At 51.5% G+C, this 57,671-nt stretch carries 32 protein-coding genes and 3 pseudogenes (1 of these 35 running past the window's edge); 15 read left to right on the forward strand and 20 right to left on the reverse strand.

The window, feature by feature from the left end:
* Positions 1-1,037: 1,037 nt before the first annotated feature.
* Entirely contained in the window at positions 1,038-3,527 is a 2,490-nt protein-coding gene (locus tag ACFQ14_RS12745) for a hypothetical protein (protein WP_377213141.1), read from the forward strand.
* On the opposite strand, the gene ACFQ14_RS12750 is transcribed toward ACFQ14_RS12745, so the two are convergent.
* Entirely contained in the window at positions 3,492-3,935 is a 444-nt protein-coding gene (locus ACFQ14_RS12750) for a hypothetical protein (protein WP_377213142.1), read from the reverse strand. The two genes, ACFQ14_RS12745 and ACFQ14_RS12750, sit on opposite strands and share 36 nt — an antisense overlap.
* A gap of 468 nt (positions 3,936-4,403) precedes the next feature.
* Here ACFQ14_RS12750 and ACFQ14_RS12755 point away from each other — a divergent pair, with 468 nt between their 5' ends.
* Positions 4,404-5,687 (forward strand): hypothetical protein, encoded by a 1,284-nt coding sequence (locus tag ACFQ14_RS12755; RefSeq protein ID WP_377213143.1) that lies wholly within the window; start codon positions 4,404-4,406, stop codon positions 5,685-5,687.
* Between the two features lie 315 nt (positions 5,688-6,002).
* Here ACFQ14_RS12755 and ACFQ14_RS12760 read toward each other — a convergent pair whose 3' ends face one another.
* From ACFQ14_RS12760 to ACFQ14_RS12795, 8 genes and pseudogenes are all read right to left on the reverse strand, one after another.
* The gene (locus tag ACFQ14_RS12760) at positions 6,003-9,260 is read right to left on the reverse strand and encodes a type I restriction endonuclease subunit R (RefSeq protein WP_377213144.1); all 3,258 of its coding nucleotides are present in this window, start codon (positions 9,258-9,260) and stop codon (positions 6,003-6,005) included.
* 15 nt (positions 9,261-9,275) lie between these two features.
* Positions 9,276-10,484 (reverse strand): restriction endonuclease subunit S, encoded by a 1,209-nt coding sequence (locus ACFQ14_RS12765; protein WP_377213145.1) that lies wholly within the window; start codon positions 10,482-10,484, stop codon positions 9,276-9,278.
* The gene (locus tag ACFQ14_RS12770; RefSeq protein ID WP_377213146.1) at positions 10,481-12,577 is read right to left on the reverse strand and encodes a class I SAM-dependent DNA methyltransferase; all 2,097 of its coding nucleotides are present in this window, start codon (positions 12,575-12,577) and stop codon (positions 10,481-10,483) included. Before ACFQ14_RS12770 ends, ACFQ14_RS12765 begins: the two co-directional genes overlap by 4 nt.
* Before the next feature lie 348 nt (positions 12,578-12,925).
* A complete protein-coding gene (locus ACFQ14_RS12775; protein WP_377213147.1) occupies positions 12,926-14,065 on the reverse strand; it encodes a hypothetical protein in 1,140 nt (379 codons plus the stop codon).
* A gap of 171 nt (positions 14,066-14,236) precedes the next feature.
* A complete protein-coding gene (locus ACFQ14_RS12780; protein WP_377213148.1) occupies positions 14,237-14,626 on the reverse strand; it encodes a hypothetical protein in 390 nt (129 codons plus the stop codon).
* A gap of 1,060 nt (positions 14,627-15,686) precedes the next feature.
* Positions 15,687-15,977, reverse strand: a pseudogene (locus tag ACFQ14_RS12785) (integrase core domain-containing protein); the annotation flags it as partial.
* A gap of 43 nt (positions 15,978-16,020) precedes the next feature.
* Positions 16,021-16,419 (reverse strand): annotated as a pseudogene (locus ACFQ14_RS12790) (transposase); the annotation flags it as partial.
* Between the two features lie 388 nt (positions 16,420-16,807).
* Entirely contained in the window at positions 16,808-19,708 is a 2,901-nt protein-coding gene (locus tag ACFQ14_RS12795; protein WP_377213149.1) for a beta strand repeat-containing protein, read from the reverse strand.
* A gap of 349 nt (positions 19,709-20,057) precedes the next feature.
* On the opposite strand from ACFQ14_RS12795, the gene ACFQ14_RS12800 reads away from it, so the two are divergent.
* The 3 genes from ACFQ14_RS12800 (at position 20,058) to ACFQ14_RS12810 (ending at position 27,172) form a co-directional block, all read left to right on the forward strand.
* Entirely contained in the window at positions 20,058-23,567 is a 3,510-nt protein-coding gene (locus ACFQ14_RS12800; protein WP_377213150.1) for a hypothetical protein, read from the forward strand.
* A gap of 69 nt (positions 23,568-23,636) precedes the next feature.
* Entirely contained in the window at positions 23,637-26,063 is a 2,427-nt protein-coding gene (locus ACFQ14_RS12805) for a calcium-binding protein (RefSeq protein WP_377213151.1), read from the forward strand.
* 923 nt (positions 26,064-26,986) lie between these two features.
* Positions 26,987-27,172: a hypothetical protein gene (locus tag ACFQ14_RS12810; protein WP_377213152.1), complete on the forward strand. Its 186-nt coding sequence runs from the start codon at positions 26,987-26,989 to the stop codon at positions 27,170-27,172.
* A 51-nt stretch (positions 27,173-27,223) separates the two neighbouring features.
* Here the strand turns inward: ACFQ14_RS12810 and ACFQ14_RS12815 are convergent, their stop codons facing one another.
* From ACFQ14_RS12815 to ACFQ14_RS12825, 3 genes are all read right to left on the reverse strand, one after another.
* Positions 27,224-27,856, reverse strand: a complete 633-nt coding sequence (locus ACFQ14_RS12815; protein WP_377213153.1) for a tyrosine-type recombinase/integrase — start codon at positions 27,854-27,856, stop codon at positions 27,224-27,226.
* Positions 27,857-28,165: 309 nt separating this feature from the next.
* Positions 28,166-29,116: an N-acyl amino acid synthase FeeM domain-containing protein gene (locus tag ACFQ14_RS12820; RefSeq protein WP_377213154.1), complete on the reverse strand. Its 951-nt coding sequence runs from the start codon at positions 29,114-29,116 to the stop codon at positions 28,166-28,168.
* Positions 29,117-29,226: 110 nt separating this feature from the next.
* Positions 29,227-31,605 carry a putative bifunctional diguanylate cyclase/phosphodiesterase gene (locus ACFQ14_RS12825; RefSeq protein ID WP_377213155.1) on the reverse strand — a complete coding sequence of 793 codons (2,379 nt, stop codon included), beginning with the start codon at positions 31,603-31,605 and terminating at the stop codon, positions 29,227-29,229.
* A gap of 677 nt (positions 31,606-32,282) precedes the next feature.
* On the opposite strand from ACFQ14_RS12825, the pseudogene ppk2 reads away from it, so the two are divergent.
* Together ppk2 and ACFQ14_RS12835 are read left to right on the forward strand one after the other, a co-directional pair.
* A pseudogene (gene ppk2, locus ACFQ14_RS12830) lies at positions 32,283-33,113 on the forward strand (polyphosphate kinase 2); the annotation flags it as partial.
* 1,205 nt (positions 33,114-34,318) lie between these two features.
* Entirely contained in the window at positions 34,319-36,001 is a 1,683-nt protein-coding gene (locus tag ACFQ14_RS12835; RefSeq protein WP_377213156.1) for a BCCT family transporter, read from the forward strand.
* 265 nt (positions 36,002-36,266) lie between these two features.
* Here the strand turns inward: ACFQ14_RS12835 and ACFQ14_RS12840 are convergent, their stop codons facing one another.
* Entirely contained in the window at positions 36,267-37,073 is an 807-nt protein-coding gene (locus ACFQ14_RS12840; RefSeq protein WP_377213157.1) for a crotonase/enoyl-CoA hydratase family protein, read from the reverse strand.
* 215 nt (positions 37,074-37,288) lie between these two features.
* Here ACFQ14_RS12840 and ACFQ14_RS12845 point away from each other — a divergent pair, with 215 nt between their 5' ends.
* The 3 genes from ACFQ14_RS12845 (at position 37,289) to ACFQ14_RS12855 (ending at position 40,732) form a co-directional block, all read left to right on the forward strand.
* Complete coding sequence (locus ACFQ14_RS12845; protein ID WP_377213158.1) at positions 37,289-38,392, forward strand: dimethylsulfoniopropionate demethylase; 1,104 nt, start codon at positions 37,289-37,291, stop codon at positions 38,390-38,392.
* Positions 38,393-38,659: 267 nt separating this feature from the next.
* Positions 38,660-40,060 (forward strand): selenium-binding protein SBP56-related protein, encoded by a 1,401-nt coding sequence (locus ACFQ14_RS12850; protein WP_377213159.1) that lies wholly within the window; start codon positions 38,660-38,662, stop codon positions 40,058-40,060.
* Positions 40,061-40,732 (forward strand): hypothetical protein, encoded by a 672-nt coding sequence (locus ACFQ14_RS12855; RefSeq protein ID WP_377213160.1) that lies wholly within the window; start codon positions 40,061-40,063, stop codon positions 40,730-40,732.
* A gap of 693 nt (positions 40,733-41,425) precedes the next feature.
* On the opposite strand, the gene ACFQ14_RS12860 is transcribed toward ACFQ14_RS12855, so the two are convergent.
* On the reverse strand, positions 41,426-42,127 hold the full coding sequence (locus ACFQ14_RS12860) for an iron-containing redox enzyme family protein (RefSeq protein ID WP_377213161.1): 702 nt from the start codon (positions 42,125-42,127) through the stop codon (positions 41,426-41,428).
* A gap of 198 nt (positions 42,128-42,325) precedes the next feature.
* Between ACFQ14_RS12860 and ACFQ14_RS12865 the strand changes: the two genes are divergently transcribed.
* From ACFQ14_RS12865 to ACFQ14_RS12880, 4 genes are all read left to right on the forward strand, one after another.
* A complete protein-coding gene (locus ACFQ14_RS12865; RefSeq protein WP_377213162.1) occupies positions 42,326-42,544 on the forward strand; it encodes a hypothetical protein in 219 nt (72 codons plus the stop codon).
* Positions 42,545-42,562: 18 nt separating this feature from the next.
* Positions 42,563-43,795: a YcaO-like family protein gene (locus tag ACFQ14_RS12870; protein ID WP_377213163.1), complete on the forward strand. Its 1,233-nt coding sequence runs from the start codon at positions 42,563-42,565 to the stop codon at positions 43,793-43,795.
* The gene (locus tag ACFQ14_RS12875; protein ID WP_377213164.1) at positions 43,792-45,003 is read left to right on the forward strand and encodes a TfuA-like protein; all 1,212 of its coding nucleotides are present in this window, start codon (positions 43,792-43,794) and stop codon (positions 45,001-45,003) included. Before ACFQ14_RS12870 ends, ACFQ14_RS12875 begins: the two co-directional genes overlap by 4 nt.
* 111 nt (positions 45,004-45,114) lie before the next feature.
* Complete coding sequence (locus ACFQ14_RS12880; RefSeq protein ID WP_377213165.1) at positions 45,115-48,261, forward strand: adenylate/guanylate cyclase domain-containing protein; 3,147 nt, start codon at positions 45,115-45,117, stop codon at positions 48,259-48,261.
* A gap of 274 nt (positions 48,262-48,535) precedes the next feature.
* Here the strand turns inward: ACFQ14_RS12880 and ACFQ14_RS12885 are convergent, their stop codons facing one another.
* From ACFQ14_RS12885 to ACFQ14_RS12905, 5 genes are all read right to left on the reverse strand, one after another.
* Entirely contained in the window at positions 48,536-50,854 is a 2,319-nt protein-coding gene (locus ACFQ14_RS12885) for a hypothetical protein (RefSeq protein ID WP_377213166.1), read from the reverse strand.
* A 428-nt stretch (positions 50,855-51,282) separates the two neighbouring features.
* Complete coding sequence (locus tag ACFQ14_RS12890) at positions 51,283-53,010, reverse strand: SH3 domain-containing protein (RefSeq protein WP_377213167.1); 1,728 nt, start codon at positions 53,008-53,010, stop codon at positions 51,283-51,285.
* Between the two features lie 58 nt (positions 53,011-53,068).
* Positions 53,069-53,869, reverse strand: a complete 801-nt coding sequence (locus ACFQ14_RS12895) for a hypothetical protein (RefSeq protein ID WP_377213168.1) — start codon at positions 53,867-53,869, stop codon at positions 53,069-53,071.
* Positions 53,866-55,152 carry a vWA domain-containing protein gene (locus tag ACFQ14_RS12900; protein WP_377213169.1) on the reverse strand — a complete coding sequence of 429 codons (1,287 nt, stop codon included), beginning with the start codon at positions 55,150-55,152 and terminating at the stop codon, positions 53,866-53,868. The genes ACFQ14_RS12895 and ACFQ14_RS12900 overlap by 4 nt, the downstream gene beginning before the upstream one ends.
* Entirely contained in the window at positions 55,152-56,240 is a 1,089-nt protein-coding gene (locus ACFQ14_RS12905) for a hypothetical protein (RefSeq protein WP_377213170.1), read from the reverse strand. Before ACFQ14_RS12905 ends, ACFQ14_RS12900 begins: the two co-directional genes overlap by 1 nt.
* A 220-nt stretch (positions 56,241-56,460) precedes the next feature.
* On the opposite strand from ACFQ14_RS12905, the gene ACFQ14_RS12910 reads away from it, so the two are divergent.
* Complete coding sequence (locus ACFQ14_RS12910; protein WP_377213171.1) at positions 56,461-57,366, forward strand: hypothetical protein; 906 nt, start codon at positions 56,461-56,463, stop codon at positions 57,364-57,366.
* Positions 57,367-57,381: 15 nt separating this feature from the next.
* Here ACFQ14_RS12910 and ACFQ14_RS12915 read toward each other — a convergent pair whose 3' ends face one another.
* Positions 57,382-57,671, reverse strand: the final stretch of a protein-coding gene (locus tag ACFQ14_RS12915; protein WP_377213172.1) for a hypothetical protein. It continues 370 nt past the right edge of the window; only the last 290 of its 660 coding nucleotides appear in the window; its start codon lies off the right edge, out of view; the stop codon is at positions 57,382-57,384.

A 57,671-nucleotide genomic window follows, 5' to 3' on the forward strand; every position in this document is an offset into this window, starting at 1 on the left:
GCACCGCATCACGCTTGAAATCGTCACTGAAATTGGCTTTGCCCATAATGGCCTCCTTGCCTCAAAATTAGGGAAGAAGGTGTCTACAAATCTAGGGGCTATTCACTCGCATTGTTCGAATTCTCTGACGACATTAATTGAATAGCACTAGGCAAGCCTTCTCGAAGACAATAACAAAGTTACACGACCGTAACAAATTAGCCATTTGAGAGGCTATGGCCGCTGCTGTGCCTCTAAGTGCGGGTGTACCGCGCATTCTTCCAATAATCGAACATCCTGCACCCAAATAAAAATTCACGTTTGCGCCCGACAAGTCAATAGCAACAAGGTCCATACAGCCACCGTTGAACGATGCTGAAGCTGCAAGATTAGAGGCACGGTCCGCACTCCCAACGTTGGCGACCCAAATTAGTCGTCCCGCATAAGCGGCTGCTTCGGTGAAATCGAGTGAGGAATTCTCACTTTGCTCGAACGGCGGCAATGGGCGGATTTTGTTGAAAAAGTCGGCCTTTAGCACATCTAGTCCGAATTCCTAGCAATCAGTTTCACAATATAGAAATGTGAGAAATACTAATTCCTCCGGCACTCTTTCTGAGAATGGAATTCTAAAATATTGCGGCGAAATTTGCGCCGCTGACTTTTTCAACAAAATCGGCCGCGAGTGTCGACGCGATCCCCAAAATTACCGGGCCAGCTTGATGGCGGCTTCGAGTCCACTTTGCCGTTTTCAGTCTTGTCGTTCATTGAGCATTTTGGAATGCTGGTGTTGTTAAGGATAGCCCTGAGCATACCTGATTAAAAAAAGGCGATCACCTGCCAATCTTGAGCTGCCATATTGTTCTTTTAGCTACACTTCAATCTACGTCGAATTACGGTTTTTCAACTATCTCATGGATGCCTAAATTGGGCACCATGCATTAGGAAAAATGCCTCATATATTGAGATCAAGAATTTTTGAGGTTCACCAAAATTTCTATTTACTTGAACACCATTATAAATATTATAAATACTGGTGTGATAACGGATAGCAAAAATAAATGACTAAAAAAAGCGATTTTGATCCGTTAACTCGTCACAGAGATTTTATATCAGCTTTAGCCAAAACTCCCCTATCAATTGATGGGAAATCTTTGACCAGTGACTTTTTTCAGAGGCCGAAAGACTGCTATCGAAGCATGCCGTCTCACTGGAAGAGTGAAAACTCTAGAATCGGCCAGTCTAAAAACCTATCAAATGAACGGTCTGACTTCGTTGAAATACTACGAAGAGGGCTTGGTCATATTGCTGCTAACCCCAGCGTTCAAGCAAACGTCCGAGCAATGAAACTCAGCTACAAATTCCCAGAAAGTGTTGAGATCGAAGAATTTGCTGATCTAGGAATCGGAAGCGAAATCAGAATAGTGAATGAAAATGAGGCTATAGCGCGTCATTTTATGGTCGAGGACTTAGGAAACGCAGCAAAGCAGGCAGCTGAAGATTATCGCTTACGTTTGGAGGGGGCGGGCGATATCGACACATCAACAGATGCGATCTTTCGCAAGGACAAATATTTAATCATCGGTGATCGAGGTGTTGGGAAAACATTTTTTCTGAATTACCTCATCTCACAACATACTCAGGAACTGCACGAAAAAGGCGTTATCATTGTTCGTTTGGATTTGACCAAAGATGTTGACGATGAACTCGGAATTGCGGAATGGCTTCACTGGAAGATTTGTAAAATTTTATTCACATACTACGATGAAGGCGCATTTGACAGAGATGCCATTCATGATGTGAACGACCCGGCAATTCAGCACTTTCTAGACAAGAGCAATCTTGGCTTGCTCTTTGATCTAAGCAGTCGAAACGACGTTCTCTTCGAAATTGCCAGAACTATTGACGTCGAGTTATCTCGAACCGAGTTTTCAGAAGAGTTTCGCCGAAACGCAGCAATGTTCAGAAGTCCTGTAGACACTACACCGCGTAAAATTTCCACGGAGTGGTTTTTCCCAATGATTTGGGACTATATGATCAAAGTGAAAGAATGTAGCTTTATTACTATTTTTGATGGTTTGGATCAGTTGGGGCTCACAAACTCTGATCGCGATAGATACAATAGGCTGATTGCTTCGATCAATGGTTACCTTGGTTCAGAGAAAAGTCTCTATACCGCAACGTTGGTCACGATGCGTCCGAAATCATGGATTGATCGAATTGGCGACGATAATTTTCGTCGCGTCTTTCAAGGCGCGGTCATTGCAGCACCAGACAACCGAAAGATATTAGAACAAAAAGAAGAGTACCTCACCAAACCCAATTTCTTCAGGCATAAACACCAAACGGTAGGTGTCTTGGGGGATCAATATTCGGATTCAATACGAAAATTTGCTAATGTCTTCGTTGAATTTATAACAATGAGCTTGACCAGATCAGTGGCGCCTAATTTGCCCGAAGTAAGCGGATCAGACAGAAGTGCTGAAATTGGATTTAATGTTCTTGAGCAGATATTTGGAAGCAACAAAAGAAAAACGTTTCAAGCCTTATCGGATCTGTCGAGGTTCTTTGTCTCGGTTTTATCGTCTGATTTTGAGCGAATGTTACATGAAACCGTAAACGTAGTTGAGTTTTTTGAGCATTATAAACCAGGTGATGGAATAATGATTGATGTAGATAATCCTTATTCTGAAGTTATGAGATACAATTATCTGGTTATTGAGGCACTTTTACTGGAATCGCCTAAGGAGTATTTTAGGCAAGAGAAATATGGATATGACATTGATAGTGAGGGAAAAATAGTTTCTGCAGCTAAGAGTGACAGCTCTATATCGCACTATTTGCACAACATATTTCACTATGTAAGCAATCCCACAAAGATTGAATCTTCACACGTTTTTGCAGGAATAAGAATCCTACAAATTTCTATGATTCATTCCACGATCGATAAAAATACATTATTAGATTTGGTTTGCACAATATTCAATTATAAGCGGGATATAGTTGAGCAAAAGTTCAACGAAATGTGCGAGGATGGCCTATTTCAGCATAAATTGGATGCACCGCATGTCGTCGTTGATAGTTTTTCGATAACTTTTGCCGGTAAGTATGCAGTTTCTCGCCTAGCGTCTTCGTTAGAATACATTTGCATGACTTTGCAGACAGTGCCGCTACCCAAAAGTCTAGTGAGTGCTGGATATTTTCCAGTTAGGCCGCATTCCTCTGCCGAATTTGTTGTTTATAATAAGGTGTTTTCTGCACTAAACTTTGCAAGGTATTGTGAGTTAGTGGAATCGGAAGAACAAAAGTTGTTTGAAGATTTCAGGTTACATGGGGACGCTGAAAGCTTGGCTCATATTGAAAATAGGTCGTTCGATGAGATATTTTCCATTTCAGAAAAAATCACATCTGCAGTGCTCAAATCTATTGATAGAATAGTGGACCACGCGCACGAGTCCGAACTGACGGTCCAACTTTCACAACTAGATACTTTGATCGCAAGTGGCGCTCGAGACCTAGCTGTTGGCCAACACCTTCGCAAGACCGCCTAGCGCCCCGCCAACAAATTCGCCAAACTTCGTGTAATAGCCTGGTGAGTAATTTTCACTCTGCGGTAACCGGTCTGATTTGTCGTCACCGAATTCTGAGAAATCCAGATTCTTAAGTAGCGACAACCCCTTTGCTGAGAGTTGCCCTCCATCAAAGACAAATATGCCCTTGGAGACATCGACATTCTTTTTTCCCACATAGATTGCACCTTCTTTGGCCAACCATTCAACAATGTCCTCAAATAGCCGATTGTCGGCATTCCAAGTTTCTCGATTTTTTGCCAAAATCTCACAATCGGAAATTCGGACAGTTTCAATGGAAAGGTCCACTCTACCTAAGCCTGCTTCAAACAATTTGGTGTAGATTAGGCCGATAATCGCGTTTGAGCGCTGCATTTTTAAGTCGTCCACTAATCAATTCTCCGAACGAACCAAAAGGGATGCCAATATAGCAGATTCTTTCATAATTTTCATGACCTTTCACAAATTCACAATTTAGTATAGTGCAGCAGTGTATTAGTTTTTTCTCAATTATTTAACATTTTTTCTTGCGGGCATCTTACCCTACTGAATGCAGCAATAAGCGGATGTCCTGGTAGGGTGAAATAGAGAATTCGGCTTGAATTTGGGAATCGGCGTTCGTGCTACAAGTTGGGTTGCGAGCCATGTCGCATTTAGAAATTGATCCACTGGTATACCAATTCATTTTGTCCGCAATGCTGTCGTCGGTCATAGCCAGGGTGCTAAATTTCTGAACGGCAGCTTTCAGGAAATCAACGCGGTTGATCCCAATGGCCACAATGGGCCGCGAATCACGTGGACGGTGTTTTCAAGACTGACTGGTCGGAGGTCCGGATCGAGCCCTGATCGCCATCATCCATGAGTTTTGCAGCCAATATTTGCGACACGCAAACCATTGATTTTGTTGATGGTGGAAAGCCGTTGCAAAAAAGATGGTTTTTGCAACAATCGACTACAGAGTCGCGGAATATGGATTATGTAGTGATGGATGAAGCTTGGATACTTGAAGAGCTACAAATGTTTAATTCTGCCCAAAAAGGGCAGAAAAAATCTCGACTAGAACATCTTATTGAAATAGCAGCATTTCCTCCGACGATACTGGCTAATGCAGTGGAGGAACAAGAACGTCGCGATGCACCTCATGTTGTAGCTTTCTTTCAAATTCCTAAGCCAATATTCGCGGGTTCTGGTTTATTTTCAGCTCCCGCCAAAGAACACAATCAATCTGTCGATTTACAATTTACACCAATCGAACTTAGCTTCGATATTGCTGGGCGTCCCAAATGTGAGATTGATATAGGCCAACTCAGTTTCCGGCCTAATGCGACCCAGATTTGCGCCTTTGTGCCTATCTGGCAAAAACGAGCTGATTATTATCCGCGTTACGAGCGTTGTTTTTCTAGTTTTGGGATGACGAACAATGTTGTTATTCATGGACACGAAAGTTGGATTGAAGGACGGCCACTCACTGCGGTCGACTTCGAACACAATCTCTCCAGTCGGATAATTAGGGAATTGCAATTTTCGACAAGGAGATTTTTGAAGTCATATTCGACAGTAGCTAGAGAAGATGCCCTTACAGACGACTGGCTCTACAGCTATTTTACCATGCCTTATCCGTGGAGATTAAGTTACGGTTCACCACCAACACCGACTTACCGATATTATGTAGACGCGCACAAAAGGGACGTCGTTCCACCTTACAACCAGAAGAACATTGATGGTGGCATCAATTTTTCGTTTAGAAAATTCTCCCGTTTTGAAAAGCAAATATTCTCACTTAGTCAAATGTCTTTGGAAGGGAATTACGGATTAGTTGCAGTGACAGGATTATCTCTTATCGAGTGGATACTCAAAATGAACGCGACTGGTAAAAATAAAAAGCTCAATCTTTACGGTCTTATAGAACTGTTCGATGGTGATGTAATGTCAGGTGACATCAAAAAATATTTACATGATTTGCGGAAGCTGAGGAACATAATCATCCATATGAATGAATATTCTAGCTTTAAAGGAAATTCTGCACACGAGATTGAACACCTGAGCTTGGATGAGCAAATCGGCAAGGACGACGCAACGCAGATTATTGATATTGCATGGAATTTGTTCCGTGCCTCAAATGCTGGCCTTCTTCAACGTTAAGTCAGATGAGTCGCATAATTGAGTGTATGGCACAGCTATGCGTCAGCGACATGCTAGAATGGATTGCTTTGTCCGCATCGCGGTCATCCAGCATTATGCAGTTGGGCCGCGTTTTGATGGCCGCTTTGGTGAAATCGGTTGAAAAATTGAGGCGCATCGCTAACGGCAGCAAAAGGCCGATCTTTCCGACAACCGCGCAGATGATTGAAAGGCGCCAAGTTCTGCACCGAGCCCATTTTAACCAAATTGCTGTGTTGCAGGTTGAGGTCGTTGCTTGGAATCCGTTAACCATATCCGTTTCGCCAATGTGCCCATTCAGGGAATTCGTGTGTTATTCCGTCTCGGCTGTAAATTAGTCCAATTATGAGTCCCGTGAGTGTTTTCGAAAAACTGGAAAAGCTCATCGGTCTTAATTCCTAGCGCGTCCTCATCATATTTCGATGGAGGCAGTCCCGTCCGCTCATCATACAGCAAATCGTAAATCTCCTGCCTGAGGCCGTCTCTGGTGCTCTGTTTTTGAAATATGTCTTGCACAGCTTCAATTTTGCGATGGATAGCCTTCAGCAATTCGACCGATGCAGATTTGATCTGCTTTATCTCCTCTTTTGACAGGTCATCCAGAACCAAAAGATCAAAGATAGGCTTTTGATCAGCGCTGAGACCCAAGACTATGTGGGCTTGCGTCTCGTCTTCCATATCTGCAGTGAGCCGCATCAATGCTTCAAAGGTAGCCTCGATCGTATTCTTGTCTTTTTCCTTGTTGTACTCGTTGATGATCTTGTCGAACCGCTCTTGGAAATCATTCAAAGTCGGGTTGGCTGCAAGCATTTTGGCAAGGCGTTTTTGCAGGACACTGCGGAGATCCTGTACGTCGCCCGCCTTGCGCTCGCTTTTCGCAAATTCCTTTCGCAGCATCTCGAAATTAACCTTCGAGATATCGAATATCCGGTCCTCCTCGCGGTCCGCTTTGATGTCGATGGCTTCTGCAACGATCGCGTTCAGACGCTGAATAATGGCTGCAGTATCTGCATGCGCCTTATCCTCCTGAAGTGAGCTGTAGATGTAGTTGATCGCCTGATAGTCGGGCTTGTAGATCTCAACACGCTCAAACGTCAGGCATGCTTTGTATTTGCGAAACACAGCGCGGCACGCAATCTCAAACCCTTTGCGTGTCTCGTCGTTCGTATTGATCAGCTCTTTCGCATCCTGAAGTGCCTTCAGTTTGTTGAATCCAGCAGCATCTTTCATCCGGTCAAGATCATACCCTTCGGCGGTCAGGCGCTCGCGCACCAACCCGATGGCCTCGGCTAGCTCGGCGAGGAGTTTGTCATCGGGGTTCAGCGGATCAACCTCAGGCCCCTGGCCGGGCCCTCCGACAGGGCCTTTGCCCGTATGCCCTGCAAAAGTCGCTAGCGCTTTGCGAAGGTTTTTGAGAATTCCGCAGTAATCCACGATCAGACCGTTGTTCTTGCCCTCCTTCACTCGGTTCGCGCGCGCGATTGCCTGCATCAAGGTGTGAGCCTGCAACGGCTTGTCGAGATAAAGCGTCGAGAGCGAAGGCACGTCAAAACCTGTCAGCCACATCGCACAGACAATCACGATGCGGAACGGATGGTCATCGCGCTTGAATGCGGTCTCAACGTCGAGCCGCTTTTCCATTTCACGTCCACCGATAATCTCTTTGACCGTGAAGCCATCTTTCATCAGCTTGCGGTGCGGGATGATATCTAGCCCCCAGTCCGCAAACCGTTTCACCTCGCCCTGCTCATCACTGACGACAACGGCAATCTCGGTCTCACGCATCCATTCGAGCTGCTGGCTGCGGATGACTTTTTCCTGATCATCGCCAACAGTCTTCAAATCCGCCTCAAGCGCTTCAATGCGCGCTGCCCATGCTGTCTTGATGTACTTATACATCCTCACGGCAGTGATCTTGTCGATCGCCACATACATGGCCTTGCCGCTCTCCCAATTCGTTGAGAAGTGCGATGCGAAATCTTTGGCCACATGCTGCAGGCGCGGTTCGGCAGTCACGACGTGGTATTCGCGCTTCAGATCATCAGACAGCTTTGCGGCAACGTTCGGATCATCTACCTCAGCTTCGGCGATGGCCTCCGCCAGCTTTTCATTCAGCCCTTCACCCGCAACCTTAAGTTTGTCGCCCCTTGCGTCGTAAAACAGCGGTAGGGTCGCACCGTCGAGGATCGCATCTTGAAAATCGTAGGTGGAGAGATACTCGCCGAACACTTGTTTCGTCACCTCGTCATTGCCGAACAGCGGTGTGCCGGTGAAGCCTATGAAACTCGCATTGGGCAGCCCCTTGCGCATGTTCAGCGCCAGCGTGCCGTATTGCGTGCGGTGCGCCTCGTCCGTCATGACGATCACGTTGTTACGGTCGGAGTACACGCCGCCTTCGGCCTGCACGTCCGTGAACTTCTGGATCATCGCAAAGACGAGCTTCTTCTGCTTGCCAAGCAGATCACGCAAACCCACGGCTGAACCAGCACGACATGGGTCTTTGTCGTTGTTCGCCAAGCCCACAGAGGCAAACGTCTTGTAGATCTGGTTATCCAGATCGGTCCGGTCCGTCAACACGACAAACGTATAATCGCCCCCCAGTTTGCGATGCACCTTCTGCGTGAAAAGCGCCATGGAGAATGACTTGCCCGACCCCTGGGTATGCCAGAATACGCCCAACTTACCTTTGAGGCTCTCACGCCGCTCTACGGCCTCCACAGCGCGGTTCACGCCAAGGTATTGGTGGTTCTTCGCAAGGATCTTTGCAGGTCCGCTGGCCGTATCTGCAAACAGGATGAAATTCTCGAACAGGTCCAGAAACCGCCGCTTGTCGCAGACGATCTTTAGCAGCGCCTCCATCGGCAGCATATCATCGCGCTTGTCAGCCTCATCCAGCTTTAGCCAATCCGCGAAATGTTCGTAGTCGGCGGTAATCGAGCCCATCTTGGCCTCGCCGCCATTGCTCAGAATGACCATTGCGTTGAAATGGAATAGATGCGGGACCGTGTCTTTGTAGTCGGACAGGTTCTCGTTATAGGCGCGGCGCAGGTCTTTGTCGGGGCGCTTGAGCTCGCAAAACATCAGCGGCAATCCGTTGACGAAGCCGATGATATCCGCGCGGCGGCGGTGGGCATAGCCGCGAATCCACATCTCACGCACGCATAGGAAATCGTTGTTCTCGGGGTTATCGTAATCGAACACACGCAGGCGGTGGGTCTTTTGCACGCCGTCCTGGCGGTATTTCACGCGCACGCCGTCGCGGATCAGGTGGTATTTATCTTGATTGATACGGATCAGCGATTGCGAGCCGAAGATGTCCGTGATTTCGCGCAGCGCGGATTTATAGGCATCGTTGGGCAGATCGGGGTTCAGCCGCACCAGAGCCTCGGACAAATAGCGTGTCAGCACCACATCCTTGTCAGAGCGGCGGCCCAGCGTGCCCTCGGCTCCGAACATCTCGGAATTCCACGCCATGACAGAGCGCCACCCATGCGTGTCGCGCAGATAATCAGCCATGGTTGTCTGGACCAACTGGTCCTCCGTATAAGCATTCATATCAATAGACTAACGTTAAACAGGTATTCGTCCATGCATAAGTCGCGGGAGGAGAAGATCGCGCGCGCGGGTGAGTTGGGCGTTTGACTTCGCCAGCTGCATTATTTGATCAAAAATAGGTTCTACCAACACATGGAAATCTTGCTGCTTTGATGAGTTGGGAACAATGACAGGTACGCTTTCAAACTTTGATTTGCTGACATTCGCCATGGTCACTCCGCCCCCAATGGCTTCAAGTCGCGGCTTTATACTCTCAAGTGCAAAATAAACGTAATAGTTAGAGTTACCTGCTTCTGGCACAACAGCGTTGATCTGCTGATTGAACTGCGCATAGTTCGCGTTCATCGTCACCACGCCAACCGTACCGATGCACGAAACCAAAACACTTTTGGGAGGCAATGTCTTCTTCGCTTGAGATTTCGCGCCTTGTTCGGTCAGTGTTTCGGCCGTCGAAAGAACGAAAATGTTCCCATGCATATCTGGCGTTTTGATAAATGGAATGTGTCCATCAAAATATTCAGCTACCTTTTTGGACGGAGTTTTGCCAGTGACTACAGCACCCAAATCCCCGACTTTCTGTTCTGCCCATCCTTCCGGCAGCCCATCAACAAACTTTGCTGTCTCATGGCCGGGAAAGCGGAAATGGACGAACCATTCACGGTAGAGCAGCCTTGCTGCCTGTTCCAACAACGCAATCCGCCGCCGGTTGTTCTCGATCAGGTCATCATAGGCCGAAAGGATTGCCGCGATGCGTTCTTGGGTGGGGAGGTCAGATATAATTTCGATCTGATGCCCACGAAGTGCTGCAAGGCTTATATATTGTTGGGCAGAGCCCGCTTTTAGATTCATCAGACGGTTTTTGAAAAATGGATTTTTGAACAAGAAGAAAAAATACATCGGGTGTATTTGCTCTGAGTCAGGCCGAAGGAGAGCTACATTCTTTATCGAAAATTCACGATCTTCAGCTACCCTTGCGCTGTCGCCGATAGAGCCAATGTTCGACATCAAAACATCGTTAAGCTGAGGCTTTACTCTCTTGATACAGAGAAGGTGATCCTGTTCGGAAATATAGTCACAGTTGTCGAAGTCTATTAAGCCAGACGAAATATGCTTACCTTTGATAAATGGAACTCCGCCCATTTGTAATTTCGGCGAGTCGTGTGTCCCGTCGGTGACAACTTCACAAATCTCAGCCATTGTCACCTGAATCGTAGAACTTCTCATACAATCAACTCTTCAAAGTTCTTCGCTATCGTTTCGGCCAGCTCTGCGGCTTCGGCATTCAAAAGGTCGATCTCCAGATGGATGTCCTTGATGGTCTCCTCGAAATCAAAATCCTCATCCTCCACCTCTGGTGCCACGCCCACATAGCGCCCCGGCGTCAGGCTGTAGTCATTGTCAGCCAGCTCCTCCATGTCCACCAGTTTGACCAGCCCCTCCACGTCGCGAAAGCGCCCATCGGGAAAGCGCGACAACAGCCAGTCCGCCTGCCCCTCAAAATACCGCGCACGTTTCAACGCACCCGTTACCGTCAACTGCACATCCGGATCACCCGTTAGCTGAACCCGCGCCGCCGCAATCGCCGCCAACAGCTTCTTGCCCTCTGCTGCGTGCTTGCGGACCTCGAACTGCGCCTTCTTCGCCGCCGCGTCCGCAGTTTGCTTCTCCACCAACGCCTGGCCCGCGCTCACCATGGCCTCCTGAGCCTTCTGCGTCAGCTTCGCCAGATGATCTATTTCCTTGATCAACGCCTTCGCCTGATCCGCCACAGGCTGCATAGTCGCATGGGCCTGCGTCAGCGCCGCAATATCTCCAGCAGGCACGCCCAGATCAGCAGAAGCTTTTGTAAAAGTGGTGGCATCACTCTTCAGCTTGGCAATGCCACCATGCAACTCACTTGTATCCGTATGTTTGGACAGATGCGCCTCTGTTGCGCTGAAAGCCGCCTCAAGCTCGGCAAAATCTGCCACCCGCGCCTCATCACGCGCCGTACTCAGATACTCCTGCACCAGACCAGCAAAACGCTCCTCTTGCCCGCGATAAAGCCAGACAATCGAGGTCAGGTTCTTCATCTGCTCCGGCGAGAAGTCGAAAATCTTGCGCGTTACCTTGCGGAAGACATTGCGCGCATCCAGCATCAACACCTTGTCGCGCAGTTGCTCCGGCTTGCCTTTGTCCATGAACCAGATTTCACAGGGCACCGTGCGGGTGTAGAAAAAGTTGCCACGGATCGCGCACATGATGTCGATGTCGCCCGACTTCACCATCGCCTCACGCACCTTCGCCTCTTGCCCACCTGCGGAGGACGCCTGAGAAGACATCACAATCCCCGCACGCCCGCGCGGCGACAGATAGGCATGGAAGAAAGACATCCAGACGTAGTTGCCGTTGGAGACCTTGCCACCCTTATTCACACCCGGCAGGCCAAAGGTGAGGCGCGTGTCGTCCTTCATCTTCTCAGCGTCGATTTCGTCCACGTTGAAGGGCGGATTGGCCATCACATAGTCAAACGGCCCCTGATCCTTGTGCGGATCTTCGTAATAGCTGATCGCTTTCTGGATATCGCCATCAAGGCCATGCACGGCCAGGTTCATCTTGGCCAGACGCAGCGTCGTCGGGTTCTTTTCCATCCCGTAGAACGTCAATTCTTCGTTTGGATTGGCCTTCATTGCCTCAACGAAATGCGCTGATTGGACAAACATACCGCCAGAACCGCAGGCAGGGTCGATGATCTTGCCGCGCGTCGGTTCGATAACGTTGACGATGGTTTGGACAATGCTGATTGGCGTGAAGAATTCGCCGTTGTCGTGGGCTTTTTGGTCGGCAAACTGGGTCAGGAAGTATTCGTAGATACGCCCGAACACATCCCCATCAGCCTTTTGCAGCGCCGGATCATTGAAGATTCGCAGGACCTGCCGTAGGGCGTCATCATCCAGCTCCGTATATTCCTGCTTGGGCAGCAGACCTGCAAGGGTTTCATAGTCCTCCTCAATCGTCTCCATCGCATGAATGACGGCGGCAGACGGACTTTGATCTTCTGGAAGGCTGACCAGGTAGTCAAACTGCGCCTCAGGCCGCAAGAAAATGGCGCTGCGGCTGGAAAAGTCTGCTTTTGTTAAATCGCGCACCACGCCCCCACGGCTTGGCAGCGTGGGCAGGATCTCGTCCCGGACCTTCAGATATCGTGAACAAGCATGGCGCAGGAAAATCAGCCCCATAACGGGCATGAAATACTCGTTGCTCGCGAAGTTTGACGTTGAACGGAGAACATCTGCTGAGGACCACAGACGTTTTTCCAGATTTCCGATGTGTTCCAATGAAGAGCCCCGTAAATAAATTCGACCACACATTTATAGTGCAGCGGGCGAGGACTACCACATCAATTTCCTAACTGGGAACTTGATGCTGGCGTCGATGCAGTGAACGACCGCATACCATTATTTGCATGATTTCAATTTGGAATTTTCCGCCACTCTAATTGCTTACCGATCGTGGAATCATGGTTAACAGAATCTTAACATAGTTGCCTCCGAGTAAGCCGGAGTGAATGGAGATTGACGCGGCTTCTGGGAAAATCACTCAATTCAAGTCAGATTGAGGCAAGTCCCCATGTTGAGTGCAAACTGTTGTAAAGCAGTACATTATCAACGGCTTGCTAATTCTGCTCAATCGAATGGGGTGAGTGTGGGCTCATGCGTGTGGTGTTGACCACTTTCGCTGCCATCGGAACCATCCTTAGGATACTTTTCGTCAAGTGCAGCCATTTTGGCATCGATCTCTTTTTGTTTGGCACGATATTTTGCAGCGGCAGTGGTATTCGCTCCTGTTTTCACAAGAGCTACAAGTTTCGAGTCGGGTGTGGGCAAGCCCACATTCTTACGTCCTTGTCTGCGATTTCCATAAGACCATTGAGAATCAGCTGAACTATGCCCCATTGCGGCAGCAATTGAGTATCGGTCAAAACCGGCGGCAATCATGTTTGAGCGGAATTGGTCGCGATACGTGCGAATTGTCAGACGACGACATGGGCTCGCCTTGTCTGCAATCTCACGAAATCGTTTCCTCATTTGGCCCCCAAAATTGCCTTTGCCCACAATTTTCACATGTTGTTGCAACCATTCAAGCGATGAGTGGAGTTCTTCGATTTCACTATCAGAGCAGCCCGGAGCCAATTCCAGACAGCGCGTCTGTGCTAAGCCTTTTCCATTTTCAGGTGAAAATTTTGCACAATTCACGATGAGAGACGATCCGGAAACCTTTGACGTAAACCATTCTGACAACCGCAGTCCGGTGCGCTCGCCAAACCGATTTACTACCTTGATTGCACGATCAACACTTCGGTGATGATCCAGTAAGCTCTCAATTGTTTCCATTTCATCCGGATGAATATAATGACTGCGACCAGCGCTTGTTAGCGTGGGCTTGGGCTTGGGCGTTTCAACATCAACTTGAGATAGTCGCCAATCGAACAATTCTGCCAGATATTGCGCTTGTTCGTAGCTCATCAAATCGTAGTCAAAACCATCTCTAATTGCCTGAAAGGTGGCAGCCCGGTATTGCATCTGAGTGTTTTTTGCGAGAGCACGACTTCGAACTGCAACGCTTTCTACAACTTCTATGTTTGTCATCGGTTGGTCGGCTCGATTACGAATATGGGCCTTTTTATGCAGCCCAACGAACCGCCGACGGTAGGTTTGTATTGTCTCATCTGTTCGGTTGAAACGGCGCCCAGCGCAGTTCTCGCCCTTTAAGATATCTGGGTAGTGATCGGTCGTATCAACGTAGAATTCGGGCAAATTTTCCATGCGTCACCATATTACAAGGTTTTCCTACTATAGGTCATGACCATGAAAACCACGATATGGTTGTCGAACATTGTGATTTCGAACGAGTGTCGGGCACCGGCCCGGATCCATTTTCCACGTACATTGACAACCGAAAGCAAAAGGCCTCGCTGTTAACGAGGCCTCCTTTTTCTATGATTTTAAAACTTGCCAGCGGTAGCGCTTAACTTCGATTTGCTTGCGCTTCCATTTCAGCCACGCCTTAATCGGCTTTGAAGTGCGTCGGCGCCAAGCGTACTTTGTCGCTCGCAGCCAAGGTTGTATTTGTGCGAGCCAGATCGCAGCGGCCAATGCTTGGCGGCGATGAATAGCATAGCCGTAGCGCTTGCGATGTTTTCGATAACACAGATGAAACTTGCGCTCGATTTCTTCCGCCGAGCTTTCACCACGCAAAACCGCGCAATAGATAATCTGAGAATGTCCCTGCCTGTCAGCAACCTCTTTACGAGCGTGCTCAGGCCACTTGTGGACCCCGAAGTGCATGATGTCTTCGCGATCTTGAATGAGCGTGACGTATTTCATTGATGGTCTCCCATGCACTGAGAGGACACTATGTTGACAAGGTAGGCGAAAACATCGATTTCGATGCGGTTGACGGCGTGCGCCATCAGGGTATTGCTTGACGCAACCATTGGGGTCTCCATTCATACTGGAACCTAATTTGGCCAGACGCTGCAGCGGTTGGCGCCGGTGCAGCGTCGATCTTATCTCACGATAAAGACCGACATCCCTGACGCTGACGGATGCTCCGCCAGCAAACAAAACATAGCATTTTCGTTGATATGCTGAAGTGTGAAACGGCCGATTAGGTTAATTGGCGGCTACCGGATTGCGTCAAACGGATTCCATTAACCATATTTGACAGATCCATATACCTTCTGATGAGAAAATAGCTTTCAGATTCTGCAACTGCTGAGTGTTGGAAGATCACTGCGTTTGAACGGTAATTTCTGCATTTTAACGCTGCAGATAAAATGCGTTTCATCGACTGAGCTACAGAGCAAATTTCATCGGTCAAACGCTACATGATTGGCTCGGTAAATCAGCGGTTTAAGCGTCGTTTCAATTTATGATTTTCAGGATGAGAATATTTGAATCTGACAAATAAGATGCGCGCCAAATAGCGCCTTTTGAATTCCAATTTTTTCATGATTTGGCGGTGCAATCTGTCTGTATTTAGCGCTTGGCCATAGCCTGCACACGCAAAATGTACACATGAGTGTACCTTGATTGTAACCAGCGACCGTGTTTACAATCGTACAGAACAGAAAACCGAATAAAATCAATAGCTAAGAGGTCTAGTGGCGGAGAATCCCTGTCTGTCCGCTATTTTACCTTTTACCTTTCTGATATCGCTAACCAATTTTCGATTTGCCGAATACAAACCCACATTTGGCCCCACATATTGCGATATAGCTGTCTTTCCCCTCCCCTCCTTGTTTTGCGGATGGAAAACCGAAGAGCTGAATTAGGGCATTCCGAAACAAAATGAATTGACATCTTACATCAATTGAGGTGCTTTTTGACGTGAGACCCGACTTCCCTCCAGCCATTTGGAGAATTCGTCGGTTTGTTTTTGGCCTCATGCGGCCTGTTTTTGCAATGCCGTTTTTGCGGCGAATTCGTTGGGCGTGATGTTGCCCAGTGATGAGTGTGGTCGTGCTTGGTTGTAGTACTCCCTCCATTTGGTGATCTGTTCACGTGCGTGTGGCAGCGACGAGAACAGCGTTTCGTTCAGGCATTCGTCCCTGAAACTGCCGTTGAAGCTCTCGACGAAGCCATTTTGCATTGGCTTTCCCGGAGCGATGTAGTGCCACTCGACGCCTGTTTCCTGACACCACTTCAGAACCGCCATACTAGTCATCTCCGTGCCGTAACACCTTCGGAACACCGCTCGGATTGAGGCTGTGGCCTCCTGCGAAGCCTTCCCCATCCACCAGCCCTTCAGTAACACAGCGCTCCACCGTGCTTTCGAAGCGCAAACGCAACAGATTGCTGTCGCGGAACTTAGCGTGGCGATATTTGGAGAAGGTGGAGTGATCTGGAACTCTGCTATCCAGCCCGAGCCTACAAAACCAGCAATAGGCGAGATTGAGATGGACTTCTTCGCACAGTCTTCGCTCTGAACGGATGCTCATCGCATAGCCAATCACCAGCATTCTGATGATTAGCTCGGGATCAACCGATAGACGGCCTAATCAACTGTAGTGAGATGCCAGATGTCGGCGCATCGCATCACAATCCAGAAAATGATCGATCCGCCTAAGCATGTGGTCGGCCGGAACCTGATCCTCCAAGTCGAAGTCATAAAACAGCCTGGCCGGTGCTTATTAATTGCCCATCATCTGTGAAACCCCTCCTCCATCCACAAACCGAGTGAATCAAAGGGCTTCTCGAGTTACAAGATCGACTTCTTCGACAAGATTGGCGGGAAGCTAACATTTGGTACCGTCGTCAGAATGGTCGAGACGGCAATTTGGTCATCTGGCTGAGAGCTGGTGCATCTTTGCGCAGGCTATTGAGCAAGAGAACGGAATTGAGCAACACTCGTTGACAGAGTCGGCCAAAGGCAGCTGGCTTATCGGCGGATTACTTCACATTTTGAGTTTGTCCGCATCACGCAACTACACAGTTGAATGGAACCGAAGGGCTTTCTCACGAAGGCGTCAACAGCCGCACAAGTATGCTCGGTGTTGAATCCGGCTAGTAGAACAAAAAGTCGCTCGCATCGATTGTGATGTTCGAGCCATTGCCGCTGTTGAGGGTGATGGTGTTATCGCCTGTCCCATCGTTCAACGTTAACAACACAGATGATGTGCCGTTGCCGGTGATGGTGAAGTCGGTCACGGCGGTGGCAACGTCGGAGAATACGCGCAGGTAGTCGAGGCCATCCTCGTAGTCGGTAATCGTATCGTGGTCGAATTCGGCAAAGACGTATTGGAAGTAATCGCGGTCCGCGCCGCCGGTCAGAATATCATCTCCGACGAACCCGCGCAGTCCGTCGCGGGCTCCCATGCCGTTGAGCGTATCATTCCCCAGTCCGCCATCAAGGTAATCGACGGTAGCCCCTCCGGTCAGGTCATCATCGCCTGCAAAGCCGTAGAACTTGGCCCGCGCTGCGCCCGTGACCATTGTGTCGGAAACGGCGGCGTTGTTGGAGCCCCAAAAGACTTCCATCGAGGCAAAAAGATCACCAGCGGCATCACCACCATGGGTGCCGGAAACGAGATCAATGTCGATCCCCAGCGAACCGGCGCGCGCGTCGAACGTGTCCTGCCCCTGACCGCCTGAGAAGATGTCGTTGCCGCCAGCGTCGAGAATAAAGGTGTCATTGCCCGCGTTCCCGTCAAAGCGGTTGGCAAGATCATTGCCGGTGGCAGTGTGGTTGCCTGTATCAAGGAAGGTCAGACGCTCGACATTGTTGCCCAGTGTGTAGCTCGCAAGCCCATCCACATAGACCCGATCATAGCCTTCGCCCGCAAGTTCCGTGACGCTGTCGCCTGCATCCTCAATCCAGTACTCGTCATTGCCGAGGCCGCCGATCATGGTGTCGGCTCCGGCTCCACCGTCAATGTCATCGTCGCCGCCATTGCCATGGATGTCATTGCCGAGACTGTTGCCGAAGAGATTGTCGCCGTGATCCGACCCAGCGAGGTTCTCGAAGTTTCCAGCAATCGTGTCGATTCCGGCTCCCTGCGTGTTGATTACGGTTTCGACGTCGAAGATTGCGCCCGTGATGCCAACGGTGGCGTTTTCGTAGCTCAGCGTATCGGTGCCCTGTCCGCCACCGAGGCGGTCATTGCCAAGACCGCCCTCGATCGTGTCGTCGTCAGCGCCGCCGCGTAGCTCATCATCACCGTTCGAGCCGCGGATCTCATCGTCGCCGCCGCGCCCCTCCACTTCCAAAGCGAGGTCGTGATCAGCGGTGATGGCGGAAAAGACGTCGTTGCCAGAACCGAGAAGAAACCCCTGAATATCTTCGAAGGTCTCCGTCAGACCGGATGGAAAAGCGGCCACCCCGTCGTAACCGTTCTCGCCAGGGTCGAGCATGCTGAAAATCATATCACCGGTATTGGCGGTGTAGTCGATCGTATCGAAACCCAGGCCGCCATCGAAAAAGTCCTGTCCCGCGCCGCCAACGAAAGTGTCGTCCCCGTCCTCGCCGAAGAGCTCGTTTGCGCCGGAATCGCCGGTCAGGTGATCGTCGAAATTTGAGCCGATGAGGTTTTCGAAGTTGGACAAGGTATCCAGACCGGAGCCGACCGTGTCCTGCTGGACGCCGAAGATCGCCAGACTGACCGTCACACCTGTGGACGCATCCAGATATCGGGCGGTGTCATTGCCGGTTCCGCCATCGAGGATGTCGTTGCCCTGGCCGCCTTCAATGATGTCGTTGCCGCCATCGCCGTGGATTTCGTCATCACCGTCATTGCCAAAGACACGGTCGTTGTGCTCGCCGGCATGAATCGTGTCGTTGCCCCCGGTATAGGACGATGACGCACTGGAAAATCCTGCGATCAGATCGCCGTAGATAATGTCATCCCCGTCACCGCCAAAAATAATGTCATCTCCAGCAATCAACGTTCCCGTGTTCTGGTAAACATCGCCGTAGAGCATGTCGCTGCCGCCTTCGCCACGGATTGTATCGTCGCCAGCGTCAAGATTACCTTCATTGTAAACGGCGTCGCCGTAGATCTTGTCGAGTCCGTTTCCGCCGGTAATGTCATCCCCGGCTCCGTTGGCAAGTGAGCTTTCACGAACCGAGATAAAGTCGGCGTGTATTTCGTTGGTGCCTCCACCGCCCGTGATGGTGTCGACGGCGCCGTTGACGAAAGACCCCACGCCACCAACTGAGGCGGCGGTGTCAACATCCCCGACAATGAAAACGAGGTTGCTCTGGATGGCGGACATGTCGATTATATCCGCTCCGCCCTGGACGGTTGACGCAGACACATTATTCGCGTCGCCGTAGATCAGGATCTCGTCCGTCGCGCCGCTTGTGTAATCGACGGTGAAATGGATGGTATCGGCAGCGGCGATGAGCGTGCTGCCGCCGGTCACGCTGGCGACGTCGCCGAAAACCGCTCGGTAGACACCATTGAATGTGTCGGAAGCCGCGGTCAGGACCGCGCCGTTTTCGAGCCGATCCCCATCCCCCGCGATCTCGCCGCTGAGCGCATCACTGCCGGTGAACGTCTCGGCCGTGCCGGTGAAACTCCCACCGTCGAGGGTGCGAAAGTCGCCGGTGATGTAAATGTTTTCAGCGGTAAAGCCTGTCATTGTCGTGGCACCGGCCAGAACGGTCTGCCAGAACTTGTCAGCAGAAGTAACAAGGTCGATGAGGGATGCGGAAAGTCCGGTGATCTCGACCGTTTTGCCCAAATTTACAGTGTCGATGATCGAAATTGAGCTGACGGTGCCGGTGAGTGGAAAGCCATTGATGTCGACGGTGAATCCGGTACCGATGGCAGTAACCAGCGTGCCGTCGGGTGTGATCCAGACGAACTGGGTTGGGTCGGACGCAGCCGTGCTGCTGTAACTGACCCAGTCCGCTTCCGATATCTCGAAAAAGTCCGGTGCGTTCAGCAAGTCTATGTTGGCCATGATCCCTTCTCCGTTCCACAGCGGGCTGGTGCGGGTGCGCTATCCCGAGAGGATATTGGGGCACGCGAACCGTGTCGACTGTGATCAAACGCACAAATGTGCGAAGTGGGGGTTTCAACGAGGAGTGTATCATACGCGGTCGAATGGCCGCCGATTAACGCTGTGGGTGTCAGAGCAACCGGGCGTTCGTCAAACTGTGCGAAAGGTCACAACTTTGGTGTGAAGCACCGATGTAAGATAATATCCCGCCAGAAAAGCGGCACCTGGGTATCAAACGTATGCGATTGAGCCTGGGGTGATGCTCCAGAGTTTTCGAGCGGTTGAGTGCCTAAATAAAGGAGAGGATGTTATGGCAACGATTACAACATATAGTGGGTCGCTGCTACCAATTACAAATTCTGTGAACGATTGGCTTGTGGATCGGGATGTTGTTCTCGTAGCCACCGCCACGCTTTACGTCTGGACGACACCGGACGGCCACCGCGTCAGCCTGACGGGCAATTTCACCTATCCCAACGGCGTAACAGAACCGCCTGAGGGCACCGTTGATGAGATGAACTGGGACACTGGCGGTGACGGCGTTGATGACGTGATTATTGACTACCTTGCCTTTGGTGGGTCGGCCATTGATGTCGGTGAATTCGTGGAGGGGGTCGGAGGCAACCCTTCCCAACTTGCTGGCCGATTTTGGACCCATGCCCTGACCAATGTGAATTCCGGAACCCTGAATGGTTTCGGCGCCGCAGCCGATTTCGACATTAATAGTTCGACCTTTGGATTTCAGGGATTTGGTCTGGACGGCACGAGCGGGCTTTCTGCGGCTTCGGAGTCCGATGACTTCACCATCACTGCAACAGGATTGATCATCGGGGATAAGGTGCAAGGAGGTAGCAGTTTCGTCTATGCAGCCGATGACTTGACGTTCGATCGTGCCGCTGCCGGTCTGACGGTGATCGTCGGTGACCTTGGTGAAACAACGTCTCTTGCTGGCACAATAACCGGTGCAGCAGATAGAATAACGGATCTTTCGCAGCAGGCCGGGGAGACCTATCTGGTCGGTGACGTCTGGGAACACGACTGGTCAAACAGTCTCGTAGGCGGGTCAGACACCATCAATAGCGTCAGCTTTGGTGCGACAATGGTTGGCGATGTTTGGCGAATTAATAATTCGACCACCAACACAGTAACCGTTACGGGCGGAGCTGACTTAATTTTTGGATCTGCACGCGCGGATACAATTATTGGCGATGTGTACGAGTTTTCTAACGGAACCTCTGCTGATGTCTTGATTGCTGGCGCTGACACAATTGATGGCGGCAATGGCGATGACACGATTTTCGGTGATTATCAGTTTAACTCGACAGGTGCGCTCGTCGTACAAGGCGATGACGTGATCGACGGCGGACTTGGTGACGATACGATCTGGGGTCAGACTGGCGACGATACGATCAATGGCGAGGAAGATGATGACTGGATTGAGGGTGGTGCAGGAAGCGATGATCTTACCGGTGGAACGCACGGGTCACTTGGCGACACGCTGGCCTACACCTTTTCAAGCTCGGCCGTTGAGATTGACCTCGGCGTAGGCACGGCACTGGGAGGCGACGCTATTGGAGATACCTTCACGGGTTTCGAAAATCTTGTTGGATCAGATCATGACGATGTTCTGACTGGTGATACCAACCTGAATGTTATTGAAGGGGGAAGTGGCTCCGACACGCTCAGTCGTGGTGGAGACGGCGCTGACATATTGCGCGGCGGTGAAGGTGACGACTACTTCTTCATCAATGATGGAGCTGCTGGGTTGGGCACCACATTGGAAGGAGGCGAAGGCACGGACTCCATTTTGCTTGCAGGCAGCGGATTTGCTTTCAAACCGAACGAATATGTCCTCGATTCCGTCGAGCAGATCGTATTTGCAACAACGACAAATTTGCTGACGCGCGTTGATTTCACTTCTGCCCAATTGGAAGATGAGCCGGCAATCGCTTCCCTACATCTCGTGAACCAAACGGGCGGGCCTGCACAGGTCAGGGTCGATGATGGGGTGCGCGCATCGGTGGACTTGTCTGGCCTTACTTTTGAGACGTGGGTTGGAGATAGTGACGACATACTGGTGCTGGGAGATGCTGATGACGAGACCCTGATAGGCGCTTCCGTTGCCAGCGATCTGCGCGGCCGTGAGGGCAATGACATGCTCTTGGGCGGTGCTGGAGATGACCAGTTATGGGGTGAAGAAGGCAATGATAATCTAGAAGGCGGTGCCGGAGCTGACTACCTGAATGGCGGCACCAATGACTTCGATGATATTGGGGACACGCTGTCCTACGCATCGTCAGATGCAGCGGTAAACGTCAACTTACAGGACAACACCGCTTCTGGAGGCCATGCCGAGGGTGACACGATAGTCCTGTTCGAGAATCTGATTGGTTCGGCCTTCGCCGACACGCTTTTCGGTAGAACAGGCAATTCAATCATCGAGGGTGGCGATGGCAATGACAGGATCTTTGGTGACCGAGGGGACGACATACTTCGTGGTGAACGGGGCAATGACACTTTCCTGCTGAATTATGACGCCCGCAATTATGTGCTTGTCGACGGTGGCGCGAATTACGATACGATCATCCTGAGAGATTTTGCTCCGATTACGCTTGAAAACAAAGATATTCGCTCGATCGAATCATTGATCTTTGAAATGACTGAAAGCGTTTTTGATGCCTATCTCGTGACAGATGCTGCCACTTGGAAAACTGCGGCACCATCTGGTCTGGATGTCTTTGTAAGAGAGGGTTTCACCGGAGGCATTGATATGGTCATGGACGGGGAGACAGAACTTGATTTGTCGTCCTGGACGTTCACCAATTGGTCTGGTCACATCGAGATCAATGGAGACAACGACGCTGAGACGATCACAGGCACAGCCGTAGCGGCGACCATTAACGGCAACGGTGGGGAAGATTCGCTTAGTGGCGGCGACGGTGACGACGATATTGATGGTGGTTCTGATGCGGACATTATGAGCGGCGGCGCCGGAAGCGACGAGTATTGGGTTGAAAATGTCGGCGACACCACGGTCGAACTCTTAGACGAAGGTTACGACCGTGTTTATGTCTCGGGTTTGTCGGACTGGACATTGGCCGACAATGTCGAACGTCTCACCTTCCTTGATACGGGCAACCACACCGCTACCGGAAACGAACTCGGCAATCGCATCGATGGCAATGCGGGCAATGACACGTTCATTCTCGATGCTGGTGGCAACGACATCTTCTCAGGCGGTCAGGGTCAGGACACGTTCGACGCGCGCGCGGGTTCGATGGGGATCGACATTGATCTCGTTTCCGGCACCCACGGTGGTGATGCCGCTGGTGATCTGTTTGCCTCGATGGAAGTCTTTTGGGGCTCCAACAACGCCGCCGTTTCCGACACAATGGTCACGGGCGCGGCGCGGGCCAAGTTCTACGGCTTTGCAGGCGATGATGACCTGACCGGAGGGGCTACCGTCGATTACCTCGATGGCGGACTGGGGAATGATACGCTCAACGGCATGGGAGCCCGCGACGGACTGCGCGGGTTCGTCGGGGATGATATTTTGACCGGCGGCGCAGACCGCGATTACTTTCAATACGTCTTTGCCGAATTCGACCACGACACGATTACCGACTACGAGGACGGCCTCGACTACCTGCGTGTATTCTCCGACGTCGCCACCACCGTGACCGACTTCACCATCACCGGCAACGGCACATCATCGGTGATGCTCACGCTAAACGACGGCACAGGCGAGAACACCATCACCATCAACGGCGCAGGTGGTTCCAACGTCACCATCGATGCAGCCGATTTCCTGTTTTATTAGGGGCAGATGCTGTAAACTCTGACATGCTGCCTTTCATCCAATCCTCCAAACCTGAAAAAAGGAACTGACTTGGCCACCATAGCGACACTGTCAACTTCCATCCTTCCTCCGACGTTTCCGGGACTGAATTCGTCAGTTGCCATCGACACGCTGCTCACCGAAAGCGCGATTGAATATTCGTGGCTCACGAGTGACGGCAACAAGATCACGCTGATCGGCGCCTTCACCTATCCGGGCGGTTTCGGCAGCTTGCCAGTGGGATCGGTTGATCAACTGATCTATGACACGGGCAATGATGGAACTGACGATCTGGCGGTCGACTACGGTTCCGATCCCCTGGATGCCGATGATTTTGTGACCGGTCCGGGTGGCGCCGCAAACCCTAACTCTTTCTGGGAACACGCGCTTTCTCAGGCTGACACCGGCACGATCAGCGGGACTGTCCCGCTCACCAGTCCGCTCTTTCTCGCCACTCAGGCATTTGGCCTGGACGGAAGCCTGGCATCGATCGCTCAAGCCGATATCATCACTTTTACAGGTCTCGGCCATCTGGCGGGTGACAGCTCACGGGGCAACGTGAGCTCTATGAGTTCATCCAATGGTTCGGCCGCTGATACGCTTACATTCAACAGAGCTGCGACAGGGCTTTCCGTTGTCACGGGCGATCACGGTTACATCGGCACCACGTCACCGAGTGAAATGATCACCGCCGATGATTTCATACAGGATGTTTCGACCGTCAGCGGTGAAACCTGGCTCGTCGGAGACATCTATGATGTCGGCAATAACTATACCGTCTACGCTGGTGACGACACGATCATCGGCGGGGGCGAAGAGGTCACGATTATCGGCGATGTCCACACCATGAGCGGCAGCGCTGGCGGCGCGGCGGCACCAACCGTTTACGGGGGGGCTGACACGCTCACAGGCGGCACAAAGGACGATCTCATCGTTGGCGACGTCTACGAAGTGACTGAAAGCATCCTGAACATCGATAACTTTCTGGTTGCAGGCGACGACATGATTGACGGAGGGCAAGGTGACGACATCCTGTACGGTGATTTTTTTAACAATACGTTCGGCGCCGGGGTCATCGGTGGCCACGACACTCTCAAGGGGAGCGAAGGCGATGACAAGCTTTATGGTCAACTCGGAAACGATGTTTTGCAGGGCGGCTCAGATGAAAACATCATCGATGGTGGCGAGGGCTTCGACATCGCATCCTACGCCGATGCAAAGGAGGGTGTTACAGTCGATCTGAATCTGCAGGGCGATTTTCAGGCGGTCAATTCCTTTTCCTTCGATCAGCTGGTCAGCATTGAAGGCGTGATCGGCAGTGCCCACAATGACATGCTGATTGCCGCCGAAGACATCGGCGCAGTTATGGAAGGGCTCGAAGGCGAGAACGAGCTGGTCGGCAGCGCCGAAGGGTTCGACACCGCCTCCTACGCAAATGCCGTCGTCGGTGTGAATGTCTCGCTCGAGCTGCTCAATACGGAGCAGGATACGAACATCAGCATCGACCGGCTGATCAGCATCGAGGCCCTGCTCGGATCGGCACACGACGACCTGTTGTCCGGGAATGGCGACGCAAACAGCCTCACCGGCGGCGCCGGCAATGATGACCTCGATGGCGGAGGCGGGTCGGATTCCCTCAATGGCGGTCTCGGCAATGACGAGTACTGGATCGATGATGCCAATGATATCGTGCTGGAATTGGCCGTCGAAGGCTATGACCGGGTCTATGCGGACGGCCTCACTTCTTACACTTTGCCCGATGATGTTGAACGCCTCACCTTCCTCGATACCGGCAATCACACCGCCACCGGCAATGACCTCGCCAACCGCTTTGACGGGAATGCGGGCAATGACACATTCATTCTCGATGCTGGTGGCAATGACATCTTCTCCGGCGGTCAGGGTCAGGACACGTTCGACGCGCGCGCGGGCTCTCTGGGGATCGACATTGATCTCGTTTCCGGCACCCACGGTGGCGATGCCGCTGGTGATCTGTTTGCCTCGATGGAAGTCTTCTGGGGCTCCAACAACGCCGCCGTTTCCGACACGATGGTCACAGGTGCAGCGCGGGCCAAGTTCTACGGCTTTGCAGGCGACGATGACCTGACTGGTGGTGCGACGGTCGACTATCTCGACGGCGGCATCGGCGACGATGTGCTCGATGGCATGGGCGCGCGCGATGGACTGCGAGGCTTTACGGGCGATGATACGCTGACGGGCGGCGCTGACCGCGACTACTTTCAGTATGTCTTCGCAGGCTTCGACCACGATACGATTACGGATTATCAGGACGGTCTCGATTACCTGCGTGTGTTCTCGGCAGTGGCTGATGAAGTGTCGGATTTCATCATTATAGGTAATGGCACATCATCCGTGTTGTTAACGCTGGATGATGGAACGACAGACAACACAATCACTCTCAACGGCGACGGTGGCTCCATCGTCACAATCGATGCGAGTGATTTCCTGTTCTATTGATCTGCTGTTTAGACGGCAACTAAGACCCGATGGTCGTCCCTCAAACGATCCTTGCATCCATCCACTCGAATGGCAGCTTTTCGGAAGGCAAATTTCAAAGACCGAATGACCTCAAAGGGCCGGTTTTGTTAAGATTGATTTGGCCTTTTTTGCTGTGAAAAGGAGAACAGTTTGCTTGCATGATCAATGAGTAACATCAAAAAACGTGACCAACGTCGAACGATGCTTCACCAGTCTCATATCGTAGCGCTAACGAATTTTGCACAGGAACTTAGAAATTTTAGCAATTTGGAGGTGCCCGATTTTGACCCAATGGATAGGGGTGTTGATGCGAGAGTCCTATTCTTGTTCGAAAAGCCGGGATCTATGACATCATCCATTGGGTCCGGCAAAAGAAGTGAGTCAGGTTCATCAGTCGCGACAATGATGACCCAACTGCTGAAGCCATCTACTGTTTCATGTTGAAAGCAGGCTTACCACGTGACTTGACGGTGTTGTGAACTTTGTTTCTTGGTGGAACAGCACTCGTAAGATTTCCTCGGTGGAACTATCGAACGGTTTGGAATGTATCGATCGACTCATAAGGTTGTTGCCTAAATTGCAGTCGGTTGTCTTTGTTGGCAAAAAGGCTGCAATGGCGAAAGCTCATTTGGCGGGCAGACAGCTAGTAGTTGTCGAGTCCGCCCATTCATCCCCGCTTGTCAGAGCTAGATGGCCTGAAAGGTGGCAAGAGATACCGAATCAGTGGGCGGAAGCGAGACGGTCGCTGGGCTGATCAGCATTCTATAGATGATCCGATCTTGACATCGTTGATAAATACAATGTCTGGCTACACCTTGAGTGGACTAGATCAATTTTGCGCTAAACAGCGACTATGGGCCGTCGCTCCTAGTCTTCCAGGACGGATCGGGTAATGTACCGGCATGTCAGTTCTTCTCCACAAGCTCGCTCGCTACGTTGTTCAAAAAGCAACATCTGATCCAGAGGCCCGTGACAAGGTACTAAAGGTTGCCCTGCGTGGTGTTGATGAGGCCAAACAGATAGCCAAAGAAAACGACCGTGCCTATGCAGTTGGTCGGGCGTTACGCCGAGCGTTAAAAGGCCTCTGAATTGGCCAAAGCTAAGTCATGGGCCGACTGAATCACAGTCAGCCCACCATGCTAGACTTCAACACCTTCCGAGATTGAAAGAGCGTCTTCTAAATCCACCCCAAGGTATCTGACTGTACTGTCCATTTTGGTGTGGCCGAGCAGCAATTGCACTGCTCGAAGATTTCCGGTCTTCTTGTAGATCTGGGCCACTTTTGTTCTACGCAAGGAGTGCGTTCCGAAGCCGTTTGGCACAAGGCCAATGCTGGCAACCAGTTCTTTCACCAGCCGTGTATATTGTCGGGTGGAAATATGGTCAGGGCTGTGAAAACGGCTTGGCCATGGATAATCTAAACCGATCATTGCGGCGTCTTCTAGCCAGGCGTTGAGCGACTTTCGTGTGCCCTTGGTAATTTCAAATTGAACGGGTTGTTTGGTCTTTGACTGCACAATCGACGTTCGCTCTTTTAGGTGACCCGCGACAAAGACATCCGTCACTTTCAACTGCACAAGATCGCAACCGCGAAGTTTGCTGGCCGCCGCCATATTGAAAAGTGCGAGGTCGCGTTTGCGATCGGCGAGTTCTAACCGAACACGGATGGCCCACACATGCTTAGGCTGAAGTGGGCGTTTCTGGCCAATGATTCGCCCCTTATTCCAAGCTCTGCGTGCTGGGATGATTGCGGGTAGATTTGGAGTAGTCATGACAGTTCTCCGACCGACCCTCCACTCCGAAACGTCTGCATTTTGCTGACATTTAGAACGCTAGTACATCACCAGTTTGGTCGACCGCTTTGAGCACTAGTACCAACTAGTATGCGTCGCAAAATGGGTAGGCTTGAGGTCGGCTTCGTGAAGTTAGCCAGGGCGGTTGTCACGACATGTGTACCTGAAGCAAATCACAAACTTTGTGCTAAACTTGCTCCATCGAAAACCCAAGACTAGCTTGTGAGGCTGCAAGCAGTGTCTTGGAAATGCAATCCACCAACGCTTTTTGAGATTGCGACACCCAAACTATGCTGCTTTGCGCAAGTCCTTTGTCGCGCGACTAGCGGTTGGAAGTACCGTCAAAAAGCGGTTGGGCGCCACATGTGACGAAATAAGTCGGTGATTGTTATTCCGAAAAGTTTCAGAATTGTCACTTGGATAAAGGGCAAAATCTCCGACCGGTAGGGAATTCCACATATCCAAATCGCCGAACAGCATTCTTCTTTCGTGCGGTAGCGAATGAAAGGCAGGAAAGCGGGTCAGCACGCGATCTCCATCCCGCTTCACATCGGAGGCAAACAGTTGCACCGGAAATTCGACGCCGGGATAGGTTCGCTCATCGGACAACGGTTTTGAAAAACTCAGACGCCTGTAAAATGCTCCGTGGCGCGGACGGATCGTGGACAACAGATAATCCGCATTGAAATGAAGTGCAGCCATCGCGGCAAGTCGCACGGTGAGGTAGGCAAGTTGTGGATGTTCGCGGGCGGCTCGCCGATCTGTGATAAGTCGGCTTGGATCAATGAAACTGCAGCCTGCGTCCAGCATTGGATTGAGAATGTCGGCGAACGTGAGCATGGATACACCAATGCGACGCTCCGGCGTCATCCGCTGAAGCCGAATGGCTGAAACCATTTCACCATCAAGCCAAATGGCAAACCGCAGTGCTTGAGGGTCGTAGTCGAAATGATCGATCAACTTGCGGTCAGGTCGCGGCAGGACGTGACCGTCTCTGTAGTAGCAGTCATATCGGAAGCGAAACAGCGCTTCGAGATCATCACTGCTTGTGATGGGGCGATATTCAATTTGATCGAGAAGGGCGATTGCCTTCTCAGCAAATGAAGAGATGAAGTCGCCCGGATTGGGTTTTCCCCTTACACGCTGTGACGATGGTGCTAGCGGATTTACGTCGTCGTTATGCGCCGTGGTTGGGAACACAGGTTCGCAATCCGGCAGTTCGGTAAATTCAAAGTTCATGATTTCGCCCCGTCCGGGCAAACATGAACGCTCGCCCCTGAGGGCAAGTTTAAGGAAGTTTTAACTCATGTAAATAGAATGCTAATTTTTCGGCCGCGCCACGGACTGTGCTATGCGACCGCGCTGAACCCATTCTTTCGTGAACCCGTTCCACCAAATGCAGATACCAGTGTGGCAATGTCCCGTTCGCGCATAGGGCGTCCGAACAAATAGCCCTGTGCAAGGTCGAAATCGACTCTTTCGCTTAGTAGATCCATCATTTCCTGAGTTTCGATGCCCTCAATGACGACCGACTTTTCAAGCAGTCGAGCGAGCTGCGTGATGCCTGACAGCACCTGCAATTGTCTTGGGTCACTCTCTACGGCCTCCACAAATGAACGATCAATCTTGAGAATATCGAATGGGATTTTGTGAAGGTAGGACAGCGATGAGTATCCGGTTCCAAAATCATCCAATGCCACCCGCACACCGCGGCTTCTGATTTCAGTTATGGCTGCGAGGACGTCAGTTCGCAGCTCCAACATCGCCGTTTCAGTGATCTCGATGATCAAGCGACTTGGATCCAATGCAGCCTGTTGAAGAGCTTTTTCAATAGACCCAATGATTGTGTCGGAGGAAAAATCTTTGGCTGACAGATTGACCGATACGCTGATGTCGCCGGGCCATTCGGCACAACAACGACACGCATTCTCCAATTGCCAGATGGTGAGATCGCGAATGGCTCCCGTTTGTTCCGCCAACGGAATAAACTCAGCCGGGCTGACAGGGCCAAGCTCAGGATGGGTCCAGCGCGCCAACGCCTCTGCGCTTTTGGGGAAGCCGGTCTCAACGTCCACGAGCACCTGAAAGGCGCTTTCAAGCGTTCCTTGGTCAATTGCTGCAACCAAGCCATCACGGAGCACGGCTGTGCGTTCCATCTGGCGTTTCATCTCTTCGTCAAATACTTGGATTTGTTTTCTATCGTCTCTCTTGGCGCAATATTGCGCAAAATCCGCCTGTGAGATCGCTTCATCGACCAGGGTCTTGGCTGCACCGCGCCTATATTCCGACACGTCGAGGTGAGCGATTCCAATTGATGCTGACAGATCAAGCTGAAGTCCCTGAATCGACGCAGCTGCGTTGGTCGACTCGTTGATCTGTTTGCACCACGCAATAAAGGCAGCTGGACTGTCCAAGTGTTGAACTGCCACGAATTCATCACCGCCCAGACGACCGCACACGCCATTTAAATCGACACAACCGTCAAGGCGTTTTGCAAGAATCTGCAAGGCAGCGTCACCAACCGAATGTCCATGCGTGTCGTTGAGTATTTTGAAGCTATTGACGTCAACCACAGCAAAAGCGAGCCCACGTCCCTCAAATCGATCATAGAGTTCGCGAGCACGCTCAAACAAGCGTTCCCGGTTGGCAATTCCGGTAAGGGAGTCATATTGCGATAACCGCTCAATCCGAGCTTGAGCCAACTTTTGCTCGCTCACGTCATCTATGCGCAAAACCAGGCTGGCATCCGGACTACAGCCGCAGGCGACCATGAAAGAGCGACCATCACGGCCTTCAAATGAGAAAGGTTCACTGCGTTGGTTGATGAGTTCGTTTAGCTTTGTTTTGTGCGTCTGTGGATCACTCGAAATTGCAGACAATATTTCGATGGCCTCGGAAATATATGTGTTGTCTTCGCTCACCGGTTGGCGAAGCTGAAGCAGTTCGCAAGCCTCGGAATTCGCGAAAACCAAACGACCGGAGTTTGAGAACATCACCAGACCGCTTGGCACAGTCTCCATTGCTGTGCTCAGCTTTGCCTCTGATGCGGCAATTTCCTGCCCTCGCAAAACGGCCGTATCGAGTGTGTTCCTCATCGAACGGGCCATCGCGACCGTGGACACCATGTTAGCGATGAGAAGCGCGCCGAGAAATTTTTCCAGCAAGCCGCCATAGATCCAAATGCCTGTAATCATGGGAAGCCCGATTACGAGCATCTGCAGATTAACGTAGCGGGCTGAGGGGTAATTCCGCCCGCATATCCCGATCATGTTTGCGAGCGTGGCGGTGAATGCGGTCAATACAATGAAGGGAGCCGTATGATGCGATTGGACATAAAAACACCAAACGCCAAGGACCAGTGCCGACATCACGCCGCCAGAAATGCAGGCTGCATTCCAGTATCTCAGTCGGCTCGGTGAAAGCTGATTGTTGACGGCTTTCGTTGGCAAGCCTTGGCGGTAGCCAAGAGCCAAAAGTACCCGAAGTCCGGATAGCAGCGCCGAAACCAAAGCGAGGACCAGAAAAACCGGGTCCGCATCGGCGGCGTAGCATAGCAAGAGCGCAGCAATTGTGCCCAAACCGCCATACGCAATCGTTGCTGTGTTGCCAAAGAGCGGATCAAGACGCTCTTTCTGAGCAAGGATATCGCTCTCGCTTCCGTAATCCATGTGAACTGCCCCATCGTTCAACAAAACCCGTTCCCAAGCTACGTGGAAGAAGTTTTCCAAAGGTGAACGCGCTCCTATGAATATCAATATTTCAACAGCTTAGCTTTCGATTTGAGTGGTACGTATTTTAGGGCTTACCCGGATTTTAGGCTTTCAAGTGACATGACCGAGGAATACTTGGCGTTCGATTGCATCGATGATTGATGGTGGCAGCACACCGAACCTCAGATATAGATTTGAGAGGGTCAGCAATTTCCAAGGTGGAACGGCCTTTCTGAACAATAGTGACTTTGTCCGCCCTATGGTAGAACAGCACCATGACGTCTCGGACCCAACCGAACGGCTGCTTTGCGGAAAATTGATTGAGAATCGGATCGCGACGCGACCGGCAGGCTTAAGCCGCGGCGAGAACCACTCATCACAGTCAAATCCAACGGCTCACCGGCAGCATCGAGCCGCAAGCAATGTGTGATTTGAACCATTTGATACAGATCATCGGTTGCTGCTTGTGGTGGGCATCACGTCGCGATCAATCCATGCGGGATGTTGATTCATATCGAGGAGTTTGCGGTCACTGTCGGCTAGCATTTGTGGATCAAAAACTAGGGAGCGAAGTGCAATGGCAACGAAAAAGCTTGCAGAAACGGTGGTGCCGAACGCGGCTGTTGATCAAGCGATAGACAGCGTCGTGCATGACCAAATGACTCGGGCGCGCGGCCAAGACGAGATTCGTCGGACTTTTTAAAAACGGCGAATATCCTTATGCTGAGAAAATCAAAACCGCTGATTATGAAACCGAAAAGGCTGAACTTCAGGTTGAGCTTTTAAAGGCTCAGGACTGGATTAAGGCCAGTGGTCAAAAGCTAGTTTTGATCTTCGAAGGTCGCGATGCCGCAGGGAAAGGTGGAGCGATCAAGCGTTTCATGGAGCACCTCAATCCTAGAGGTGCCCAAGTGGTTGCGCTGGACAAACCCACTGATCGTGAAAAAAGCCAATGGTATTTCCAGCGCTACATCGCCCATTTGCCCGACGGCGGTGAGATGGTTCTGTTTGACCGATCTTGGTACAATCGTGGCGGCGTCGAACGGGTTATGAATTTCTGTACGCCAAACGAATATCTGGAGTTCATGCGAGAGGCGCCGGAGTTGGAGCGCATGATGGTACGTTCCGGAGTCTTGCTTTTCAAATACTGGTTTTCGGTCACTCAAGAAGAGCAGAAACTGCGTTTCCGGTCCCGTGAACTTGAACTGTTGAAACAGTGGAAACTGTCTCCCATCGATAGGCAATCCTTAGACAAATGGGATGACTACACAGAAGCAAAAGAAGCCATGCTCTTCTACACGGACACGGCTGATGCTCCTTGGACAATTGTTAAATCCAATGACAAAAAGCGGGCTCGCCTAAATTGCATGAGACACTTTTTGTGGTCCCTTCCTTATACGGGCAAGGACGCAGAAGTGGTCGGTGCACCGGGCCCATTAATCGTCGGGTCCAGCAGTGATGTCATTGGAACCAGCCAGCATATTCTGGGCAAAACTCTCCATCCTGAACAGCGCCGTGAACGGTGAGGTGCCATCAATTCCAGCTTTATGACGACGGATTACAGTGGTTCTTCTTCGGGATAGAGTCCCACGCAAAAATCAATTGGCTGTCGGGTTAGAATTACCGTGAATTTGAATTCCGTGAGATGATTGATCCTTCAACTTGATGGTTACCGTCAGCTTTCGACACTCTAGCAGGCTGAAAAATACATAAGCCCGCCGCTTGACAGTTTTTATGATTCGGCGCACGCTTTCAATATCGACACAGTTTTTTCGAAGTGATAACAGAAGCTTACGCTTACGTAAAAACTCTGCCTAAGCCCCATTCGTGCGTTCTATCTTCGCAGTTTTGGGCAAGGTAGACGAAGATTGTCGATGGATAAGGAGGCACGATGATACCGCCTGAAAAGCGTATGGGCCTAACCCGAAAGGGCGGCCGCGGACGCTAGCTTCGACAGCGCTAAAATTCCATGTGTTGTCAGATTGAAGCCCCAGTAGGTTACCCCGAAAGGCAGATATCAGAAGCGACGCCCGAAACGCATCTTACAATTGCAAAATGTAATCGGCAGTGTGTATGCACGCGCCGAACCATACACGCCAGAAATTTGGCTGTGAACAAAATCCCCGCAGGCGCAAATGTTTAGAGCGCTGCGGGGTAATTTTTTGAAGTGACGGCAGCGGATATTTAGTCCGGTCGCGCAATTAGGATATTTTGCTTTGTCTGCGTCCTGGTCATCCAGCATCATGAAGTCAGGTACCAGCTGAATGGCTGCTGTGGTGAAGTCGATTGAAAAATCGAAGCGCGTCACCAACGACCGCAATGGGCCGCGAGCTCCAATGGCCCTTGGGTTTATCTAACCAGCTCAACAGCATTGGCGCGTCAATTTCATTTCAAAGTCGACTTTCAGCATATGCAGTCCGAATTGCTAGAAACCAATTTCACATTGCCAAATTTCGAGGAATCCAAATTCCCTCGGCACTCTTTCTGGGAGCGGAGTCTCTGGATTGCTGCAGTGAAACTTACGTAGCGAATATTCCAACAAGGTATCAGCTCACAGTGACTATCCAGATTTTGAAATGCCACTCGGTACGTCTTTCAATTTTCCAGGTTTTAATATCCCATACCTCTCGGCGACATTGACGATTTTCTCACAATGGATGACCACCTGAAATCCGATCAAATTTGCCAATTGCATTTGTTTGGTTAATCTTCGAAGCGGGAGGAATATAAAATGAAACCACCACTTTCCGAATTGCCCATTAAAACCGCCGACACAGGATTTTACGGCGGCTTTAGTGTGAGCGTCACCGTTATCTCAAAAATCATCATTAGTGTTCTAGTCGTCTGGGCCATCGTCTGGCCTGAGTGGGCGGGCAAAGTGCTCGGTGCATGGAATACGACAATTCTAGCAAACTTTGCCGCTTGGTATATTTGGGTAGTCGCATTTTTTATTATTGTCTGTCTGGGTCTGGCCTTGTGGCCGACAGGTGGCAAATTGAAACTTGGGCGGGACAGTGAAGAACCGGAATTTTCGAATTTCTCTTGGTTTTCTATGATGTTCGGTGCCGGAATCGGCGTTGGCATGCTCACTTGGGCCGTTGCCGAACCCATTGCCCACTTCAAAAACAACCCTTCAGTTATCCAAGGCGCCACAACGGCTCTTAACGCGGATAACGTGCGAGAGGCTTATGTTTGGTCATTCCTGCACTGGGGTTTGGGCGCTTGGGCATGTTACGCGGTTGCAGGTTTGTCACTTGCATTCTTTAGCTATCGCCGCGGTCTGCCGCTGACAATCCGTTCGTCCTTGACCCCTCTTTTCGGTAAAGCCTTGTCAGGCAACCTTGGGCACTTCATCGACATTGTTGCTGTTGTGGCAACAATTTTGGGCGTGGCTCAAACACTTGGTTTTGGTGTGGAGCAATTCGTTGCTGGCCTTACACGCATTGGCATCGGTGGGCTGGCCCTGGAAGATGGCTCCGCGACTACCTTGGGCATTATCGTTGCGCTCTTGGTAATTATGGGCGCTTCAACGCTCTCCGCGTTGTCCGGTGTTGGCAAAGGCATCAAGTGGCTTTCCAACATCAACATGGTGCTTTCAATAGTGCTGTTAGGCTTTTTTATCATCTTTGGAGCGACTTTTTTTGGGGCTACAGCGTTCTTTGTAGGCATCTTTGATTATCTGGTGGCCTTGCCAGGGTTGAGCTTTAACGTTTTCGTCTCCGACGGTGTGGAAGGCAGTGAAGCCTTCAAACTGGCGCAGTGGCAGGGCTGGTGGCCTGTGTTCTACTGGGCTTGGTGGATTGCATTTGCGCCCTTTGTTGGCCTCTTCCTCGCGCGCATTTCAAAGGGACGTACGATCCGTGAATTCGTGCTTGGCGCGATGATCGTGCCGTCCTTGATGTGCTTTGTGTGGTTTGCATGGGCCGGTGGCACAGCTGTTGATCTGGAACTAAGCGGTGGCGCCGGTGGCGTTATCCTTGACGCTGCAAACGGCGACAAGATCTTCGCAATGACCGAGTTCATGCTTGCTCCAATTGCACAGTGGCTGGCTTGGGCAATGGCGCTTCTTATCGTTGTGTTGCTGATGACGTTCCTCGTGACGTCTGCTGACTCAGCAGTCTTGATCGTGAACACAATCAACGCAGCTGGCGATGAAGGCCCAAAGGCCCGTCCACACATCCTGTTCTGGGGTGCAGCGCTCGCGCTTGTTGTTGGAGGGTTGCTCATTTCCGGAGGCACAGGTGCGATACAAACAGCGATGGTGATCGGTGCACTACCGTTTTCTATTGTGATGGTGCTTATGTGCGTCTCGCTCATAAAGGCGATTTACAACGACGGACGACGCGAAAAAGTCGGGGTTCAATCAGTGACCGCTGGGGCAGATGCTATGCCGAGTGGCATACCTGCAGAATAAACAGCGCAAGCAATGATATCGAAAGCCCCCGAAACTTTGGTTCCGGGGGCTTTTTCGTCATGTGTCACGACGGATTGGATTGAGAAGCCCAGGAAAGTGGCAGTCTGGTTTAGCTGGATGGATTCAATTCAGCTCTGATCTGTGCGGCTACAATGCGGACTGAACGCTAGATCACCCCAAGCGCTTCGTATTTTGCTTTGATAGACGATCACACGCAGCGTCATACGGGCATTTTCAAAAACGTGTTCTTGTTAGATTTTCAAAACTAGTCCTCAGGACGGATGCGAGCTGCGCTCTTATCTGCAAAGGCGGCTAGCCGCTCACGCGCATCAGGTTGGGTGTTCACAACGCCGGCAACAACCGCCTCGGCATAAGCAGCATCCATGGCTGACATATTTTGCATGTGGCTCACCGCCGAACAGATGGCAAAATTAGATAGAGGCAGGTTCTGAGCCGCCCGATGCGCCAATTCCAAAGCCTTTTCAAAGCTTGATCCGTCGACAATGTATTGGGCCAAACCGAGATCAACTGCGGCTTGCCCTTTATATGTCCTGCCGGTGAGCATCATATCAATCATCCGGGATTTACCGACGAGATCAGAAACGCGGATGGTTGCGCCACCGCCGGTAAACAACCCGCGCTGTCCTTCGGGCAAACCAAAATAGGCTGATCGATCCATCACCCTAATATGAGCCGAACTGGCGAGTTCTAGTCCACCGCCAACAACAGCGCCCTGGAGCGCAGCAATGATAGGTACGCCACCATATTCCATTTTGTTAAAGGCCTCATGCCAACGAAGACACACATGCATGAAGTCCGCCGGACTGCGGTCTTCGTGATGATGCTCAATGAGATCCAAACCGGCGCAGAAATGATCCCCTGCTCCAGACAGCACGACAGCGCGAACATCTGCCCTCGGAGCGATCGAGAAGAAATCTACGAGTTCCTCAATGGTGGCAATATCCAGTGCATTCCGCTTGGTTGGACGATTAAGTGTGACAACCCAAACGCCGCCTTCTTGCGCTTCGATTGAAAGGTTTTGGAAGCGGGAAGGATCGATCTGCTGTTTCATAGTATTTTCCTACTGAGTGTTGAACTCACCTGATCGGTAGACTTCGTCTCAGGCTGTCTGCACTCGTTGAAGTTTTAAGAATGCCTTATGGGACGGCCACACTGATTTCAATGAAGAATACCTGTTGGCGACGCTGCCTCATAGTTTTTGCGTTGACGAAGTGCCAGCAGAAATGTCAGTGGCGTTTTTGAACGACAGATTACGAAAGAACTCTCATGGCATTGCTGTCTCCTTCTCGCAGACTCCGTCGCACACCGTTTTCCGATGGTGTCGAAGCTTCTGGCGTAAAGGCCTACACGGTCTACAACCACATGCTTTTGCCAACTGTGTTCCGCTCGATTGAAGAGGACTACCGTCATCTAAAAAATGCCGTTCAGGTTTGGGATGTTTCGGTCGAGCGGCAAGTTGAGGTTCGCGGGCCGGACGCGGGACGCCTCATTCAGCTATTGACCCCGCGAGACCTGAGAGGAATGCTGCCCGGCCAGTGCTATTATATGCCGATTGTTGATGAAACAGGCGGTATGCTGAACGATCCCGTCGTGGTGAAATTGTCCGAAGACCGTTGGTGGATTTCGATCGCTGACAGCGATTTGCTTTATTGGGTCAAAGGTCTTGCTTACGGTTACCGTCTTGACGTTTTGGTCGACGAACCCGACGTGTCGCCCTTGGCTGTTCAGGGCCCCCGAGCAGACGATCTGATGGCCGCAGTTTTTGGTGACAGAGTGCGTGATATTCGCTTTTTCCGATTCATGCAGTTGGAATTTCAAGGGCGGTACCTGGTGGTTGCTCGTTCGGGCTACTCAAAGCAGGGCGGCTTTGAAATTTACGTTGAAGGCGCTGACATCGGCATGCCGCTTTGGAACGCCTTGATGGAAGCGGGTAAGGACTTGGATGTTCGTGCCGGTTGTCCCAACGCTATTGAGCGTGTCGAAGGTGGGCTTCTATCATATGGCAACGACATGACCGACGATAACACGCCCCACGAATGCGGTCTTGGCAAATTCTGCACCACTCAGACGGCTATTGGGTGTATTGGTCGCGATGCCTTGCTGCGCGTGGCCAAAGAGGGGCCGGTCAAGCAAATTCGCGCGATCTCCATTCAGGGCGAGCCTGTTCCCGTATGTGATCGGTATTGGCCATTGATGTCTAAAGACAAAGTTGTTGGTCGTGTTTCATCGGCTGCATGGTCGCCAGATTTCTCCACGAACGTTGCAATTGGAATGGTTCGCATGACGCATTGGGACGACGGAACTGAATTGCTGGTTGACACCCCCGATGGCCCACGCACCGCTATCGTTAAGGAGAAATTTTGGATTTAGAGGCTTACCAAAAATGTTAGCCAGAACGTGGTGAAGCATAGGCGGTAATCTTCTGGCAACAGGCTGCACGCCATCCACGAAAAGCAGCATCCGTTTGGGTTGCCCGCGCTCGGTGGCAAATGAAATGCGCCGCTAAACTTCGTCAATGTTCGAAGGAAAGTGGCACCGGGCTTGCCCTATTCGAAATGCCGAGGGCTGGACAAATTCGTCTAAGCCGCTGATCATCCTCTCCGAAAGTATTTCATTTGTTTTTGGAGGAGAAGCGACATGAATATGAGGCCCGACCCGACTTTCCACGCAACTGCACAATTGGCCATGAAGGCACCCGTTGAAAACTACGGTTTCACAGTCATGCTGAGTCCGGACGGGAAGCAGTCTGACGGCATTGCCGTTGTCGATCTCAACCCTGAGTCAAAGACCTATGGGGAGATCGTTCACCAGGTGATTGTTCCCAACAAGGGCGATGAATTTCACCATTTCGGGTGGAATGCTTGTTCTTCCTCCCTATCGCCCCTCACCGGTCATGCGTTCATCGAACGGCGATATCTAATTGTGCCGGGGATCCGCTCGTCTCGTATTTACATCATTGATGTGAAAGAGCCGCTGAAGGCGAAAATCCATAAAACCATTGAGCCGGAAGAGCTGTTTGAGAAGACCGGATACTCGCGGCCACATACTATTCACTGCGGACCTGAGGGCATCTATGTGTCGACGCTGGGTGGCGGTGGCGAGGACGGTACAGATGGTCCTCCCGGCATTTTTATTATGGATTGCGAGACCTTCGAGATTATTGGCCGCTATGAAATGGACCGCGGCAAGCAGGACAAGCACTACGACTTCTGGTGGAACCTGCCCCAAGACTACATGGTCAGTTCTGAGTGGGGCCTGCCTCCGCAATTCGAAAACGGCATTGTTGCGGAAGACCTGTTGAGCAACAAGTATGGTCACTCAATCCATTTTTGGGATTTGAGAAAACGCAAAAATATCCAGACCATCGATTTTGGTGCAAACCATCAAATGGCACTAGAAATTCGCCCGGCGCATGATCCGTCGAAGTCTTACGGCTTCTGCGGCGTCGTTGTCGACACCAGCAACTTGCAGGGCGCTATTTTCACGTGGTGGCGCGACGATGATGGGGTTTGGCAATCCAAGAAAACCATCACCATTGACCCAGTTCCAGCTGATGCCGACGATCTTCCCGACTTGCTCAAAGGGTTTGGGGCGGTTCCTCCGCTGGTGACAGATATCGATCTCAGTCTTGATGACAAATACCTCTATGTCGCTTGCTGGGGCTTGGGCGAAATGCACCAATACGACGTGACGGATCCGATGAACCCAGTATTGGCTGGCAAAGTCGAACTTGGTGGCATCGTAGCCAATCACAAACATCCAAACGGCAAAGACTTCGCCTTTGGCCCTCAAATGGTTGAAGTAAGCCGCGATGGAAAGCGCGTATACTGGACCAACTCGCTCTACTCAACATGGGACGATCAATTCTATCCTAACGATGAGGGCGGACAGATGGTCATGGCGAGGGTTGGCGAAAACGGCGGCTTTGAACTCGACAAAGACTTTTATGTTGATTTCCCGAAAGGCTATCGCAGCCACCAAATTCGTCTGGAAGGCGGCGATTGTTCAACGGACAGCTTCTGCTATCCGAACGTGTAAATGAGTTTGGATGGAGCGTCTTTGACGGCCCTTTGGTGGGCCGTCATTTTTTCCGGCATCTATCATGGCATCAACCCCGGCATGGGTTGGCCGCTTGCCGTTTCCGCAGGTCTGATGGAGCGAAAGCACAGCGCGCTGCCAAAGGCGCTTGGGATGTTGGCTTTTGGGCATTTGCTCGCAATGCTGGCAATTCTATTGCCGTTTTCACTCGTGACGCTCCTTATCACGTGGGAAATGGAACTGCGTATTGGGGCTGGCCTTCTGGTCATAGCGATGGGTGTATATTTGCTCATCAACCGCAGACACCCCAAGTTTCTCGCTCGTGTTCATCCTGCTCGCCTGGCGCTTTGGTCGTTTCTCGCGGCAATGGCGCATGGTGCTGGGCTTATGCTAGTGCCGATATATTTGGGAATTTGCGCGGTTGGTGCTAGCGATAGCGGCCATGAAGCCGCCCGCACGTTGATGAGCGGAAACATCGGAAATGCACTCGCAGTCGCCATTGTTCACACGTTGGCAATGACAGTCGCTGGCGGCATCCTCGCCACAATTATCTATTTCTGGCTTGGCCTAAAATTCCTGTCACGAACCTGGTTCAACCTAGATATCGTTTGGGCCGTTAGTCTCGTGCTCGTAGGGCTGTTTGGGATTTACTCTGCATATTTGGGGCACTGAGCGACAAGGCCCCGACCCCTCTTCTACCTCGTTTGAAATATGCCACCTGCAATTCTAGCCGATATAATCCATCTCGGATCATATTGTCGGATGAACTGCGAATGGCAGCTTTGGTTAAATCCATTGAAGAATTGCTTCGCGAAACCAACGGCAGGTTTGGGCCGAAATCACCAAAAAGCCCCTGCCCGATGGAATAGTGCGAGGGTCCGTTATGCGCCCCATATTGAACTAATCTCCAAATCTGCGAAGTTCTTGAAAGCGGGCTTTAGAAAACGATTTAATAGGCAGGTAGCGAGCGATTGCTGTTGGACGTCATCGTCATAGTCGTGGCGGCTCTTACAATCATGCTAGTCTTGTCGTTCCAAGCGTCTATCCCAGAGACCCATGATGCGATTGAACCGATTGAAATTCTCATCGTGATGCGAGATTTTTGCAGTCGCCGCGTTCTACTCGACGGCAACATTCGGATCGAATTATTCACAATGCTCGCGCAAACAGAACGGCATGTTGCAGCTGATTCAATTACAAGACAGATTCTTGGCGTTACGCGAGTGCATGTATGCGTGGTATGTGTGCTCACCTTGATGAGAAGCGTTCCGTCCAGTTTGCCAATGTGATACGCATGGAGACTGGCGCGGTGCGCCACGTTGATTAATGATCATCCTAATTAACATCAATCTCTGAACAGAAGTCTCAGGCTGCTTTGAGAAGGTTTCGCTTAATAGGCTTCAAACCAGCTATGCATTCTGTTAGCGACTCCATGCATGCGATCAGGCTGGTTGCTATCTGAGCGATGTCATTTGAGGTCAAGGGAAGACAATCTATAAGCGCGCGAACTTCGGCGCTGTGAAAAGGGTCAACCCGACCGTGTAGTCGGAATGTGCGGAACGCCACTTCGGGTAGGCCAGAGCTGTCGCGAATTTTATCGATAATCTCCGTACTGGGCGGAAAGGACTCTAGTACCATAATGCAGCCCAAAAGCGTGACAGGATGATGATGCTCAACCCAGTAACGTTGTGCTCCGGCGAGCCGCGCTACTGCGGGCGCAGGCATCAGCCGCAATACCTCATCTGGATCAAAGCCGGCTGCTTCTAAATCATCGAGCGCCCAAACGTCATGATCTCGTTCTTCGCTCAGATGGTGTTCGTAATAGTCTTTCAATTGTTCAACAAAAGCATCGCTTGAATCCATCTCACTCAGTTTTCGGATGGCCGCTTCCATAACCGGAACCGAAGCACGCATGATTTGATGCAGCATTATCAAAAATGCGGGCACCAATTCTTTCGGGTTTTCGTTTGCCCAAAGACGCGAGAAAACTGCGTCGAGTGGCCCGGTGCACATCATCATTTTGGCGCGCAGTATCTCACTATTACGCACTGCTAAAGAATCGGCCATATCGAATTCCCCGTGATGTTTGTGTGATGATGTTTCTTCGGTCGTTCCAAACAAAATTCTCTTTCGCGTATGTCGCGACGTCGCTAGCTAATTGTCAAGAGATCGAGCCAATTGGACGCGCGGTCGTTTGCGTGTTAACCTATATAAGTCAAGTATTTGACGGGTACGGATGGTCTCAATCTAACTTGGGAGAACACGATGGCTAAGGATGACAACTTCAGCAACAACTTGAAATATCTGATCGAAAATAATGCAATTCCGCACACGGAAGAAGGCCATATTGGCGATCACGTGAAACAGGCCATAGGTGAGCTGTCGCAGCAAGAACTGGAAACTCTCGTTCGACTTGCCACCACGGCCAATGCGCATCTTTTCGTCCATGACAAGAAAAACAACGTCGTGGCAATGGGCTTATGATGCTGGTTTAAGCCAACATTGTATTTGTCAGATTGTCCGCTCACCTTCGGCGAAGATTTTACAAAAGTCGAAGGGGCTGGCGGACGGGTAGTTGAGCAGGAAGTGCTTCACCAAAGGGTAGTTCCGCTGCTGGACAAAGTACCCATAACCAGAGTTTCAGATATTTCTCGACTCGAGCAATCAGAATTGCCCGTTTTTACGGCCATCACGCCACTGGCTCGAGATTTGACCACCCACATGGGCAAAGGCGCGACCGCGATGGCGGCCCGCTTAAGCGCCATCATGGAGGGCATTGAGCGAGTTTCGGCAGAAACAGTGCGCGGTGTTATTCACAATGACACCTACACTCATCTTGCTAAAACAAAGCGTTGTATTGATCCTGAACGATTTGATCTCCCCCCGACCACCACCTATCGAAAAGAGAACTCATTCGATTGGGTTGCCGGCTGGGACCTTATCGGGCGGCATGAGATACACATCCCAGCTGATCTATGTGTGTCTCCACCGAAAGAAGGCATCCTGGATCAGGTCGATACAAATGGCCTGGCTTCGGGTTCGAGTTTCGGTGAAGCGATCCGCCACGCCCTCCTAGAACTGATAGAAAGAGATGCCTCAAGCCAGCACCTCTTTTTCGATTTTTTTGGGACGACCGGCATGTCTGGTCCCAGTCGAATACGTATCGACAAAAAAACCCTGTCCGCAAATTGCAAAAAATATGTCAACCGCATTGAAGCAGATCGTATCGAACTGGTGTTGGAAGAAATCACTTGCGACATCGGTGTGCCCGTCATTGCGTGTTATGTGATTGATAGAGGTTATCCGACCGCTACTGGTCCAACTCAGATGATATTCGGTGGCTGGGGCTGCGACACTGATCCGGAACACGCAGTAGTCCGAGCTCTTACAGAGGCTCATCAGTCCAGAATAGGCACTCTTCAAAGTGCGCGCGATTCTTTCAATATTATGCAAGAGGGTGAGCGAACCTTTAGCATGGAAAGATGGCGTTCTGTTCTTGAAGCCGCATGTGGAGCGCCAATTGGAAAGCTGGATGAAACTTCAAACAACATCGCAACTGATGTCGAATTTTTGTTGAACAGCCTTATGGCAATCGGCGTGGATCAAGTCGTTGTCGTCGATATGTCAGATCCGGAATTGGGAATCCCTGTCGTCCGCGTCAGAGTTCCTGGAATGTCTGTTTTCATGGTCGACCGCCGTCGTGTCGGATGGCGCTGCATGCGCCATATTCTATGATGCCTACAATTCCGGAAGCACATAAACACACAGTTGTGTTTGTTGGTCCGTCCTGCTCATCCCGGCAAGTGAAAGATGAATTGCCAGGTGCTTTGATAGCGCCTCCCGTCCGACGTGGTGATCTATATCGGTATCGGCTGTTGAATTTTTCGGTGTTTGTTGTTCTTGATGGTGTTTTCACCAGTTCGCTGGCGGTCTCACCGCGTGAAGTAGTTGATGTAATCGCTGATGGCGCAACCGTGATTGGCGCCTCTAGCATGGGTGCGTTGCGGGCTGTTGATTGCGGGCCAGCGGGCGCAATTGGTTACGGACGCATTTTCCGCCTCTTCCGGCGCAGGGCAATCTCTTCTGAGGACGAGGTTGCATTAAGCTTCTTTCCTGAGCCACCCTATCAACCGCTTAGCGTTCCGCTCGTAAACGTACGGTTTGCGCTTCGCCGGGCACAGCGAACCGCTAGTTTGGCTCAGACCGAAGCGCAAGCTCTGTTGGATGCCGCCCTGCAATTGCCTTACCAACTTCGCGACTGGGCCACTATTGCAAAATCTGCGCAGGTAGCACTTTCGCACGATCAATATTCTGCCCTTCAGTCTTGCGATGTAAAACAGGAAGACGCGCTTTTATGCTGTCGGATGGTGGCAAGTCATTTGAGCTTGGGTACGATTGCCCTAAAGCCGAGGCCTGACCGAAATGGGGACTTGGGAGCACTTTTTTTGGAGCGAGAACGAAGTTGGGATCCGTTGGACGGCGAAAACTTTGAAAAGCATTCATCCTCTTTTGTGTGCTGGTTATGGGCGTCCGGACAAGGCCGCGGTCTGTTTGTTGAAAATGAACTCACTGATGCAATTCAAAAAGCAGAGTATGGCGCCATTGTAGCGGAAATTGTAAGTCGAGCCCCGGCATCTGAGCTCGCTGCCATGCAGATGCGTTTCACCGGCTTTCGGCGGGCGTGCTTTCTTGCACAAACCTTGTCGCTTAACATCAGTCCTAGAGACCTTTCGCGTTCTAAGACAGAAATAGTTCAGGCGAATTGCGCGGAGAGCTGGGATATCCTCATTGAACGTTTGGATGGACAGACCGCACTCTTGAAAGAACTCCACGCTTATTCTCAGGCGCGTGCACGAATATTGGTATTCACGCGACGCATTCTCTTTGGCGATTCATCGCAAAGATCAGCCGCCTTGCCTGTTTGGAGGAGATCCGAGGGTTAGCGCTCTGAGCTTCAGTTTAGGGAGACCGCGATATAGTTCGCGGTCTTGTATTATGTCTCCGCGCGGCCATACAATGATGTCGAGATACGGCCCACAGAGGGGGTGTTTCCGTTGTCAGTTCAAACGAAAAGCTTGGAGAGAATACTCACACAACATGGGTTAGAAGCCTATGTTGAGGTTTTGACTTTGCGTGGCATCAATTCTGATAACTTGCACCTCATAACATTCGAGGACCTTAGAGAACTGAAAATATCGGCAAATGAGTGCCGCAGACTAATGACAGCGGCGTCCAAGTCAGCGATCGAAGCCTCTAGCGGTCATCCAGCGGGCGAATTGCAAACACAACCCACGGAGCGCCGCCATTTAACAATACTGTTTTGTGATCTTGTGGATTCAACTCGCCTGTCGTTGCGCCTTGATCCGGAGGAATTGAACGACGTAATTCAAATTTATGCAGAGCGGACCAAGACGGAAATCAACCGTTTTGGGGGCCATGTGCTGAGAGTCATGGGAGACGGAGTGTTGGCATTGTTTGGCTATCCTGTCGCACATGAGGATGACGCTGAGCGTGCCGTGCTGGCGGCAATCGGTTGCCGGACAGCGTGTAGCGCCACTCCAATTCGAACTGAGTCCGGAGAAGCTATCGAGATTGAAGTGCGGATTGGACTTCATACCGGGCTTGTAGTTGTTGGTTCATTCGATCCCATGCAGGGCGTCGATATTGTCGGCGCCGCGCCAAATGTAGCTCAACGAATGCAATCAGCAGCCGCTCCGGGAGAAATATTGATAAGTCCGGAGACACGAAAACTGGCCGGTGACCGGTTTGAATATGAAGTACTCGAACCCAAACAACTAAAAGGGTTATCGGAACCCGTGACCCCTTTTCGTGTGCGCAAAGAACTGAACAAGAAGACACGTTTTGAAGCCCGCAGCCACGGAGCGCTGGCACCATTGATAGGCCGAAACAATGAAGTCGCGCAGTTGCTTGAAGTGTGGGAAACAGTGAAAGGAGGTGCCGGTCGTTCAGGCCTAATCAGCGGCCCGGCAGGGATCGGCAAATCGCGTCTTTGGAATGTCTTCAGCGAAGCCATCCAAACCGAGAAGAAGAATGTCACAGTCTTCCAATGTTCGCCCCATCATACAGGAACCCCGCTGTATCCTGTGGTGACACGTATTTCCCAGGAAGTGGATTTGCTGTCAGCGTCGAACGGGACAAATAGACACGATGCGGTTTCGGCTTGGCTTCAACAGGGAATGCAAACGGATCCGAAAAGCATTGCGCTTTTGTCTGCTCTTCTTTCAATCGACACTTCTGAGCAAGCCGTGCAATTGGATATGAGTCCCCGGCAACAGAGCGAGGAAACGATGCTGCTCTTGGTCAATTACGCAATGGCCACCGCACAAAAACAACCTTCGTTGCTTCTCTTCGAAGATATCCACTGGGCTGACCCATCTACAATCCGACTTATCGAACTCTATCTTCAAAATTGCCAAGCTGGAGCACTGATGGTGCTCTCAACGGTTAGATCCGAGTTTGATTATGGCCCACCACCGGATGGATTTGATCGTATTTTCAATTTGGGTTTGCTGGAGGATCATGAAGCTGTTGATCTGGTGAGGCATGTCGCCTATCCGCATGAAATTGCGGCAAAGACTGTCCAAGCGATTGTTGAACGCGGAGAGGGTATCCCACTCTTCATAGAGGAACTGGCAAAGTCGGCATTGAAAAGTCCGATTGGCAGTAAAATCCACTTGAGGGATGTCACCAAGAGCAACCAACTCGTTCCTGACAGCTTGGTTGATTCACTGTCTGCTCGTCTTGATGCTCTTCCAAGTGCCAAACATCTGGCCCAAATTGCAGCAGCTATCGGCCGAGAAGTGTCGCAAGATCTCTTAAGAAGCGTATCTGGCTATTCGCCCGCGGAGTTTCGCTTGGCAGTGATTGAGCTGGTCGAGGCACGTATTCTTCGCTCACTTCCACAACAGGATTCCGAACCGCTAATATTTGGACACGCGTTGATCCAAGATGTGGCCTATCAGCTTATGCTGCGGCAGGATCGCCGTTCCGTTCACTCGAAGGTCGTCACCGTTTTGGAACGGGATTTCCCTGCAATCTGCAATCAGTTTCCCGAAGTTTTGGCGCGTCACTGCGAAGAATCCAATCAAATTGAAAAGGCGGTACGCTTCCTGCTCGATGCTGGCACCCGCGCCATAAGTCGTTCAGCTAACGTTGAAGCGTTGCAACATCTCAAACATGCCCGCGATCTGATCGCACAAAGCACGACGATTCCAAAACAACGGTTGTTGGAGCTTGAGCTCGACATAGAGAACACCATCGGAACTCCGCTTATTTTGGTGGAGGGCTACACCTCGAAAGAGACCATCCGTAGTTTTGAAAGAGCCGAACAAGTCGCCATTGACTTGGGAGAGGACCAGGCTCGGTTCCACGCGTTATTTGGACTTTGGGGACACAGATGGATGGCGGGGCATATCAAATTGTCCCAACGAATTGCGAAGCAAATGCTCGTGATTTCTGAGAAGGAACTGGTTCCTGAACGGGAGATCTTGGCACATCGATCCGCTGGCAGTAGTTTTTGGATCACCGGCGAATTCGACAAAATGCGACGGCACTTTGAGGTCATCAAGTCTTTGACCGATAACATGGATACGAAGCATTTGGCCGATCGATATGCGGTTTGTCCACGCGTGGTTGCACAGGCTCTTGGTGGTTATGCAATGTGTCTGAGAGGCGAGAACGCAGGAGGACATGAAGAGATTTCTTGCGGCTTAACTCGCTCATATGAAATGAACCATAGCTATAGCAAGGCGCTGTCTCACTCGATGATGGGTGGCGTGAAACTATTGGCTAACGATTTCGAGGGTCTAGCTGAGCATTGCGATGCGCTGCGCAGCATAGCTGAAGAACGTCGATTTTCGTATTGGCTGACATATGCTCAGATCTTTGAAGGAGCGTTGGATGCCGAACAGGGCAAATTAGACGAGGGATACGAAAAAATCGTTCAATCTATTGAAACCTATGATGCCATGGGCGTTCGCATACATCGAACTATGCAGTTGGTGATGCTCTCTGATATCGAAGTTCGAAGAAGAAAATACCACGCGGCAACGAAAAATCTCGATCGAGCTTGGGCCGTCGGAAAGCGAACCGGTGAGCGGCAATGGTTTCCGATGATTGAACGTAAACGAGCAAAAATTTCAGGTCTGGAAAAGGAAACCACCGTTACTGAGCATTATTGAAACGCACTTGTTTTGCAGTGGGTGATCCGGTCTGAACATCCCCAAGTCTTCTAGACACTCTTAGTCGTGGCATTCTTACCTCGACGACGATGATGGGTGGGCTTCGTCTCTGAGAATACCCAAGCCACTGGAAACGTCCGCTACTGGGCGATGGCAACGATCAGACTTGGGACCGCTTTCGGCCACGACTGCACTTTCTACTCTTGAAACTAATCGAAACAATCTGTGAATTTTGACCAAGGGCTTTTGTCACCTCAACAGGTCGAAGCAGAAGCTAGCTGAGAACGTCGAAATCACTGCCGTAATATTGCTGCGCAGTTTGCGTTCCATCTGGATCAAACAGAAAATTCTCTTCCACCATATCGTCGAATTCGACGTTCTCTAGAATGACAGTTGCGTTGGCCCCGAACCGCAGTCGCAACTCACCGTCGCGTTCGTAGAAGTACAAATCTTCAAATGATGTCACGTCGAGATTGCCTGAAATGATCATTGTGTCGCCACCGCTTCCAAAGCTCATGTCAGTGATCCGATCCAGACCATCTCCCACTTTCAGCAGAAACGTATCGCTGCCGCCCCCACCGGTCAGAATGTCGGATAATGTGCCACCGACGAGATAATCATCGCCTGAACCGCCATTCAGTGTGTCGTAGCCGTATTTGCCATTCAAATAGACACCATCATCATTGGCTTGAATGACATCGTTGCGGTTGACGCCCTCAGCATTGCCAAAGGTGATCGTGTTATCCGCGTAGGGATCTATTGCTGCATGATTCGATCCGCTGCCGCTGATGGTTGTCCAACCCGATCCGCCATTGCCATAAAAAGGGACGTCAAAATCGAGGACGCTGTTGTCAACTTCCACGATGTTTCCCGAGTCCGGGCTGCCGTGAAATCCAATATCGCGGTTGGTGTTGGCGATGTGAATCGTGTTGTCGGTTTCTGCACTCCAAGCGGACGTTATGAAACCGTGCCGAGCATCATAAACTTCCAGATTGGTCATCGTGTTATTATTGCTTTCATAAAGCAAAATGCCGTAGCCGTTGCCGCCGCCACCCGTGTTGTGCGCGCCGCGCACATAAAGATCATCGGCGATCATATCGATGGATGAGCCGATGGCGAGCGCCGTGCTGCCCGTGTCAATCACGCTCAAATTTTCAAGCACAGCACCGTTTGTTCCCACCACACTGAACGCGATCGTGCGCTCGTATTCAGGGACGGTGTTCGTGAAATCATAGGGATCGGCAACGCCAAGGTTATGGGTGACAGTGAAGTCGCTCATCACGATGCCGTCAAACAGTTCCACCGTGTTGAGGCGAATTTCGCCCTCGCCCATGTCATAAGGAATAGCGTGCGTGAAATGCACCACATCACCATCAACATGATCGACCTCCAAAATGACCTCGCGGAAAGGTCGTCCATCGGCATCATCCATTGAGACATTCTGCCAACCGTTTGCGTCCAACCATTCGCGCGTGTTGGGTTGGAACATATAGATGGTGTCCCCGCCCATAAGCCTGTGATCGGCCAATTCAATTGATGTATCGCCCTTCGCAACATCGCCGCCATAGGCTGACAAATATGTGCGTTGGCCGCCCGTTACCATCAAACCATTCGTCACTTCCCCTTCGGGAAAATCAAACATCAGAACCGTTCCGGACTCGCTTTGTCCTTTGAACGTGATGTCTCCACGATCAATGATCACGCTCTCGGTGAAGGTGTGTAGACCATCGAGGAGAACGAAGGTGGCGCCAGCAGGTGCACTTGCGATCATGCTGTTCAGGCTCGCAGCGCTTGTTCCGGGCTTGATGACATAGATTCCGGAATCAAGGACAACACCTTCGATGGAGAAATTCTGTGCGGTGAGATCAGCGGGGTTGAGGCCGTTCAATACGACAGAGGTGCCGTTGCCAAAATCAATCAGCGTATTGCCGCTGCCGTCCGAACTTGTGGCCGCGGCGATGTCGGCAAAACTATAAAGGCCGACGCCAGAAAGTGCGATTTGATCGGAAGCCACATTGAAATTCAGCACTGTGTCAAAGCCACCGTTTGCGCCCAAGACAATGACATCACGCCCACCACTGGCCTGCAATGTGTCATCACCAACACCGCCATCAAGCGTTGAGCCATCGTTTGCAGCGATGATGGTGTCGTTGCCGGATCCGCCATAAACCCGAACGGATGAACCGTCGGCAAGGGTGATATCGTTCGATACACCATCGGCAAGATGGACCTCACCTGAACCCGCCAGAAAATAAGTGCCTTCGCCTTGGTCGTCAGCGGAAAGACTTTGAATTCCCTGGTCGCCGGAAACAATCGTGGCCGAAGCATTGTCACTTCGCCTCAAAAGGCTCCTGTGCAGATCAACAGTGATGTCACCACCGCTTACCTGACTAAAATCAAGTTCCTCAACGCCGTTCAGCCGCCAATAGCTATCGCGAGAAAAATCAATGCCATTTTGCGATATGAGGGCAACAGTATCGTAGCCTCCACGCAGGTTCACCCGGTAGTTGATGAGTTCATCAGCATCAATGGTGAGATGGTCAGCCGTCCGGCTGCCGAGGATTCGCTCGCCGAGTATCCTAATATTTCCCATCTCGCAATTCCTCCAAGCTAACGACGCCCCGTCGGGGTCAGCTTAGAGGTTGCGCCTAAGAATGAAATGGTTGCACGCCGTTAATGTTAATTCGCCGAGCAAGCTCAGTTGGCCGTTTCGCTCCTGATATGCGAACTTTGTTGGGTTTCCCGAGTACCGCCTAATTCTGATCTGACCGCCTCTGCCTTGCTGCATTTTAGATGAAGCAGAGTGTCCGCTTTTAACCTTGCCTTGGTTTGAAATCTATTGTCGCTGCCGGCCACAACGAGGGTTCATCATTGCCATTCTTGGATGCAATTCTGTTCTGGTTTGGCAATCAGACGAGTGGAATAGCAGCGTTGGTAGTTGAGTCAGCAATCCATTACACTTGCATTTCGAAATACAGCGTTTCTATAGGCAAATGCAGATCTGAAGCCCTCAACTGAATCCTACTGCGGGGTCAGGTATTTGCCGTAGACCCAACCTTCAATGTTGCGCCAATTGATGTTGCACCATGACTTGGAGATTGCGCGGGCTTTGCCGCGTTTGGAAAGCGTTTCAAAGGTGGCGGTGTCTGGGTTTGGGCTGCAGCCTTGGCCGATGATGAGGACATCACGCGCACCAAAAGGCAATTCGCTGATCACTGCGTTATTCGTACCGGGGCCAGCGCGAACATTGAGCGTTTCGCCGCTTGGCAGGCGGTGGAGCTTATAGGCTGGGCCCCAGACACCAATGCCGGGCATATCATTTTCGTCCGGCTCAACCGTTACGTTCGTCGGCGAGGTTTGTTCGAGATTGGGCGGGAAATCGGATTGGTAGGTAAAGACAAGTGTGTCCGCCTTCGTGCCGACGATTTCGCAGCTGTCATTAACGATCGGCTTGCGCCCTCGCATCGTGACTTTGAGATTGCTGGCCGCAATTGGGCCGCTAACCTGATAAGGGAATGTTCCGCAAGCGCGCGTGAAAACGCGCGCTTCTCCAGACATCGTTTTGCCACGCTTCTCGCCACGGAACAGCAGAACCTTGTTTTCGACGCCAACATTGCTCAGTCCCGGGCGCGGATTCCAATACCAGATGAAACGTTGATTGCCCGGACCGCTTTCCCACGCCATTCCCGACTTGTTGTGCAACCAGTAGGAAAGTCGCGTTCCACCATTGCCAGGCACCCAGCCACGGCCGGAAACGAACTCGACCGGATTGTATTGAAACGACTGTTGTTGTGATGGCTGCATAGTATTTTGGTTTGATCCAAATGTAGCGGTTTGACGGAGTTCACCAAGATATGCCTGCAATTCGTCATAAGCGGCTCGGCACCCCTGTGGCGTGTAGCGCCCTGCGGCACCGCCACCGGGCAGTCCGTATTTCTGCATAATCACAGCGATCGTCCCCGTCTCGGTCATTCCAATACGCCTGAGTTCTTGACCAATCGCTTCCGTTGTAGACGCCATCGCCTGACACTGCGGTGAGTTCAGCGCAGCATTTGAATTGTTGCTGCTGCGCTGCCCATCCAGACGTTTTTCAATGGTGGCCAGCCGAACCATCGCGTCCTTGCATTTAGTGGCGGTTTCAAGCCCACCAAACGCAAGACCGGCCAGTGTATAGACGCCTCTGATCTCCTGAACGATCTCGGTTCCGCCACCCGCTTTGCGGCTCACGCGCGCGTTGACCTGATCCAATTCGCGGCAAGCCCGGGGGCGTCGATCCGCTGTCTGATTGTTGGTTCCTAGCGCAGCGCTGTTTTCGCCACGGCGCAGGAATATCTGAGCGGTGCGCTGGCCCCAGATCAGCGTGCCGGGCAAGGCGGGACCGTTACCATCTGACACGGCCAGCAGCGCACGTGCCGACACGCCGTTAGATGTCGTTGAGCGCAATTGCATGCGCAGCTGGATGCCGGTTTGATTGCTGACGCCGTCCACAATGCTGAAGGTTGATCCGTCGAACGGCCCCAAGCCCGCATTGGCGACCGATCCGCTACCAGACACTTTCTTCCCGTTGTCAAACAGGTCCAGCGATATTATTGGCGGGCCATTTGGCGTTTTGGAAGCAATCCACGCGCCACTGAACCGACCTTCGGCACCTGCCCCGGAAATATAGAACACGTTCGCGCATACGAAGGCGAGCGCGACCGAAGTGACCCGCACCAACGCTGTGATCGAATGGAATTTAAACGGGGTCATCTTGGCGTTCCTTACTTGTCGATTTGTCTGATCGTGAGCTAGTCGAAAGTTCCGACCATCAGCCCTTGGGCGGTTGTGCTGCCGTAACAGCCGATCTGATTTGTTCGCCGTCTACCCAGCCCTGCCAATGATCTATTTTCACATAAGCGGCACATTCCAGATCATCGTTTGTGGCTTTGGTCTGATCCGGCGCGCACTGGCGTTTGTAGAGGGACATTTCGCCCTGCAACGGTAAAACCTCGCCCACTACCTTCCGCAGCTTTGACGTTTCATAGAAGCGCAAAGGCGTTTGAGCGGCATCCGGCAGCCATTGAAACTCGGCAAGAGGAAATGGCGTCGATTGTCTTTCGTAACCGTTGAGCGCCACCGCCATGGGAGCATCGCGCCAGAAGTTCAGCACTTCGACGGTTGCGGTATTCTGGTCATCGTGCTGGCAATATTCACCGGCCGGTTCTCGAACTTCGCCCGAGAAACTCAATTGTGTGGAAGTGGCCGCTTTTGTCGATTGAACGTCGAATGAATAGGAATGGCAGCTTATAAGATGGCGCGACCAGCGGCCCACCAAGCCCGTCTCGCTTTGTCTGCCTTCAAAGACCAAAAAGCCTCTGGGAAGCGTATCCTCGTACTCGGCAGACGCTTCATAAACCCAGATTTTGACTCCGCCATCGCTGGCCCGTTCCACACCGAAGCTCGCCCTGTCATTGCCCCACAGGGAGAGACTTGCCCCATGCTGGTAGGGCAACCACAAGCCCTCGAAATTGACGATCCGCGTTGGCTCGATGCGCGTTTCGCCCAATGCCAACATCGGATGTGTTGAGGCCGCCAGACAAATCAAAATTGATGCTAGAACCGATCTCATTGGCTTGCGCCTTTGGCGATCTCGAATTCCTTTTCGTGCGAGCCGTAGGCAAGTTCGCCAACTGTGATGTTCACAACTGTTTCCTGTCCGGCGAGAGCCGGATCAATCGTGACCAATCGGGTGGCGTTAGTCTTGTTCCACTGGCGGTCACGGTTCAACGCAAGTCTGAACTGCTCGCCCGTGTTGATATGGATTTTGTGCTTGCTCAACGTTTTGCCACGACACCCGGCGTAAGCCATTGGCTTGGAACGTGGCTTGGGCGAACAGAACCGAACATAGTGGCGACCCTCCGCCGGTGTGCCGTCGGGGTTCAGAAAGTTGACCTTGACGAGAGCAGCTCGGAAATTGATTTCACCCTGATAGCTTTGCCCAGCTTGGACTGTGATGTCCTGCTCGATCCGAGCCTGCCCCAAACTGGCTTTGACGCGATATTCCCCCGGTTCCAACTGACCATAGTCCCGAAGGACGGATTTTTCCGCGATGGTTTCCTTGCCGTCGGCATCAGTCTTTTTGGGAAAGTAGAGAGCCTTCGCGTAATTGTGGGCTGATCCACCGAACCCCCAGTTCTTTCCACCCGCGACATGAACGAGGCTCGGTTGAACCTCTACCGGTCCGCGGTCAACGGCAGGTGCCGGTTGCGCCATCGCCATTTTCAAAGCGTCATCAAGTGCTGCACCATCGCCTGCTTCGATGTAGCGTCCGCCGGTCTCCTCGGCCAAGCACGCAACTTGGCGGCCCTCGTCTTTGGAAAGACCGAAGCCTATAACATGGGCGGTGAAGTTGATGCCGTCGCGCTCCAATGCTCTTGCCAAAGCGCACGGGTCGGCGTTGCAGGTTTCCAGCCCATCCGTGATAAGAACGACCGTGGCGGCGTTTTCGGTATATTTCAGTTCTTTGGCAGCAAGTGTCACCGCATCTGAGAGCGGTGTTTTGCCCTTCGGATTGATACCGTTTACAGCGCTGATGATGGCGTTCAAATTGCCACTCATGTTACCGACCGGCACCATGGTTTCAATATCGCTGCACTGGCCTTTCTGGCGGTGGCCATAACCGATCAGGCCGATGCGGGCGTTGAGGCTCATGTTTGTGAGCGATTGAGAGAGCGTCTCACGAGCAATCTTAATCTTGGCCTGCCCGTCGATCTGTCCCCACATGGAGCCAGAACCGTCGAAGACGATCATCACATCGCTTGTCGGTGCTTCAGCTTGCTGTGCATAGGCCTGATTTGAGCCACACAAGAGCGCGGCCCAGAGGCCAAACGCAAGGGGTTTAAGGTTCCTCATCATTGGCTCCTTCGTATCAATTTGCGTTCTGCAATTTCGCCGCCATTGTTCACGGGATCTGGAACCGCACCGAACCAGTTCTTGTTGCTGGTTTGAACCACGCCCTGGCCGTCAGCTCTTTCAATGGTGAAGCTGCTGAACTTCTTGCTCTCAAAACCGGAAAGCAGAATGCGGAAGGATCTGTCGGGGCTGATGAAATGCAGAACGTCGCCATCATTGTCAGCACCAAGATCAATTTGATAATCACCGACCGGCACCGCTTCGTGGTCGCATGTGGGTGGGTGAGGCAGCGTCACCCAGTTCAAGACGGGCCGTCCGTCAGACCCGTAGTCGACACCAACGACAATTTCGGGATCGAGAAAGACGTCTTCCAGCGCAGACGTTGCGCTTATGTAGGGCCCCCAACAGCGGACCGCGAAGACGCGGAATTTCCGTGCTGAGACTTCGGCTCTGCTAAATCCCATAAGACTGCCGAGATCAAAGCCCTGCTGGTTCAGCCAGCTTACCTCTTCATCGTAAAGCACCTGTTGAGTGAGTTTGCGAACGAGTCCCCGGTCAATCTGCTTGAGCAAATCATACGCCTGTTTTGCGGTTTTCAGCCCCAGCATTTCCAACGCCTCTTTGGAACCGTTACCCATGTCCCCGTCGCAGGCCGGTCCTCCGGCCGCGCAGATCACGAGGCGCAAGCCGAACTCGTTGATGATCTTGTCTGCCGTAAGGACTGTTGGTGTGTCAGGCGCAGCACCGTCATTTTTGGCTGCGGGCGTCAGGTTGACGAGTTGATTTTTGGTCAGCCATGCGGTGGTTTCTCCGCTCAGACTTTTGATGTTTGGTGTCGCCGCGCTTTTCAGCTTTGAGAGGAAAGTCAGAACGGCTTGCCTGTCCGCGAAATCAAACGCATCGCGTAATTGTTGCGGGCTGAGCTTTTCCGGCACTTGATGACACGTTGGCCCCTCAGCTGCACAAATGACCGCGCGCAGCATATCAAGATCATCCATTTCGTCAGCAGTGACGGTCGGCGTGGCAAACGCTTTGGCAGACAACAGCAAACAAGCCGCTACCGCGATGTTTCTTGCCTGTGCCTTCATTGTGTTTGCCTCACCCGAGAGCTTCAATTCGTGGGCTGCACCCCACCTTCCTGATGGTCATTATGGCCATCTGCTTGTGGCGCTGATGTGTGAAAGCTCACAGCCAACAGACTTTCCAAAAGAGTAGAGAACACGAACCCAAGAACCCGCTATCCCCATTTGGGAATAGTGGTGAGGATTTTGGAACAGTTACTCTGGACGTGCAGAAAAGGATGAAACCATGTTTTGGAAAACCAGTGTTTTTTTCGGTTCCGTGTTTCTCGCCGCGAGTATGGCAAATGGCGCACTGGCCCAATCCTTAAGAAGTGCCGCGGACATTGAGCGCTTGAAGAAAAACATCGTCGGCAATCGGTGCATCCCGATGAAGCCAGTGGCGTTTGATGAAAACTTCACCTTCGTCCCCCTGAGCGAAAATCCCGATCCGACAGTGCTGGATCAAAAGGGCAAAGATCTCACAGAAGAACAGGTAAACAGCCTTGTGATCTGCGCGGCAGGCGGCCCTTGCGAAAAGACCGCGAAGACGATGACGGCGAGCGAAGTTCAATTGACCTTCGACATCGGCGAAGTGCTGGCGCAGTCAATTGCCTTATCCCGCACCCCGATGACAGGTTTATCAAAGAACCAGCAGGCGTACCTTGAAGAGCTTCAAAAAAGCTATGACGAAGTTGAGGCGTTACCAGGATTTTTGTCTTTTACTTCATGGCCTCACACCCAGGCCTGCTACCGCGACGGAGAAAACGGCATTCAACACGCCGCGCAATCTTTCGACTTTTGGGGGCTGCCTGGAAATCAAGTGCGCTCGCTGAAATTTATCTTGAAGAGAAACCCCGAGGGGACATTCATGGTGCAAATCCCTGCGCTGCCTTCCGGCGACTGGCAATTGTGTGAACGCCCTCCCTTAAGCGCGCAGCTTGTCTGGCCGCTGCACACAGCGCATCCAAACTACCCCAAGGGTCTGGAAAAATGCCTTGAGACCGGCGAACGGATTTTCGCGGGCGAAAAGGGGCGCTTCATCGGCATTAAAATGTTCGGTCATCGCGGAGCCGGCACATACGGGTTGGGCCTATCCGTATGGGAGGGCAACAGACTGGTTTGGCGTGTCGGGACTATTGACGTTGAGCCATAGAGGCCATGCGGCGGTTCAAAACTGGAGATTGAAACTTGCGTCTCCACTGGCAAGAGAGGGGTAGAGGGAAAGCCACATTGCCCACAGGCCAGCGACGAGCGTTAACCCCACGATAGCATAGCGCCAATATTTTGGAGGATGCGCCTCGATAGGCCCTAAAACCTTGCCGTTCGTTTGCAAGACCAAAAGCTGCGCTTCATCGCCCACGTTGGGCGGCTTAACATCTTGGTCCAGCGAAAATGTATAAGGCTCCAACTTTCCGACAAAAGGCGCTTCCTTGAAACGTATGCGCGTGTTGTAGCGAT

Origin of the sequence: Pseudahrensia aquimaris (assembly GCF_042676045.1) — a bacterium.
Lineage (GTDB): Bacteria > Pseudomonadota > Alphaproteobacteria > Rhizobiales > Rhizobiaceae > Pseudahrensia > Pseudahrensia aquimaris.

Coding starts and splice junctions, on each gene's coding strand:
- ACFQ14_RS12745 (WP_377213141.1), top strand. CDS start 1,038: ATGACTAAAAAAAGCGATTTTGATCCGTTAACTCGTCACAGAGATTTT.
- ACFQ14_RS12755 (WP_377213143.1), top strand. CDS start 4,404: ATGAGTTTTGCAGCCAATATTTGCGACACGCAAACCATTGATTTTGTT.
- ACFQ14_RS12760 (WP_377213144.1), bottom strand. CDS start 9,260: ATGAATGCTTATACGGAGGACCAGTTGGTCCAGACAACCATGGCTGAT.
- ACFQ14_RS12765 (WP_377213145.1), bottom strand. CDS start 10,484: ATGAGAAGTTCTACGATTCAGGTGACAATGGCTGAGATTTGTGAAGTT.
- ACFQ14_RS12775 (WP_377213147.1), bottom strand. CDS start 14,065: ATGGAAAATTTGCCCGAATTCTACGTTGATACGACCGATCACTACCCA.
- ACFQ14_RS12780 (WP_377213148.1), bottom strand. CDS start 14,626: ATGAAATACGTCACGCTCATTCAAGATCGCGAAGACATCATGCACTTC.
- ACFQ14_RS12795 (WP_377213149.1), bottom strand. CDS start 19,708: ATGGCCAACATAGACTTGCTGAACGCACCGGACTTTTTCGAGATATCG.
- ACFQ14_RS12800 (WP_377213150.1), top strand. CDS start 20,058: ATGGCAACGATTACAACATATAGTGGGTCGCTGCTACCAATTACAAAT.
- ACFQ14_RS12810 (WP_377213152.1), top strand. CDS start 26,987: ATGTCAGTTCTTCTCCACAAGCTCGCTCGCTACGTTGTTCAAAAAGCA.
- ACFQ14_RS12815 (WP_377213153.1), bottom strand. CDS start 27,856: ATGACTACTCCAAATCTACCCGCAATCATCCCAGCACGCAGAGCTTGG.
- ACFQ14_RS12820 (WP_377213154.1), bottom strand. CDS start 29,116: ATGAACTTTGAATTTACCGAACTGCCGGATTGCGAACCTGTGTTCCCA.
- ACFQ14_RS12835 (WP_377213156.1), top strand. CDS start 34,319: ATGAAACCACCACTTTCCGAATTGCCCATTAAAACCGCCGACACAGGA.
- ACFQ14_RS12840 (WP_377213157.1), bottom strand. CDS start 37,073: ATGAAACAGCAGATCGATCCTTCCCGCTTCCAAAACCTTTCAATCGAA.
- ACFQ14_RS12845 (WP_377213158.1), top strand. CDS start 37,289: ATGGCATTGCTGTCTCCTTCTCGCAGACTCCGTCGCACACCGTTTTCC.
- ACFQ14_RS12850 (WP_377213159.1), top strand. CDS start 38,660: ATGAATATGAGGCCCGACCCGACTTTCCACGCAACTGCACAATTGGCC.
- ACFQ14_RS12855 (WP_377213160.1), top strand. CDS start 40,061: ATGAGTTTGGATGGAGCGTCTTTGACGGCCCTTTGGTGGGCCGTCATT.
- ACFQ14_RS12860 (WP_377213161.1), bottom strand. CDS start 42,127: ATGGCCGATTCTTTAGCAGTGCGTAATAGTGAGATACTGCGCGCCAAA.
- ACFQ14_RS12865 (WP_377213162.1), top strand. CDS start 42,326: ATGGCTAAGGATGACAACTTCAGCAACAACTTGAAATATCTGATCGAA.
- ACFQ14_RS12875 (WP_377213164.1), top strand. CDS start 43,792: ATGATGCCTACAATTCCGGAAGCACATAAACACACAGTTGTGTTTGTT.
- ACFQ14_RS12885 (WP_377213166.1), bottom strand. CDS start 50,854: ATGGGAAATATTAGGATACTCGGCGAGCGAATCCTCGGCAGCCGGACG.
- ACFQ14_RS12890 (WP_377213167.1), bottom strand. CDS start 53,010: ATGACCCCGTTTAAATTCCATTCGATCACAGCGTTGGTGCGGGTCACT.
- ACFQ14_RS12895 (WP_377213168.1), bottom strand. CDS start 53,869: ATGAGATCGGTTCTAGCATCAATTTTGATTTGTCTGGCGGCCTCAACA.
- ACFQ14_RS12900 (WP_377213169.1), bottom strand. CDS start 55,152: ATGAGGAACCTTAAACCCCTTGCGTTTGGCCTCTGGGCCGCGCTCTTG.
- ACFQ14_RS12905 (WP_377213170.1), bottom strand. CDS start 56,240: ATGAAGGCACAGGCAAGAAACATCGCGGTAGCGGCTTGTTTGCTGTTG.
- ACFQ14_RS12910 (WP_377213171.1), top strand. CDS start 56,461: ATGTTTTGGAAAACCAGTGTTTTTTTCGGTTCCGTGTTTCTCGCCGCG.